This window comes from Candidatus Merdisoma sp. JLR.KK006 (assembly GCF_036941035.1).
Classification (GTDB): Bacteria; Bacillota; Clostridia; order Lachnospirales; family Lachnospiraceae; genus Laedolimicola.
The window spans coordinates 1-57,671 of the sequence record NZ_JAYMNS010000008.1; the positions used below are offsets into that span (position 1 = coordinate 1).

55 protein-coding genes and 1 pseudogene (1 of these 56 running past the window's edge) are annotated in these 57,671 nt (G+C 46.6%); 16 read left to right on the top strand and 40 right to left on the bottom strand.

From position 1 onward, the window contains the following. Window positions 1-48: 48 nt before the first annotated feature. The 7 genes from VSQ61_RS08460 to VSQ61_RS08490 form a co-directional block, all read right to left on the bottom strand. Entirely contained in the window at window positions 49-657 is a 609-nt protein-coding gene (locus VSQ61_RS08460) for a hypothetical protein (RefSeq protein WP_334344006.1), read from the bottom strand. 318 nt (window positions 658-975) lie between these two features. Further along, complete coding sequence (locus VSQ61_RS08465) at window positions 976-1,179, bottom strand: helix-turn-helix domain-containing protein (RefSeq protein WP_006355157.1); 204 nt, start codon at window positions 1,177-1,179, stop codon at window positions 976-978. Next, on the bottom strand, window positions 1,151-1,609 hold the full coding sequence (locus VSQ61_RS08470) for an RNA polymerase sigma factor (protein WP_334344007.1): 459 nt from the start codon (window positions 1,607-1,609) through the stop codon (window positions 1,151-1,153). Before VSQ61_RS08470 ends, VSQ61_RS08465 begins: the two co-directional genes overlap by 29 nt. A 343-nt stretch (window positions 1,610-1,952) precedes the next feature. After that, complete coding sequence (locus VSQ61_RS08475) at window positions 1,953-2,138, bottom strand: cysteine-rich KTR domain-containing protein (RefSeq protein ID WP_081645493.1); 186 nt, start codon at window positions 2,136-2,138, stop codon at window positions 1,953-1,955. A 1-nt stretch (window position 2,139) separates the two neighbouring features. Further along, a complete protein-coding gene (locus VSQ61_RS08480) occupies window positions 2,140-3,870 on the bottom strand; it encodes an ABC transporter ATP-binding protein (protein WP_334344008.1) in 1,731 nt (576 codons plus the stop codon). Beyond that, the gene (locus VSQ61_RS08485) at window positions 3,867-5,642 is read right to left on the bottom strand and encodes an ABC transporter ATP-binding protein (protein ID WP_334344009.1); all 1,776 of its coding nucleotides are present in this window, start codon (window positions 5,640-5,642) and stop codon (window positions 3,867-3,869) included. The genes VSQ61_RS08480 and VSQ61_RS08485 overlap by 4 nt, the downstream gene beginning before the upstream one ends. 193 nt (window positions 5,643-5,835) lie before the next feature. Beyond that, complete coding sequence (locus VSQ61_RS08490) at window positions 5,836-6,453, bottom strand: TetR/AcrR family transcriptional regulator (protein WP_016293180.1); 618 nt, start codon at window positions 6,451-6,453, stop codon at window positions 5,836-5,838. Window positions 6,454-6,822: 369 nt separating this feature from the next. On the opposite strand from VSQ61_RS08490, the gene VSQ61_RS08495 reads away from it, so the two are divergent. Beyond that, window positions 6,823-7,023 (top strand): hypothetical protein, encoded by a 201-nt coding sequence (locus VSQ61_RS08495; protein WP_016223859.1) that lies wholly within the window; start codon window positions 6,823-6,825, stop codon window positions 7,021-7,023. Between the two features lie 62 nt (window positions 7,024-7,085). Continuing rightward, window positions 7,086-8,717, top strand: a complete 1,632-nt coding sequence (locus tag VSQ61_RS08500) for a DUF4368 domain-containing protein (protein ID WP_334344010.1) — start codon at window positions 7,086-7,088, stop codon at window positions 8,715-8,717. Between the two features lie 129 nt (window positions 8,718-8,846). Here VSQ61_RS08500 and rpsI read toward each other — a convergent pair whose 3' ends face one another. The 7 genes from rpsI to VSQ61_RS08535 form a co-directional block, all read right to left on the bottom strand. Next, complete coding sequence (rpsI, locus tag VSQ61_RS08505) at window positions 8,847-9,239, bottom strand: 30S ribosomal protein S9 (RefSeq protein WP_172541310.1); 393 nt, start codon at window positions 9,237-9,239, stop codon at window positions 8,847-8,849. A 28-nt stretch (window positions 9,240-9,267) separates the two neighbouring features. After that, window positions 9,268-9,696 carry a 50S ribosomal protein L13 gene (gene rplM / locus VSQ61_RS08510; RefSeq protein ID WP_334344011.1) on the bottom strand — a complete coding sequence of 143 codons (429 nt, stop codon included), beginning with the start codon at window positions 9,694-9,696 and terminating at the stop codon, window positions 9,268-9,270. A 182-nt stretch (window positions 9,697-9,878) separates the two neighbouring features. Continuing rightward, window positions 9,879-10,655 carry a tRNA pseudouridine(38-40) synthase TruA gene (gene truA / locus VSQ61_RS08515; RefSeq protein WP_334344012.1) on the bottom strand — a complete coding sequence of 259 codons (777 nt, stop codon included), beginning with the start codon at window positions 10,653-10,655 and terminating at the stop codon, window positions 9,879-9,881. Further along, on the bottom strand, window positions 10,652-11,455 hold the full coding sequence (locus VSQ61_RS08520; protein WP_334344013.1) for an energy-coupling factor transporter transmembrane component T family protein: 804 nt from the start codon (window positions 11,453-11,455) through the stop codon (window positions 10,652-10,654). Before VSQ61_RS08520 ends, truA begins: the two co-directional genes overlap by 4 nt. Window positions 11,456-11,465: 10 nt before the next feature. After that, window positions 11,466-13,283 carry an energy-coupling factor transporter ATPase gene (locus tag VSQ61_RS08525; protein WP_334344014.1) on the bottom strand — a complete coding sequence of 606 codons (1,818 nt, stop codon included), beginning with the start codon at window positions 13,281-13,283 and terminating at the stop codon, window positions 11,466-11,468. 155 nt (window positions 13,284-13,438) lie between these two features. Beyond that, window positions 13,439-14,053 (bottom strand): biotin transporter BioY, encoded by a 615-nt coding sequence (locus tag VSQ61_RS08530; protein ID WP_334344015.1) that lies wholly within the window; start codon window positions 14,051-14,053, stop codon window positions 13,439-13,441. A 152-nt stretch (window positions 14,054-14,205) separates the two neighbouring features. Next, window positions 14,206-14,349: a hypothetical protein gene (locus VSQ61_RS08535; protein ID WP_334344016.1), complete on the bottom strand. Its 144-nt coding sequence runs from the start codon at window positions 14,347-14,349 to the stop codon at window positions 14,206-14,208. Between the two features lie 165 nt (window positions 14,350-14,514). Between VSQ61_RS08535 and VSQ61_RS08540 the strand changes: the two genes are divergently transcribed. Next, window positions 14,515-14,853 carry a helix-turn-helix domain-containing protein gene (locus VSQ61_RS08540; protein WP_334344017.1) on the top strand — a complete coding sequence of 113 codons (339 nt, stop codon included), beginning with the start codon at window positions 14,515-14,517 and terminating at the stop codon, window positions 14,851-14,853. 126 nt (window positions 14,854-14,979) lie between these two features. Then, window positions 14,980-15,825: a beta-1,6-N-acetylglucosaminyltransferase gene (locus VSQ61_RS08545; RefSeq protein WP_334344018.1), complete on the top strand. Its 846-nt coding sequence runs from the start codon at window positions 14,980-14,982 to the stop codon at window positions 15,823-15,825. Window positions 15,826-15,829: 4 nt separating this feature from the next. Here VSQ61_RS08545 and VSQ61_RS08550 read toward each other — a convergent pair whose 3' ends face one another. Both VSQ61_RS08550 and hydG read right to left on the bottom strand, forming a co-directional pair. Continuing rightward, window positions 15,830-16,093, bottom strand: a complete 264-nt coding sequence (locus VSQ61_RS08550; protein WP_334344020.1) for a hypothetical protein — start codon at window positions 16,091-16,093, stop codon at window positions 15,830-15,832. Then, the gene (gene hydG, locus VSQ61_RS08555) at window positions 16,068-17,486 is read right to left on the bottom strand and encodes a [FeFe] hydrogenase H-cluster radical SAM maturase HydG (RefSeq protein ID WP_334344021.1); all 1,419 of its coding nucleotides are present in this window, start codon (window positions 17,484-17,486) and stop codon (window positions 16,068-16,070) included. The genes VSQ61_RS08550 and hydG overlap by 26 nt, the downstream gene beginning before the upstream one ends. Before the next feature lie 129 nt (window positions 17,487-17,615). On the opposite strand from hydG, the gene VSQ61_RS08560 reads away from it, so the two are divergent. Then, window positions 17,616-18,836: a DNA polymerase Y family protein gene (locus tag VSQ61_RS08560; RefSeq protein WP_334344022.1), complete on the top strand. Its 1,221-nt coding sequence runs from the start codon at window positions 17,616-17,618 to the stop codon at window positions 18,834-18,836. Here VSQ61_RS08560 and VSQ61_RS08565 read toward each other — a convergent pair whose 3' ends face one another. From VSQ61_RS08565 to VSQ61_RS08575, 3 genes are all read right to left on the bottom strand, one after another. Continuing rightward, a complete protein-coding gene (locus VSQ61_RS08565) occupies window positions 18,837-19,601 on the bottom strand; it encodes a type III pantothenate kinase (protein WP_334344023.1) in 765 nt (254 codons plus the stop codon). Window positions 19,602-19,667: 66 nt separating this feature from the next. Continuing rightward, a complete protein-coding gene (locus tag VSQ61_RS08570; protein ID WP_334344024.1) occupies window positions 19,668-20,933 on the bottom strand; it encodes an AI-2E family transporter in 1,266 nt (421 codons plus the stop codon). Next, entirely contained in the window at window positions 20,923-22,968 is a 2,046-nt protein-coding gene (locus VSQ61_RS08575) for a penicillin-binding transpeptidase domain-containing protein (RefSeq protein WP_334344025.1), read from the bottom strand. Before VSQ61_RS08575 ends, VSQ61_RS08570 begins: the two co-directional genes overlap by 11 nt. Window positions 22,969-23,159: 191 nt before the next feature. Here VSQ61_RS08575 and VSQ61_RS08580 point away from each other — a divergent pair, with 191 nt between their 5' ends. Then, a complete protein-coding gene (locus VSQ61_RS08580) occupies window positions 23,160-24,014 on the top strand; it encodes a PHP domain-containing protein (RefSeq protein ID WP_334344026.1) in 855 nt (284 codons plus the stop codon). On the opposite strand, the gene VSQ61_RS08585 is transcribed toward VSQ61_RS08580, so the two are convergent. After that, window positions 24,006-25,421, bottom strand: a complete 1,416-nt coding sequence (locus tag VSQ61_RS08585) for an MATE family efflux transporter (RefSeq protein WP_334344027.1) — start codon at window positions 25,419-25,421, stop codon at window positions 24,006-24,008. The genes VSQ61_RS08580 and VSQ61_RS08585 overlap by 9 nt on opposite strands. 127 nt (window positions 25,422-25,548) lie before the next feature. Between VSQ61_RS08585 and VSQ61_RS08590 the strand changes: the two genes are divergently transcribed. Beyond that, window positions 25,549-26,493, top strand: a complete 945-nt coding sequence (locus VSQ61_RS08590) for an AraC family transcriptional regulator (protein WP_334344028.1) — start codon at window positions 25,549-25,551, stop codon at window positions 26,491-26,493. Here the strand turns inward: VSQ61_RS08590 and VSQ61_RS08595 are convergent. From VSQ61_RS08595 to VSQ61_RS08605, 3 genes are read right to left on the bottom strand one after another with little or no spacing between them, the layout of a single operon-like run. Then, entirely contained in the window at window positions 26,474-27,343 is an 870-nt protein-coding gene (locus VSQ61_RS08595; RefSeq protein WP_334344029.1) for a DegV family protein, read from the bottom strand. The two genes, VSQ61_RS08590 and VSQ61_RS08595, sit on opposite strands and share 20 nt — an antisense overlap. A 33-nt stretch (window positions 27,344-27,376) precedes the next feature. Further along, window positions 27,377-28,504 (bottom strand): prephenate dehydratase, encoded by a 1,128-nt coding sequence (pheA, locus tag VSQ61_RS08600; protein WP_334344030.1) that lies wholly within the window; start codon window positions 28,502-28,504, stop codon window positions 27,377-27,379. After that, on the bottom strand, window positions 28,501-29,793 hold the full coding sequence (locus VSQ61_RS08605) for a bifunctional folylpolyglutamate synthase/dihydrofolate synthase (RefSeq protein WP_334344031.1): 1,293 nt from the start codon (window positions 29,791-29,793) through the stop codon (window positions 28,501-28,503). Before VSQ61_RS08605 ends, pheA begins: the two co-directional genes overlap by 4 nt. A gap of 101 nt (window positions 29,794-29,894) precedes the next feature. Between VSQ61_RS08605 and VSQ61_RS08610 the strand changes: the two genes are divergently transcribed. After that, window positions 29,895-30,278: a putative ABC transporter permease gene (locus tag VSQ61_RS08610; RefSeq protein WP_334344032.1), complete on the top strand. Its 384-nt coding sequence runs from the start codon at window positions 29,895-29,897 to the stop codon at window positions 30,276-30,278. A 258-nt stretch (window positions 30,279-30,536) separates the two neighbouring features. On the opposite strand, the gene VSQ61_RS08615 is transcribed toward VSQ61_RS08610, so the two are convergent. Genes VSQ61_RS08615 through VSQ61_RS08625 form a run of 3 tightly spaced genes read right to left on the bottom strand, consistent with a single transcriptional unit; the run spans window position 30,537 to window position 33,770 of the window. Further along, window positions 30,537-31,889 carry an RsmB/NOP family class I SAM-dependent RNA methyltransferase gene (locus VSQ61_RS08615; RefSeq protein ID WP_334344033.1) on the bottom strand — a complete coding sequence of 451 codons (1,353 nt, stop codon included), beginning with the start codon at window positions 31,887-31,889 and terminating at the stop codon, window positions 30,537-30,539. Window positions 31,890-31,922: 33 nt separating this feature from the next. Next, window positions 31,923-33,125, bottom strand: a complete 1,203-nt coding sequence (locus VSQ61_RS08620; RefSeq protein ID WP_334344034.1) for a class I SAM-dependent rRNA methyltransferase — start codon at window positions 33,123-33,125, stop codon at window positions 31,923-31,925. A 3-nt stretch (window positions 33,126-33,128) separates the two neighbouring features. Beyond that, entirely contained in the window at window positions 33,129-33,770 is a 642-nt protein-coding gene (locus tag VSQ61_RS08625) for an endonuclease III domain-containing protein (RefSeq protein ID WP_334344035.1), read from the bottom strand. Between the two features lie 299 nt (window positions 33,771-34,069). Between VSQ61_RS08625 and VSQ61_RS08630 the strand changes: the two genes are divergently transcribed. Further along, window positions 34,070-36,616 carry a hybrid sensor histidine kinase/response regulator gene (locus tag VSQ61_RS08630; RefSeq protein WP_334344036.1) on the top strand — a complete coding sequence of 849 codons (2,547 nt, stop codon included), beginning with the start codon at window positions 34,070-34,072 and terminating at the stop codon, window positions 36,614-36,616. Between the two features lie 33 nt (window positions 36,617-36,649). Beyond that, the gene (locus VSQ61_RS08635) at window positions 36,650-38,020 is read left to right on the top strand and encodes an extracellular solute-binding protein (protein WP_334344037.1); all 1,371 of its coding nucleotides are present in this window, start codon (window positions 36,650-36,652) and stop codon (window positions 38,018-38,020) included. 87 nt (window positions 38,021-38,107) lie between these two features. On the opposite strand, the gene VSQ61_RS08640 is transcribed toward VSQ61_RS08635, so the two are convergent. The 3 genes from VSQ61_RS08640 to VSQ61_RS08650 are packed head-to-tail and all read right to left on the bottom strand — an operon-like array spanning window position 38,108 to window position 41,888. Next, on the bottom strand, window positions 38,108-39,337 hold the full coding sequence (locus tag VSQ61_RS08640) for an ABC transporter permease (protein WP_160568989.1): 1,230 nt from the start codon (window positions 39,335-39,337) through the stop codon (window positions 38,108-38,110). 2 nt (window positions 39,338-39,339) lie between these two features. Beyond that, window positions 39,340-41,193: an efflux RND transporter periplasmic adaptor subunit gene (locus VSQ61_RS08645; protein ID WP_334344038.1), complete on the bottom strand. Its 1,854-nt coding sequence runs from the start codon at window positions 41,191-41,193 to the stop codon at window positions 39,340-39,342. After that, window positions 41,193-41,888 carry an ABC transporter ATP-binding protein gene (locus VSQ61_RS08650; RefSeq protein ID WP_334344039.1) on the bottom strand — a complete coding sequence of 232 codons (696 nt, stop codon included), beginning with the start codon at window positions 41,886-41,888 and terminating at the stop codon, window positions 41,193-41,195. Before VSQ61_RS08650 ends, VSQ61_RS08645 begins: the two co-directional genes overlap by 1 nt. Window positions 41,889-42,246: 358 nt before the next feature. Between VSQ61_RS08650 and VSQ61_RS08655 the strand changes: the two genes are divergently transcribed. Then, window positions 42,247-43,026 (top strand): gamma-glutamyl-gamma-aminobutyrate hydrolase family protein, encoded by a 780-nt coding sequence (locus VSQ61_RS08655; RefSeq protein WP_334344040.1) that lies wholly within the window; start codon window positions 42,247-42,249, stop codon window positions 43,024-43,026. A 36-nt stretch (window positions 43,027-43,062) separates the two neighbouring features. Here the strand turns inward: VSQ61_RS08655 and VSQ61_RS08660 are convergent, their stop codons facing one another. Next, window positions 43,063-43,944, bottom strand: a complete 882-nt coding sequence (locus VSQ61_RS08660; RefSeq protein WP_334344042.1) for a LysR family transcriptional regulator — start codon at window positions 43,942-43,944, stop codon at window positions 43,063-43,065. A 118-nt stretch (window positions 43,945-44,062) separates the two neighbouring features. Here VSQ61_RS08660 and VSQ61_RS08665 point away from each other — a divergent pair, with 118 nt between their 5' ends. From VSQ61_RS08665 to VSQ61_RS08675, 3 genes are all read left to right on the top strand, one after another. Next, the gene (locus VSQ61_RS08665; protein WP_334344043.1) at window positions 44,063-45,064 is read left to right on the top strand and encodes an alpha/beta hydrolase; all 1,002 of its coding nucleotides are present in this window, start codon (window positions 44,063-44,065) and stop codon (window positions 45,062-45,064) included. 172 nt (window positions 45,065-45,236) lie between these two features. Then, a complete protein-coding gene (locus VSQ61_RS08670) occupies window positions 45,237-45,500 on the top strand; it encodes a zinc ribbon domain-containing protein (RefSeq protein ID WP_350340157.1) in 264 nt (87 codons plus the stop codon). A 177-nt stretch (window positions 45,501-45,677) separates the two neighbouring features. After that, window positions 45,678-46,442, top strand: coding sequence for an N-acetyltransferase (locus VSQ61_RS08675; RefSeq protein WP_334344045.1), 765 nt, complete (start codon window positions 45,678-45,680; stop codon window positions 46,440-46,442). A 194-nt stretch (window positions 46,443-46,636) separates the two neighbouring features. Here VSQ61_RS08675 and VSQ61_RS08680 read toward each other — a convergent pair whose 3' ends face one another. The 10 genes and pseudogenes from VSQ61_RS08680 to VSQ61_RS08725 form a co-directional block, all read right to left on the bottom strand. Beyond that, window positions 46,637-47,458 carry an MBL fold metallo-hydrolase gene (locus tag VSQ61_RS08680; RefSeq protein WP_334344135.1) on the bottom strand — a complete coding sequence of 274 codons (822 nt, stop codon included), beginning with the start codon at window positions 47,456-47,458 and terminating at the stop codon, window positions 46,637-46,639. A 57-nt stretch (window positions 47,459-47,515) separates the two neighbouring features. Next, window positions 47,516-47,935, bottom strand: a complete 420-nt coding sequence (locus tag VSQ61_RS08685) for a hypothetical protein (RefSeq protein WP_334344138.1) — start codon at window positions 47,933-47,935, stop codon at window positions 47,516-47,518. A 21-nt stretch (window positions 47,936-47,956) separates the two neighbouring features. After that, window positions 47,957-48,142 (bottom strand): annotated as a pseudogene (locus tag VSQ61_RS08690) (TetR/AcrR family transcriptional regulator); the annotation flags it as partial. Between the two features lie 261 nt (window positions 48,143-48,403). Next, window positions 48,404-49,444: a dipeptidase gene (locus VSQ61_RS08695; protein WP_334344046.1), complete on the bottom strand. Its 1,041-nt coding sequence runs from the start codon at window positions 49,442-49,444 to the stop codon at window positions 48,404-48,406. A gap of 321 nt (window positions 49,445-49,765) precedes the next feature. Beyond that, the gene (locus VSQ61_RS08700) at window positions 49,766-52,177 is read right to left on the bottom strand and encodes a sensor histidine kinase (protein ID WP_334344047.1); all 2,412 of its coding nucleotides are present in this window, start codon (window positions 52,175-52,177) and stop codon (window positions 49,766-49,768) included. After that, entirely contained in the window at window positions 52,140-52,850 is a 711-nt protein-coding gene (locus VSQ61_RS08705; RefSeq protein ID WP_334344048.1) for a response regulator transcription factor, read from the bottom strand. Before VSQ61_RS08705 ends, VSQ61_RS08700 begins: the two co-directional genes overlap by 38 nt. Before the next feature lie 363 nt (window positions 52,851-53,213). After that, the gene (locus VSQ61_RS08710) at window positions 53,214-53,723 is read right to left on the bottom strand and encodes a hypothetical protein (RefSeq protein ID WP_334344049.1); all 510 of its coding nucleotides are present in this window, start codon (window positions 53,721-53,723) and stop codon (window positions 53,214-53,216) included. A gap of 153 nt (window positions 53,724-53,876) precedes the next feature. Beyond that, entirely contained in the window at window positions 53,877-54,872 is a 996-nt protein-coding gene (locus VSQ61_RS08715; RefSeq protein ID WP_334344050.1) for a DUF1700 domain-containing protein, read from the bottom strand. Next, the gene (locus tag VSQ61_RS08720; protein ID WP_334344051.1) at window positions 54,865-55,188 is read right to left on the bottom strand and encodes a PadR family transcriptional regulator; all 324 of its coding nucleotides are present in this window, start codon (window positions 55,186-55,188) and stop codon (window positions 54,865-54,867) included. Before VSQ61_RS08720 ends, VSQ61_RS08715 begins: the two co-directional genes overlap by 8 nt. Next, window positions 55,185-55,310 carry a hypothetical protein gene (locus VSQ61_RS08725; protein ID WP_334344052.1) on the bottom strand — a complete coding sequence of 42 codons (126 nt, stop codon included), beginning with the start codon at window positions 55,308-55,310 and terminating at the stop codon, window positions 55,185-55,187. The genes VSQ61_RS08720 and VSQ61_RS08725 overlap by 4 nt, the downstream gene beginning before the upstream one ends. 372 nt (window positions 55,311-55,682) lie before the next feature. On the opposite strand from VSQ61_RS08725, the gene VSQ61_RS08730 reads away from it, so the two are divergent. Both VSQ61_RS08730 and VSQ61_RS08735 read left to right on the top strand, forming a co-directional pair. Continuing rightward, entirely contained in the window at window positions 55,683-56,057 is a 375-nt protein-coding gene (locus tag VSQ61_RS08730) for a BlaI/MecI/CopY family transcriptional regulator (RefSeq protein WP_334344053.1), read from the top strand. After that, on the top strand, window positions 56,054-57,671 hold the 5' portion of the coding sequence (locus VSQ61_RS08735) for a M56 family metallopeptidase (RefSeq protein WP_334344054.1). 884 nt of this gene lie beyond the right edge of the window; 1,618 of the gene's 2,502 nt are visible here — the first part of the coding sequence; it begins with the start codon at window positions 56,054-56,056; its stop codon lies beyond the right edge, outside the window. Before VSQ61_RS08730 ends, VSQ61_RS08735 begins: the two co-directional genes overlap by 4 nt.

Sequence of the window (57,671 nt, forward strand, 5' to 3'; positions counted from 1 at the left end):
ACAAGAAACAGAGAACAAGTTAAAAATGACTTGTCCTCTGTTTTTTACTTACTGCATACTTGTTATTTCTTTGAAATTTTCGTATGCTGTATCATTTTTTAATATTTCTACCATTTCTGGTGTAATTATTTTTTCAAATGTTTTTAAATTATCCGGCTCTGTAACCTTTGATAAAATAAAATTTTTTAGCATGAGTGTTAATGGTTCTCCTATGGCGGATTTATAATTAAATCCAATTAGTTGCATAGTCTTAAGAGTATCTACACTGATTAACTCCTTAATTTGCTCATAAGACTCAACTTGAGATTTTACAACATCAACAGCCTCCGGACCAATTTGTTCAGCAGATGATATTTGAGATTTTTTTATAATTTCTAAAATACGTGATACTGTATTATGTAGATGTTGAATATCCTCATCACTAATAACTACTTTTTCTAATTCAGATTTATACGCTTGAGCAATTCTAACAGCTTCTTCTCGCTCACTAAGCAACTCATTGATTATTTCATCATATGTGCTACGAATTTTTTCAATATTTTTTTCTTCTTTTATTGCTCGAATTTTACTTGAAACCGCAGTGGCTGTTCCTTTAACTGCCAGTTCCGCTAAAGCTGTTCCAAGAGAAAGTAATTCTGTTGTATATATTTCATTCATAAGTATTCCCTCCCAATAATTTTATAATCGAATTATAGCATTTGGGGCAAATTAAAACAACAAGATTGTTACGCAATAGAACACCGTTTTTGAGAGCAGACATATAAAACCCTTACCCCGCCACTTCAATACCTGCAAAGCTGCATAAATCAAGGACAAAATAACCCCTACTGCGTAACAATCCCCATAATAGATTGAGGGCGAAAGCAGTCTGCTGATTTCGCCCTCTTGACTACCCACAAGCAAAGGCGGGAAAAGCTGTCAAGGGTGCGTAGCGCGAAGTCTACCCTTGACAGCTTTTCCTGTCTTTGCTACCTACTATCGGTCGAAGCGGAATTTCAATATGGCTTCAATCAGTTTTGCCTTTAATCTGTCCTGCGTATCGTCATTGATATGCCCTTTATACATAGACAGATATTTGATGTATGCGGTATAGTGCCGCAATACTGCGTCTACCGCTTCTGGCTCTCCGGCAACGGCTTTTTCGATTACCTCAAAAGGTATCAGCTTTTTGTTCCTCATGTTTCAATTTCTCCCATTCTTTTCGTAACTGTTTCAGCGCAACATTTCTTCTGTGGTTTATCGTACTTCTGCAACGCCCGTACTGTCTGCCGATGGCTTCATCACGATAGCCAACGAAGTAATAAAGCAACAAAACTTCCCGCCTTAACTCCGGCAATTTTGATAATGCCGTTGCCAACCGTTCATCATCAACGATAACTTCCTTTCCTAACACAATAAATACAGTCGGCTTATCCTGTTTTTCAAAGTAGCTGTCCATAGCAGACGGTTCAAAATATCGTTCTGACATCAGATAGTCAAGGGATATTTCTCTTGCTTCTTTCCTCTTCAAATCCCGCCATGCGTTAATTGCTTCATGGCGCAGGACAATCTTGCAGAACGCATGGAAAGCATATTCGATATGTTCCATGAACTGTTCAGAATATCTCATTTTCTCTCACCCCCTTTCTTCCCAGTAGGGGGCTATTACAACAAATGCTCATACAGCATAAAGTGGCATAAGCATTTGAGTAATACGAGTTATCAAGACATACTAAATGATTTGACAGTTCATATTCATGGGTAGTATATCCCCTAAACGAACACTGCGTTTTTTTGACAGAAAATAGTTTGTCTGATTTTGCGGATATAAAAATAACACGACGGTACCTCCTGATACCGCCGCATTATTAGTCATGGTTTCTAAAAGTCCTCCGCTGTCCGTTTTGAAGAAACGGCGGCTTATGAGTATTACCAAAAAGAAAGAGCCGATAACCGCATTTTTAATCTGCGTGTTATCGGCTCTGCGTCTGTGCGTCTGGCTCTTTGATAACTGATATATTCATTTGTTGTACGTTAATAATGGTTTCGTGCTTGCATTTCGGGCAATATAGGGGAAAGTTTTTCAGTTCGGTATCACTCCGCATTTTTAACCTTGTTTTGCTTTGGCATATGGGGCATATTATCCATTCGGTATTCATGTTAAATACCCCAATCCCTGCTAATCATTTGCAGTTTTACCATATGCGGGTAAATCCTGCCGGTGTTCATCAGTTTTTCTGGCGTTCCCTGTTCCGCAACAGAACCGTCTGAAAGCACAACCACTTTATCCGCGCCGCTTACGGTACGCATACGGTGGGCGATAACAAGTACGGTCTTATCCTTTATCAGCCTTGATAAAGCAGCCTGTATCAATGTTTCGTTTTCCACATCAAGGCTTGCCGTTGCTTCATCAAGTAAGATGATAGGGGAATTTTTGAGGAAAGCGCGGGCGATTGAAATTCTCTGCCTTTCCCCGCCGGACAGTTCGCAACCATTTTCACCAATCATACTGTGATACCCGTCCGGGAGCTTTGTCGCAAATTCTTCACAATTTGCCAGTCTTGCCGCTGCAAGCACTTCTTCGTCGGTCGCGTCCTTTCTGCCTATTCTGATATTCTCCATAATTGTGTTGTTAAACAGCGTCACATCTTGAAATACGATAGAGTACAGCGACAGCAAGGTTTCCGGCTCTATTTTCGATATATCCATACCGCCGACAGTGATTTTCCCCTTGCTTATATCCCAGAACCGCGCGGCAAGACGTGATACCGTAGTTTTACCGCCGCCGGACGGTCCGACTAAGGCGGTAACTTCTCCCTGTTTTGCCGTAAAGGACACGTCTTTCAATACGGTTTCCCCGCTATTATAAGCAAATCCCACATGGTCGAACACAATATCGTAACCTTTATTTGTTACTCTGTCTGTTCCTGTCTGAATAGGCTGGTCAAGAATTTCATTCATGCGGTTTATGTTCGTTTTGGTGGAGATTACCGCAGCAAGATTTTGCAATGCACCCTCAAGCGGGGCATATAGCCTTGAAGCCACAAGCAAAAACATAAAGAATAGCGGAATATCAATTTCCCCACGAATGAGTAGCGCAGAACCTACAAGCGCAACCGTAGCAATCCCAAACTTTAATATCAGCGTAGAGGAAACAACAAAAAGGGCAGTCCCAAGCTCTGTTATAATGTGCCGCTTTTCCACATAGTCAATTTTTTTGCCAAGCCCTTTCAGATAGCTTTCTTCCGCATTGTTCGCCTTTAAGTCCTGTAAACTTTCGATACACTCCTGTACGCCGCCTTCAAGCGCAACATTCGCCGCTACAGATTTACGGTTGAAGTATTCCTGTATGCGGGCTGAAAAGAATGTGATTGTAAATGCAATCGGCAAAACCCAAACCGCCGCAAGAGCCATTCGCCAGTCGTAAGCGAAAAGGCAAACTGCAATCAGCGTTGTAGAAATAAGGGAGCCTGCCAATGCGGGTACATAATGGGAAAATGCCTGTTCAAGAGTGGCGCAGTCGCCCATAATCGAATTTGTCAAATCAGCAAGGTCTTTTTTTCCAAAAAATGACAGCGGGATTTTACGGAGCTGTTCTGCTAAGGATATACGCCTTACACCGCTTTCCACATAAGTCGCTAAGTAAGTGGCGTTATACTGAAACCATGTCACAATAAAAATAAAGCATAAGCAAACCAGAGCACCAACCGCGTAGAACGCAACGCGGCTTCCATTTATGCCCCCGTTCATAGTATCAATGACAAAGTAATAGAGCAGTCCGACGGGAAGCATAAAGGATATATCCTGTGCGACACAAGCAATACAGCCCTTTATCAAATCGACAGCCCCCTGTCTTGATAACGCAAAACGTCTTTGCAATGTCTTAATCATGCGTTTACCTCCTTTGCAATCTTCCATTCTGCCGCTTTGGAATAATTCTTCCACATTTTTGTAAATATGCCATTTTGCTCTATCAGTCCGCTATGTGTGCCGCTTTCGACAATTTCACCGTCTTGCAGTACATAAATGCAATCCGCGTCTGTGATTGACGACAGCCTGTGTGCAATCATAATGACGGTCTTTCCCTTTGAAAGAGCAGATAGAGCCTGTTGCACGCGCACCTCATTATCGGGGTCGGCAAACGCGGTTGCTTCATCAAGAATTAGGATAGGCGCATTTTTCAAAATTGCGCGGGCAATCGCTATTCTTTGCTGTTCGCCGCCGGACAGATACACGCCTTTTGTGCCGACAACCGTATCAATGCCATTCGGTAATTTTTCAATAATATCCAAGCACTGTGCAGCTTCCAGAGCATGGGCGATTTCTTTGCGTGTAGCGTTAGGTTTTGCCATACGCACATTTTCTAATATGGACGCTTTGATAAGGCGGCTGTTCTGAAATACAAAAGATACCTTATTCATCAATGTTTCTTTCGGAATGTCACGTATTTCGGTATTGCCTATCAGTACGCGCCCTTTTTGAGGGTCAAAAAACCTTGTGACGATATTTGCAAGCGTTGTCTTACCGCCGCCGGACGCTCCTACTAATGCTACTGTCTGCCCCGGCTTTATTAAAAGTGATACATCATTGAGTGCGTTTTTCTCTCCGTCATAGCTGTAACTAACGTGTTCCAATGTAATTCCATTATTTTTAGGAATATTATTCACGCTGCTTTCAGATAATGGTTTTTCGTTCAGCACTTCATCAATCCTGTTGATTGCGTCGCCTACAATCATTGCGTCCTCGCTCATAAACATAATTTTTGTAAGCGTCGTACCAATGACGGGAGTAATCACAATATAGAAGATAAGGTTTAACAGAAGTTCATTTGTTACGCCGCCCCTTGTAAAGAGAATACCCCCGGCAATCAGAAACGCGAATACGCCGTTAATTGCTGTTGTATAGAACATCATAGGCAGACGCAGCCCCTTTGTATATGCAATTACCCATGTTTCGTAATTGTCTATCGCGTCTTTGAAGCGTTTGAAAGAAAAAATTGTCTGCCCGAAAGTCTTTACTACGGGTACGCCCCGCACATATTCAACAGCTTCGTTTGACATATCAGCAAGCGCATTTTGATATTGTTCCATTCGCTTTTCCATGTCTTTTCCTGTCATTTTCATCATAATCAGAAAACCAAGCACAACTGGAACAAGGCTTAAAAGCCCTAACCGCCAGTCAAAGGCAAGCAACAGGAAAAGCAGCCCTATGGGTGTGGCAATCGCCCCCGCTTTGTCGGGAAGCCTGTGTGCAAGATATGTTTCCGTAGCGGTACTGGAAGTATTTACTATTCTCCGCAGCTTTCCGCTTCCATACTTTTCCGTTACCCCAAGCGGCAAGGCTGTAATATGGCGCATAAGCTCTTTTCGGATATTTGCGGCAACCCGGAACGCGCTCATATGCGAACACATCAAGGCGGCTATGTAGACAACAATAGAGATAACCGCAAACAATACCGCAGACCAACCGTAGCTTGTAACATTCCCCGCCTGTGAGAAATTCGGGGAAACTTCCAGTATGTCGTGAATGATACGCCATATATACCAAAAAGGCACAAGAGCTAACAGCGCACTCATTACGGACAATACCCAAGAAAGATAGGTTAATATTCTGTGCCCTCCGGCATAGCCCATCAGTCTTGATAGATTAGACTGTTTTTTCATTGAAAAAAACCTCCTTGAAAATTTTTTATGATATGAGGACTAAATAACTGCCCTCGAATATCCTTATTTGATTAGTGGTGTCTTTATGAAGTTAGCTAAAACTAACCTATGCGTCAAATATAATGGAAAGTGTAAACTTTCCATTATCAAATCTTATTATCACATTTATTTGTAATCGAGCCTGCTCGATTTATTATTGCCCCATAATTTTCATCCACCCGGCGGTATAGAAAGCTCTCATTTCTTTCAAATAGTGCTTTGCTTCTTCAAGCGGCATTTCATGTATAATCAGCTCAAAAAATGTGTTGAACATTCCCGTAATCAAAATATGCTCTAACCGTTCATCAATGGGCGGCGCTGGTCTGCCTAACTTTTCAAGAACTGCTAAATAATCATGTGTTCCTTTTGTTTCTATTTCCACCATTTCATCAATCAGCTTTGAAAAACGTGTTCCCTCCGAACAGCAAAGTATGAGCTTAAATTCATTCAAGTGTTCATAGGCGTACAAGAGCATTTCATACATATACACGCCGGAAGTAGAAGTAAGATTGTCGGGCTGTTCCTCTGGCGGTATTTCTGCAAATTCTTTCTGTGCCTTGCAAAAGAGTTCCAATAAGAAATTGTAGTGTTCGCCTACCAGTGCTTCAAATAAATCCTCCTTGCTGTTATAGTAGCCATAAAACGCGCCTGTCGTTACCCCCGCCGTTTTGACAATATTCCGCAGGGAAGCAGACTTATAGCCTTTTTCAAGAAATTCCTGCATGGCGGCTGAATGGATTAAATGTAGTGTTGTCTGCTCTGCTTCGCTCATTTTCTCCCCCCCTTGTATATAACGGTGTTATATATCGCTGTTATATGATACTGCAAATCAGAGAATTTGTCAATGGCACAAAAAAATTTTTGCTGATTTATTCTGTGGCATTGGCATTTCTCAAACTTCCCCGTATTAAGAAACAAGGAAAACTTTTTGAAGAATTTCTCTCAAAACTCCGTCAAAACTGCCCTGTGTGGTGTTGTAGGTAGTGAGAGGAATTATCAGAGGGTTTGGGATTCTTCCCAACAAGCAAAATCTGTCCAGCAAGCCGTAGCGCGGACGGGCAGATTTACGGAAATGGGTACCCGTTTCCTATGCTTGCTCCGAAACTTATCATTTCGCAAATACGGAAAGGAAGGGAAAAGAATGGATTGGGAACCAGAAATCAAGGACAGCGGCTATCTGCCGGAAAAAGGGAAGCCGACAGAGGAAACCGTCTGCTACAAAATCGGCGGCACATACTATGAAGTGTCTACCTCCTGCGGCGGCTCGGAACGGCTCCGCGACAAGATGATACGGCTCATAAAATCGGAAACCGTCAAACCGCCCAATGACAAACAGGGATAAGTGCGCTATAATAAAGTTAGCACTACTGTTTGTCGGGCGTTCATTACAGGAGGAATGAACATATGACAGCAAATACATATAAGCCCGGACAGATAACAGCATTATACGCCCGTCTTTCGCAGGAAGATACGTTAGAGGGCGACAGCAACAGCATTGTGAACCAGAAAGCAGTCCTCTCCAAATATGCGGCGGACAACGGCTTTTCCAATCCCGTTTTCTTCATTGACGATGGTGTATCGGGTGTGACGTTCGACAGACCAAATTTTAACAGAATGATTGCAGAAATCGAAGCCGGAAACGTGGCAACGGTCATTGTCAAGGATATGTCAAGGTTAGGGCGCGATTATCTGAAAGTTGGCTACTATACGGAAATCTTTTTCGTAGAACGTGACGTTAGATATATCGCAATCAATGACGGTGTGGACAGCGCAAAAGGCGACAACGATTTTACCCCGTTCCGTAACTTGTTCAACGATTTTTACGCCAAAGACACAAGCAAAAAGGTACGGGCAATCAAGCGGGCGCAAGGACAGGCGGGGGAACATCTGACAAAGCCGCCTTACGGCTGCATGGTAAGCCCTGCTGACAAGAAGCAATGGATTGTGGACGAAGAAGCCTCCGCTGTGGTGAAACGGGTTTTTGATTTATGTATCGGTGGGAAAGGTCCCATGCAGATAGCAAAAATCCTCAAAGAAGATAAGGTACTGACTGCCAAAGCCCACTACGCAAAGAAAAAGGGGAAAGCACTTCCCGAAAATCCCTATGACTGGAGGGATAGTACCATTGTCGGTATTTTGGAGCGTATGGACTACTGCGGGCATACGGTGAACTTCAAAAGCTATTCCAAATCCCACAAGCTGAAAAAGCGGATTCCTACCACAAAGGAACAGCAGGCGGTTTTCTATAATACCCATGAAGCGATTGTGGAGGACGCAGTTTTTGAACGAGTGCAGGAACTAAGGGCGAACAAACGCCGCCCAACAAAAGCAGACCGACAGGGCTTGTTCTCCGGCTTGGTATACTGTGCGGATTGTGGGAGCAAATTACACTTTGCCACTTGTAAAAGTTTTAATGGCTCACAAGACCATTACCGCTGTGCAAAGTACAAGAGCAATACGGGAAGCTGTACGGCTCATTTTATCCGCAAGGAAGTGTTAAAGCAGATAGTATGGAGCAGAATATTTGATGTGACCGCCCTTTTCTTTGATGACATCATGGCTTTCCATGAAATGATGTATCAGCAACGCTCCGCTGAAACAGAAAAAGAAATGAAGCGCAGGAAGCGGGAAGTCGGACAGGCGAGGAAGCGGATAGCGGAACTTGACCGTATCTTCAAGCGGATTTATGAGGACGACATAAGCGGTGCAATCAGCCATGACAGATTTTTGAAGCTGTCCGCAGAGTATGAAACGGAACAGCGGGAACTGGAAGAAAAAGTTAAGGCAGACCAGCAGGAAGTCGATACTTACGAACAGAATAAGAGCGATTTTGACAGCTTCGCCGCGATTATCCGCAAGTATGTGGGGATAAAGGAACTCACCCCCGCAATCGTCAATGAATTTATCAAAAAAATCATAGTCCATGCGCCGGAAAAGGTGAACGGGAAACGGGTACAGAAAGTAGATATTGTTTTCAATTTTGTGTGTGAACTCAATTTCCTTTCTGACATGCAACCGAAACGGCAAGGCGCATAGGAACTCAAAAAGACGGTATAGCCCTTGTAATCGGGGCTATACCGCCTAATCTGAAATTACTTCCCTCTAACCGTAAACATTTGATTTTCCGGGGTTTTTGAGCAATTTTGATACAATCCCGCCAGCCGATTAACGCTTGCTGAACTGCGGAGCGCGACGAGCCGCTTTGAGGCCGTACTTCTTACGCTCTTTCATTCTCGGATCACGTGTCAGGTATCCGGCCTTTTTAAGAATCGGACGATATTCCGGATCTGCCTGAAGCAGTGCTCTTGCGATACCATGACGAATGGCTCCTGCCTGTCCGGTATATCCGCCGCCGTGTACATTCACCAGTACATCGAACTTGTCGGTAGTCTCGGTTGCCGTCAGAGGCTGACGAACGATAACCTTCAAAGTCTCCAGACCAAGGTACTCGTCAATGCTTCTCTTATTGATGGTAATATTTCCGGTGCCAGGTACCAGGTATACTCTGGCGATTGATTTTTTTCTTCTGCCTGTTCCGTAAAATCTTGAATTAGCCACTGTAGATTTCCTCCTTCCGCTTTCTCACTTAAAATGTTAATACTTCCGGCTTCTGAGCCTGATGATTGTGCTCCGGGCCAGCGTATACATGAAGCTTGGTGTACATCTGTCTTCCCAGCGGTCCCTTCGGAAGCATGCCCTTAACGGCAAGCTCTACCACTTTTTCCGGTTTCTTTGCCATCATCTCACGCAAGGTAGTCTCTTTCATACCGCCTACGTACTCGGAATGATGATAGTAAATCTTCTGATCCAGCTTTCTGCCGGTTACTTTTACCTTATCTGCATTTACGATAATTACATAATCACCTGTGTCAATATGAGGTGTAAAGATCGGCTTGTTCTTGCCTCTCAAAACCTTAGCCACCTCAGAAGCTAAACGTCCTAATGTATATCCTGAAGCGTCAACCACATACCATTTTCTCTCAATCGTTGCCGGACTGGCCATGAAACTCTTCATTGGTTCTCCTCCTGAAAAATTATTCAATACTCTATACCCAAAGGATATACCGCCGTGCATACCTCTTCGGGGTAGATGGACTTCGTCCAATACCATATGAAAAAATGCCTTTACCGGGGCTTGGATCCGGCATTTTTGCACTTCGTCGCACCAAAATATTATAGTACACTCACCCTTGCGTGTCAACCCATTTTTTCCAAATATTCAGCCGAAAATTCTACTCCCTCATACGCCATCCCAATCAGTGTCAGCCCTTTCGCCGGAGCCGTAGGGCCGGCAGCCTGCCGGTTAAGAGCCTCTAACACAGCCAGTATATCTTCCGGCTCCTTCATGCCGCTTCCTATTTGAATCAAAGTCCCGGCAATAATTCTTACCATATTATAGAGGAATCCGTTTCCCGACACTTGAATGCGAATCAGCTCCCCCTCCCGTCTCACCTCTAAGGAATAAATGGTCCGAACCGTAGTCTCTGCCTGGGTATGAATACTGCAGAAGCTTTTAAAATCATGCTCTCCCAGAAAATAAGGACAAGCTGCCCTCATTCGCTCCACATCCAGCGGATGGCGATAAAAATAAGTGTTCAGCCGTTCACCCGGCAGTTCAAATTCCCGATTCAGGATCCGGTATTCATAATATTTCGTACAGGCACGCTTTCTGGGATGAAAATCTCCTTCCACCTCCAAAGACTTTTGAATCCGAATATCCTCAGGCAGCCGGCTGTTCAATGCATAGGAAATCTTCTCTCCCGGCATCCGGGTATTCGTATCAAAAACCGCCACATTTCCAAGAGCATGAACGCCGGAATCCGTACGGCTGGCTCCAATCACCTGAATTTCTTCCCGAAAAAGATTAGAAAGTTCCCGATTCAGAACACCTTCTATAGTCTCTCCATTCTTTTGCACCTGCCATCCGCAATAATTGGTTCCATCATAGGCCGCCACCAACAAAATACGCTTCATAAGACGATTCTCAATATAATAATAATTGCCAGAAAAAGGACTACTGCGCCATAAGCCGCATAATCCCTTTTGGCATACACAAGAGGCTTCATTTTCGTACGGCCCTCACCGCCGTGATAACATCTGGCCTCCATAGCCATAGCCAGATCATTGGCCCGGCGAAAGGCTGAAATAAACAACGGTACCAAAAGCGGCACCAGGTTTTTCGCCTTTTGGATCAGATTTCCATGTTCAAAATCCGCACCTCTGGCAATCTGGGCCTTCATAATCTTATCCGTCTCCTCTAAAAGAATCGGAATAAACCGAAGTGCAATGGACATCATCATAGCAATCTCATGGACCGGAACACGCAGCTTTTTTAAAGGCCCCATAAGACGCTCCAGACCGTCCGTCAGATCATTGGGGGTGGTAGTCAATGTCATTACCGAGGATCCCACAATCAAGTAAATCAGACGAACAGCCATAAAAATTGCCGTCCGAAGCCCCACATCCGTAATCTTAAGCTTCCACACCTGCACCAGCACCCGCTCTCCCGGCGTCAGGAACAGATTAAAAACCACCGTAATCATCAAAATCATTACAATAGCCTTTAAGCCCCTGACCATAAAGGAAAGCGGCACCTTTGACAGCTTAATCACCATTGCCAGAAAAACAGTCGCTGCCAAATACCCCGGCCATCCCTTGGCTAAAAACAATGCTACAATAAACGCCAGGGTTGCCGAAAGCTTTACTCTCGGATCTAATTTATGAAGAACAGAATCTGCCGGGTAGTACTGCCCCAGCGTAATATCTCTAATCATGTGTCGTCTCCTAAGATTTCAAACCTGCCAAAGCCTCCAAAACCGTACGCTGCGCCTCCCAAACGGTAGTGGCATCCTCATCCACGGGAAACCCCTTTTCTTTCAGGGCATGCATAATATATGTCACCTGGGGAGCAGCCAGGCCTATCTGCTCCAGCTCTTTATAATGACGAAACACCTCTCTTGGCACATCATCAAACAAAACCTCACCCTGATTCATAACAATAATACGTTCCACATATTTTGCCACGTCCTCCATGCTATGGGAAACCAGCACAATCGTAATCTTCTTTTCTCTGTGAAGCTTGCTAATCTGATCCAGAATCTCATCTCTTCCTTTGGGGTCCAGTCCTGCCGTGGGCTCATCCAATACCAGAATCTCCGGCTCCATAGCCAGCACACCGGCAATCGCCGCTCTGCGCTTCTGCCCTCCGGATAACTCAAAAGGTGACTGATAATAAAACTCCTCTCCAAGTCCCACCATCTCAAGAGCCGCCTTTGCCCGTTTTTGCGCTTCCTCTTTAGAAAGACCCTGATTCTTTGGTCCAAAGCAAACATCACTTAGAACATCTACTTCAAAGAGCTGATGCTCCGGATACTGAAACACCAATCCTACCCTGCTTCTTAACCGGCGCATATCATAGCCTGCTCCATAGATATCCTCTCCATGAAAATAAATATGACCATCTGTGGCCTTCACAAGTCCATTCAAATGCTGAACCAAAGTAGATTTTCCGGAACCGGTATGTCCAATCAGACCGACAAATTCCCCGCCTCCCAATTCCAGATTAATATCTTTCAAAGCATGAATCTCATATGCGGTCCCTGAACCATACACATAATTCACATGGTCTAATTTTATCGCCCCCGGCAGCTTATGAGCCGCAGGTGCCTGCTCATCCTTCTGGCAAAAACTGCGGGAGTCCGTATCCTTAACAGCAGCGTTAATGATTTGACGTTCCGATGACTGTGCTGCTGTCCGGCATAATGCTTCCACCAGTTCCTCCCTGGTCAGTATTCCATCCGGCAGATCCATACCAGCTTTCTTCAGCTCATAGGCCACCAGTGTTGCCTGGGGCACATCCAAACGGTAGGATTTAAGCAGTTCCACCTGAGAAAATATCTCCCTTGGCGTTCCTTCCATTACCACCCTGCCCTGATCCATCACAATCACTTTATCGGCATAAATAACTTCTTCCATATAATGGGTAATGAGAATCACCGTAATTTCTTCCACCTGGTTCAGCGCCCGAACGGCCCGAATCACTTCTTTCCGGCCGTTCGGATCCAGCATAGCCGTTGGCTCGTCCAATACAATACACTGAGGATGCATAGCCACTACTCCTGCAATGGCCACCCTCTGCTTTTGACCGCCGGAGAGCTTATTAGGCGAATGATGGCGGTATTTCAGCATATTTACTGCTTTCAGACTCTCTTCCACCCGTTCCCAGATCTCCCTGGTGGGCACTCCCATGTTCTCAGGGCCAAACCCCACATCTTCTTCCACAATCGTTCCAATGATCTGATTGTCCGGATTCTGGAACACCATTCCTGCCCTCTGGCGGATCTCCCATAGATGCTCTTCCTTCCTGGTATCCTTCCCATCCACCCACATAGTTCCCCCGGTAGGTGTCAAAATAGCATTCATATGCTTGGCCAGGGTGGATTTTCCGGAACCGTTGTGTCCCAAAATCGCTACAAATTCGCCCTTTTGTATCTGCAGGCTGACTTGATCCACGGCCCGGGCAGCATCTGTCTCCCGACCTTCTTCATCATATTTTTTATATTCATATACCAGGCTGTGAGCCTGAACCATCTCTTTTCCCATGGTTCCTTAACCTCTTCCTGCTTTTAAATACTGCTGTTTATTGTATAATATCTCCTGTTCTTTTGCAAGCAGAAACATCAGGATATAAAAATACGGTCATACCGTTTGAATGCTATGTTCCAACCGTATAACCGTACATCCTCATAAAAACAGCTCTATCGAGTATATCCGCCTAAATCCGGCTCTGCCTTAGCAGCCGGAACGCCGTTGAGATACCCCGCCTGAAGCAAACGGGTCCGAATCTCCGGCCCCAGCAGCAGCGTAAGGAAAATCTTAACCAAATCTCCCGGAATAAAAGGCAATACTCCGACTGCCAGGGCTTCCGCAAAATTCATTCCTGCCATATAAGCCAGCCATACGGTTCCAAAAGCATAGAGAACCGCCGTTCCAAGCACCAGCCCTAAGCCCTCCACCGCACGCCGCTCAAGACCCTTTCCGGAAAAACGTTCTACAAAAACTCCTCCAATCAATGCCAAAAAAAGATATCCCACTAGATACCCTCCCGTAGGTCCTGCCAGCTTCCCGATTCCTCCGCTGAAGCCGGAAAATACAGGAAGCCCTGCCAGTCCAATCAGCAGATAGAGAATACAGCTTAAGGTCCCAAGCTTCATTCCCAAGATAACAATGGAAAGACAGATAGCAAGATTTGCAAGAGAGATCAGTACCGGACTGATGGGAATCATTAAAGTCATTGGTCCTAAGATACAGATTACGGCAGTCATTACCCCAGTCAGTGCCAATTGATATGTGGTCATGGATTTTTGTTTCATATTCGCTCTGCTCCTCATTCGTCTTATCTAAGCTCCACCCAAAAGGCAGTTTCTTTTGTAAGTATACGAAAAAGAAGCTCGATTGTCAACTCGTTTTTTATTATAGTTAACAATCAATCTTATTAACTCATCTCAATGCTTCCCACATCTCCTTATTTATTAGCTGCACTTTGAACTGCAGCCTGCTGTTCCAGAATACCAGCTTTTTCTTCCATAGCCTGGAACAATTCTTTTTTCATCTGATTATAATGCCGATCCTTTAAAAGCCCTTTCTTTTTACGAATTCTCCTATTCAAGTGTCCTATTCACCTCCTTTGTCGTTTTTCTGTTGCAAAGTATGTCGTTATTATATCACATTCACAACGCATATTCTATGTTTTTCATCGGATTCTAACTCTTTTATATACACCGTATAATATACTAAAATAGAACGTATAATAATCGTAACGGAGCTATTTTTCATGTACGAAGAAAATTTTTGTATTAGACGTATCAAGGAGCTTATGGAAAAGAACAATTTTAATGCATACCGTCTTGCATGTAAGGCTGGTATTTCTCTTTCCACTCTGACCTCCATGTTTGATAAAAATACCGATCCCCGTGTGCAGACCCTTGAAAAGATCTGCTCTGCCTGCGGTGTTTCTGTGTCCCAGTTTTTTGAACGTTCTTCCAAAGATTTGACTACTGAGCAGGAATATCTGCTGGAAACCTATGATCATCTATCCCCTTCCGGAAAAAACCATTTAGTGTCCTACCTGAACTATTTAGCTCAATGTGATGAGAGTTCCCAAGAAAATTAAGCAAAAAGCAATATGTTCCTTGTAATAAAATTTTTCAAAAATCTGCTGTAAAGAATGGTGCTTTTTCTTTTGTTGTGATACAATGGGCGTTAATGAGAAGATAAAAAACATAGGGGGGAGAACTCTATGAACCGTCATGCATACCTGATCATGGCCCACCATCAATTTTCCTTTTTAAAAGAACTGCTTCTGGCTTTGGATGATGAACGCAATGATATTTATCTTCATATAGATCAAAAAGCTCAGAACTTTGACTTTACGGGCTTTTCTCATGTTGTTCAAAAGTCATCCCTGTATTTTACCAAACGCCTGAATGTCCACTGGGGCGGCTACAGTCAGACAGCCTGCGAGCTGGTACTCTTAAAAGCTGCCGTTCCCCGTCATTATGCCTACTATCACCTCCTATCCGGTTCCGACTTTCCCTTAAAAACCCAGGACGAGATTCATCAGTTCTTTGAAGAGCATGCCGGAAAAGAATTTCTCTGTTTTGATGCGCCAAAATTTCTTCCCCAGATACGTGAGCGCATTTCCCTTTATCATTTCTTTCGGGAAAGTTCCTGTTCCCTGGCTGAGCCTGCAGATATGCTTCTTACAAAGCTTCAGCGGCTTCTCCATGTAGACCGGCTGAAAGGGCAATCCCTTTCCTTGCAGAAAGGGGCTAACTGGTTCAGCATTACGCATGCATTTGCACAGTATGTCCTAAATCATGAAGACTGGATTAAAAAGCATTTTCGCCATTCTGTCTGTGCAGACGAGCTGCTCCTCCAAACCCTGGCTGTGAACTCTTCTTTTATGGATCAGATTTTTGATCCATTTGGAAGCGGTCTCTCTCTGGGAAATCTTCGTTATATTGACTGGGAACGTGGAAATGAAAATAGTCCCTATACTTTTCAAAAGGAGGATGCAGAATTTCTACGCTCCCTGCCACATCTTTTTGCCCGAAAATTTGACCGGAATATTTTTTCCTGCTAAATTCTTATCGGTAATTCTCAGTGCATTTCACACAGCTCCCATTACGGCTGCAGTGAAAATCATCCACAATATCATCCACACGAGTGCAGGTACTTTTGAGAAAGCGCACCGTATGCACCACCTTCGAGGAGTCTACGGGGCAAATCGTCTCAAACCTTTGGACGTAGGCCCGGTCTTCCTCCATATCCTCCCCATCCTTACTTTCCTTCCAGCGATATTTCCGGGATGTCTCCCATCCCTGTCTAAAACCTGAAGTCTCTTGTTCCATTCTCAATCTCCTTTAAATTCTGCTCCGCCCTTTTCCGAATCTTATCACTGGTTATGCTTTTCAGTTCTTCCCGTATCAGGGCCTCCCCCTTCCTTCTGGTGTCCTCCGAAGCATAGTCTATCAGATATTCCTTCAGAGTCATCAGCCCATTGGGCTGGCAGCAGTTGGCAATCTGTCCGGATTTTACCAGCTTCATAAAGCGATCTCCGGTACGCCCCTCCCGGTAACAGGCTGTACAGAAGCTTGGAATCATCCCCTGATTTAGCAGCCAATTCACCACCTGATCCAGGGTTCTTTTATCACTCACGTCAAATTGGGCGGAATTTTCCTCTTCCGTCTCCTCCCTGGCATAGCCGCCCACACTGGTACGGGAACCGCCGCTGATCTGGGACACCCCAAGCTTAAGCACCTTTTCTCTGGTAGCTTTTGATTCCCGGGTGGAAATAATCATTCCCGTGTAGGGAACAGCAATCCGAATCACTGCCACAATCCGCTCAAAAAGCTCATCGGATATGGCATCCTCAAAGGCGGAGGCATCAATGTCATCCGCATTCCGAATCCGCGGAACACTGATGGTATGAGGACCCACCCCGAACACCGCCTCCAAATGCTCCGCATGCATTAACAATCCCGTAAAATCATAGCGGTAATGATTAAGACCAAAGAGGACGCCTATTCCCACATCATCAATGCCTCCTTCCATGGCCCGGTCCATAGCCTCCGTATGGTACGCATAGTCATGCTTGGGTCCGGCAGGATGAAGCTTCTCATAATTTTCCTTATGATAGGTCTCCTGAAAAAGAATGTATGTCCCGATTCCCGCTTCCTTAAGCTTTCGATAATTTTCCACCGTAGTCGCCGCAATATTTACATTCACCCGGCGGATGGCACCGTTCTTATGCCGTATCCCGTAAATGGTCCGAATAGATTCCAGCACATATTCAATGGGATTATTCACAGGGTCCTCCCCTGTCTCCAAAGCCAGCCGCTTATGCCCCATATCCTGCAGGGCAGTCACCTCCCGGCGAATCTCCTCCTGGGTCAGCTTTTTACGGGCAATATGCTTATTCTTAAAATGATAAGGACAGTAGGTACACCCATTGACACAGTAATTGGAAAGATACAGAGGCGCAAACATCACGATCCGGTTTCCGTAAAACTTCTGCTTAATCTCCCGGGCCAGCCGGAATATCCGCTCCAGCAGATCCGGTTCCTCGCACTCTAACAGCACCAGCGCCTCCCGGTGAGACAGTCCCTTGCAGTCCTTTGCCCTGGCAAGCAGAGATTCTATCAATTCCCGGTTGTTTTTATTTTCCTGTGCATATTGAATGGAAGCCAGGATCTCTTCATGATCCATAAATTCTTCCGCCCTTTTGGATGCTGGGTTATACATTGTAAATTCCTTCTTTCTGTCCATTTCTTTATTGCAAACAAATGTTCTGATGTGCTATAATGGAAAGGAGCACATTTTTCCAAATCTGCAATGCGGATAACATACTTTCACACAAGCAAGGAGTCTGTTATGTCCCCTGTCATATTTCATATCGACGTAAATTCCGCTTACCTAAGCTGGAGCGCCCTGGAAAAATTAAAAAATGGAAGCAGCGTGGATCTGCGCACCATTCCCTCCATCATTGGAGGCGATGAGAAAAGCCGCCATGGAATTGTACTGGCCAAATCCATACCTGCCAAAAAATATGGCATTCATACCGCTGAGTCTGTGGCGTCCGCCCTTCGAAAGTGCCCTGCTCTGGTGACGGAGCCTCCGGATCACGATCTCTATCACCGCTACAGCCGTGCCATGATGGAGCTTCTCTTCTCCTTCACCCCGGATTTGGAACAGGTATCCATTGATGAATGCTACCTGGACTTCACGCCCATTGCCCATCTGTATTCCTCCCCGGAGGATGCGGCGGCCCTTATTCGAGACCACATCTTTGACACCCTGCATTTTACCGTCAATATCGGAATTGCCCATACAAAGGTTCTGGCTAAGATGGCCAGCGATTTTGAAAAGCCCGGAAAAATCCATACCCTTTATCCCGAGGAAATTCCTGTAAAAATGTGGCCTCTGCCCGTGTCGGATCTCTTTATGGTAGGACGGCGCAGCGCCGAAAAGTTGATTGGCTTCGGCATCCAAACCATCGGTGAACTGGCCCGCACGGATCCTGCCTTTCTCACCACCCACTTTAAAAGCCATGGCCGCCTTATGTGGGAATTTGCCAATGGCATTGATGATTCTCCTGTACTCTCAGAAAAGCAGGAAGCCAAAGGAATCGGCAATTCCACAACTCTTAGAGAGGACATTACTGATCCAGGGGAAGCCGAAAAGGTTCTCCTTGCCCTCTGCGAGAGTGTCTCCGGGCGTTTGCGAAAGGCCGGACAGCTGGCCGGAACCATTACGGTAGAGATAAAATATCATGACTTCACCAAAGCCTCCCATCAGGCCCAGACCTTATCTCCCTGCAATACAACCGGCGAGATCCACCGGCTTGCCTGTTCCCTCTTTGGAGCGCTTTGGGATGGCCGGCCCATCCGTCTCCTTGGTGTCCGCAGCTCCCGGCTGGTATCCGAGGAAGAACCCGTTCAACTCTCCATCTTTGATCTGCCTTTCACTCCTAAGCCGGAGGAAGCTACAACAGCCGCTCCCTCCCCTGAAAAGCTGAAGCAGCTTGACACCGCTTTGGACTCCATTCGCAGAAAATACGGAGAGGATGCCATAAAAAGGGGGCGTTTTCTGTAGTCACTGATTTCTTCCGTAAATCAGGTTCAGCCCCTTGAGCAAAAGCGCATCATCCATATGAATCGTCTCCCTGCAATAAGGAATAATACGCTTTGCCAGCCCTCCCGTAGCCACTACCTGGGGAGATGCCCCAAGCTCATCACGAATCCGGCCAATCATTCCGTCCACACAGCAGGCGTTGCCATAGAGCACACCGCTTTTCATACAGTCAACCGTATTGCTTCCAATAAATTTCTTAGGAGGCTCCAGACTGATCTTGGGAAGCTGGGAGGTTCGATTCGTCAAGGAATCCAGCGCCACTCCCACACCCGGCATGATCATTCCTCCAATCACCTGCCTTTTTTCATTCACCACAGTAAAGGCAGTGGCCGTTCCCATATCAATAATCACCAGAGGGCTTCCGTATTCTTCAATGCCGGCCGCAGCCCCTACTACCAGACCCGGCCCCAGCTGCGCCGGATTGTCAATGCGGATATCCAGCCCCGTCTTTACGCCTGGCCCCACCACCAGCATTTCTTTTCCGATAATCTTGGCCGCCGCATTACGAATGGTTCCTGTCACAGGAGGCACTACGGAGGAAATAATCCCGCCTTCCAGTTCCTTTCGTTCCACTCCATAAAGCTCCAATACGTTTTTCACACTGATGGCATATTCCAGCTCTGATTTTTTTGCATCCGTATGCAGACGCTCCACAAAAAGAATCTGCCTTTCCTTAATACAGCCAATTACAATATTGGTATTTCCGATATCAATTGCCAAAATCATACTTTTTGACCTCTCTTATTCCTGTTTCCCGGCTTCGTGTCTTATCTCTGCCAAGTCCTGCCGCCCTTAATCCTCAATCTTTTCTTCCTTATTATAAATATAGCAATACCCTTCTCCTCCCTGTTTTACCGAAGAAAGATCCTCATAAACGGACGTATCCGTGGAAAGCTGTTTTTTCCGCAGCATCCAATTGGAAGATTTCTTGATCAGGTCATAGATAACCGCAAAGGTCGGCACGCCGATCACCATTCCCACAAAGCCCATGAGACCTCCGAAAAGCAGGATGGAAAAAAGCACCCAGAAGCTTGACAATCCCGTAGAATCCCCCAGAATCTTCGGTCCAAGAAAGTTTCCGTCAAGCTGCTGAAGCACCAAAATCAAGATCAGAAAATACACACATTTGATGGGACTGACTGTAAGTATAATGAGTGCGCTGGGAATCGCCCCAATAAATGGACCGAAAAAAGGAATAATGTTAGTCACTCCCACAATCACACTGATCAGCATGCTGTAAGGCATGTTAAGCAGATTCATAATCACAAAGCAGAGAATGCCGATAATCAGAGAGTCTAACAGCTTCCCGTCAATAAAGCCGCCGAACACCTGATTAATATAGTGTATCTCATCCAGTATCCCATTTGCAACAGGTACTTTTACAAAGCTGTAAATAAGCTTTTTCCCCTGAGCGGCAAATTTCTTTCGATTTCCCATCATATAGGCCGCTGCAAAAATACCAATCAAAATATTTTTCACCGCAACGAGAGCGCTGATAAGGCCGGCTGACACGCCGCTGACTATCACCTGCATATTGGGCAGCAGCTTTGTCTCCAGCCAGCTCTGCATATTCTGATAAGCCGTGTTGATAAACTGCTCCGCATAGTTGGCAAGAACCTCATCATCTGCCAGCTTCTGCTGTATCCAGTCGCTCCATTTCATTACATTGCCAGGAAGCACCTGTACAATCCCCCGGACACTGGTAAACACCTGCGGAAGAACCATGGCAAGAAGCAGGTAGACAATAAAGAAACCAAACAAAAGGCTGAGTCCAATTCCCAGAGCCGCCGAAAGCCTGGCCGCCTTTTTCTCCTTTACCTTAAGTCTTCCTGCCAGAAATAAATTCAGGCGAAGTTCTACAAAATTGCACACCGGTGTCAGAAGATAGGCAATTACCGCTCCGTAGATAAAAGGCATGAGAATATTTTCCAGGGTCCGTATTCCCTCTATCATCTGTTGAAACCGAAACAGGGCAAAGAAGAATACAATACACAAAATAATGCCTATTGCTCCTGCCAGACTGATAAACAAATATTTCCGAAATGAATCATCTTTCATCTTCCGCTTCCCCCTTATTGTAAACGTCAAAGCCCACCATTGCCTTGGGAATCACATAATGGCTTCCCCCACGTCCCTTTACATCCTCTATCATCATCACCATCAAAAGGGGCTTGTCCGTATCCGCCCCGCTGATTCCCACAAACCAGCCCAACTCCGTGCCGTTCACGTCCTCTTTGGAATCCTTGATCTCCGCCGTTCCCGTCTTTCCGGCCAATCGGTATTCACTCGGGGCAGCCTCATGGGCTGTCCCCTCCGGATGTTCCACTACCTGATAGAGGGCATCAAGAACGTTCTGTGCCGCTTCCGGCGTAAAGGCACTTTCTTTCCAAAATCTTCCGCTTTCATTCCCCGTCAGATATGGCTGTACCATATTTCCCTCGTTTACAAAAGCCGAATAAATAACTGCCAGATGAAGAGGATTCACCAAAAGCTTCCCCTGTCCATAGCCGCTGTCCGCAAGCTCTGTCTCTGAGGCAAGCTTTCCCTCACTGCCATAGGCAGACGGCTTAAGCTCAAAATCAAATGGGAGCGTTTCGCCGAACCCTACCTGATCAAGTCCCTTTGTAAAGACCTCTTCTCCTGCATTCACAGCCGCCTTTGCAAAGTAAATATTGTCCGAATGAACCAAAGCATTTTCCAGATTCTTTACCGCATAATCTGTGAGGGTCGTCACATAATAATCGCCCCAGCCGGAATCCTTCTGCCAGCTTAGTCCCTCGTTTTTCACATCCTCCTTGGGGTCCAGCGTTCCGTTTGTCAGTCCTATGGCCGCCGTAACCGGCTTAAAGACAGATCCCGGCACCCAGGAAGCCAGAAAACGGTTGTAAAGGGGCTGGGTCTCATCATTATTAATCTCCTCCCATGCGGCGGAAGTATAACCCATAACAAAATCATTGGGATCATAAGCCGGGGCGCTGGCCATAGCCAGCACTGCGCCGCTTTTCGGATCTATGGCAACTGCACAGCCCTCGTCCCCCTCAAGCTCCTGATACAAATGCTGCTGCAGTACAATATCAATGGTCAGCACTACATCCTTTCCGTCCTCTGCAGGTTTTTCCAGTACGGTGCTTCTCACATCCCCCAGCCCATCAATAATCTGAATGGAATAGCCGTCCCTTGGACGCAAAATATCCTCATAAATCCGTTCTGCTCCTGCTTTTCCTATGAGGCTGTTCCTGTTATAGCCCTGACCTTTTCGTTCTTCCAGTTCCTCTGCCGTGATGCTCTGCACATATCCGGTCAACTGGGCAGCCTTCTCTTTAAAGGGGTAATACCGTACTGTCGTATCCGTAATCATCACGCCCGGAATCTCCAAAAGCTGTTCCTTCAGCTCATAATCATCTTTGGAAACCGTGCGCAGAGGTACAAAGGTATCATCCCGAACCCAACTGGCATTCAGTTCCTTTTCTATCCGCTCCACACTTAATCCCAGCAGTTCGGAAAGCCGGGCAAGGTTCTCCTCCCGATCCGGATTCTCAGCCAGCTTTCCCGGCACCAGGCCCACAGAGGAAGCTGTGCCCTCTCTTGCAAGAGCTGTCTGATTTTGATCATAAATATTCCCTCTCTTGGCAGAGATGGTTTTCACACGCACTCTGTCCCCCTCATAAAGCCCTGGGAAAATATCCTGGCTGTCCCAGCTCATTTTGTAGGCGCCCTCTTCATTCTTTGTAAAAATAGCTACCGTATCAAAGGCCAGCTCTCCTGCCAGGGTATCCATGGTAAGCTTATATTTTACCCTCTGTGTTACGGCTTTTTTATCCTTGTGACCTTCCTCCCGTTCTTCGATATCCGCCTGAATATTCATGGCCTCAATTCCTCCATAAATATTCTGATACCGTTCCACATAGGTTTCCTGATCAATGGATGCCCTTGCCTCCTCTGTCAGATAGGCGTACATTTCCTCGTATTTTTCTTCATTCAGCAAATCAATATATTCCGTAAGCAGCTCCTCAGGCTGGGGCTCCTTCTTCCCGCAGCCTGCCGCCATTGTCAGGCTAAGCATAAGAGCTGCCATTACTAACAAGCGTTTCATAATATCTCTCCTTTGTACAGTTTACTACCACTGTTTTATAGCATGGTGCTTATGAATTGTTTCCCATAGGCTGTACCATAATTATTTTAGCATTTTCCTTTATGTGATACAAGCGTTTCCCAAAATAACCTTTTGCCATGACAAATTGCATGTTTCGGGATATAATACAAACAGAAAGGGGGCTTTATTTTATGAAACTCGTAGATCTTCACGTTCACTCCACATTTTCCGACGGCACCCTGGCTCCCGCCGAGCTCGCTGCCTGTGCCGCAGGAAAAGGGCTTGCCGCTTTTGCCCTGACGGATCACGATACTATGGAGGGAATCTCAGAGGCCATGACAGCCGCAGAAAAATATGGTATCGAGCTGATTCCCGGAATCGAATTTTCCGCAGCATACCATGCCAGGGATATTCATATCCTGGGACTGGGCCTTAATCCGGAGCAGGAAGACTTCTCCCGATTATTAAGAAGCTTTCAGAAAAGCCGGGAAGCACGAAATGAAGAAATGGCAGATCGGCTGCGCCGCATGGAAGGCTTTGATATTACACTCCCTAAGCTTCAGGAGACCTATAAAAGCTCTGTCCTTACCCGTGCCCATTTCGGGCGCTGGCTCTTTGAACAGCATTATGTAACCTCCATATCCGAAGCCTTTGCCCGTTATATCGGTGAAGGCTGCCCCTGCTTTGTTCCCAAAAAGCTTTCCTCCCTCGATCAGTCCATCCACGGAATCTTGGACGCAGGAGGCATCCCGGTTCTGGCTCATCCCCTGCTGTATCATATGCCGGATCCGGAGCTCAGAGCACTTATTCGGGAGCTTAAGGGATCAGGCCTGAAAGGAATCGAAGCCATTCACTCCTCCAATTCCGGAAATGACGAGCGAAATCTGCGCCTATTGGCACAAGAGATGGGCCTTTCCATCTCCGGCGGTTCTGATTTTCACGGAAAAAATAAGCCGCTGATCCAGATGGGCAGCGGCAAAGGGAATCTTCAAGTTCCTTATGACATATGGGAGAATCTGAAAAACAAAGGGGCGGAATCATTGTAAGCCCACATGGGCCCCATCCCGGACAGGCAGTTTACTCACCAAAACATGATAGGATATGGTGACGCAGACCGCACTGAACAGCCATGCGGTGGGCTCAGCAAAAAACAAGCCAAACTCGCCCATAATGCTCGGAAGGAATACCGCAACCGATATACGTCCCACACACTCCAAAATGCCTGCAATCATTGGAATGACTGTATTTCCCATTCCCTGCAGAGCAGACCGGTATACATGCAGAGCATAAAGGATAATCAGCGTTACACTCATAATAGTAAGATACTGATAGGACATCTCAAGCACCGTGGATGCATCGGCGTCTGCGGATGAGATAAACATCATCAGCAAATATTTGCCCCACAGCAGCATTCCAATCGTAATGGATATTGCAAATACTATGGAAAGCTTCATCGCACTCTTTATTCCTCTTTGGATCCTTTCCAGATTACGGGCTCCCCAATTCTGCCCTATATAGGTTGCTGTTGCAAAACCGATAGAAATAGCCGAGCTTTCCAACAAACCATACAATTTATTCGTTGCCGTAAAAGCCGCAACAAACAGAGACCCAAAACCATTGATCACAGATTGAAGAAAGATGCCTCCGGCGACAATGGCAACATGAGAAAGAGCCAAAGGCATTCCAAGCTTCAGCAGTCTCTTTATCACAGTTCCATCCGCTCTCCAGTCCTCCCGTTCCATATTCACTGCCGGAATTTTCCCAATCATCCGCAGACAGTAAAGGAAAGCAATCAACTGAGCAATAATCGTAGCTGCCGCAGCTCCTACAATTCCCCAATGAAATCCCATAACCAGAAGCAGATCCAGACCGATATTCACAGCCGCCGCAATTATCATACCAATCAAGGGCGTTTCTCCATCACCGAAAGCACGCAATATGGCCGAGACCATATTATACGCCATTACAATCAGGGTGCCTGCATACATCACTGTCACATAGGAATGGGCACCGTCAAAAATGTCTTCCGGCGTTTTCAGCAAATGAAGCATAAGCTTTGCCAAAAAGGGAAAAATCACAGAAATCAGCGTACCGATTACCACACATAAAATTGCAGACATGGCAATGGATTTTCGAATGCTTTTCTCATTTCCCTCTCCGATATTCTGCGTAATTAAGACCGCAAAGCCCTGTGTCAAAAACTGCACCGGCCAGAGTACCAGCCAATAGATCCAGTCTGTTGCTCCAAGGGATGCCAGGGCATTAAGCCCTACTCCCTGTCCTACAATCACCGTATCCGTAATCATATATAACTGCTGGCCCAGGTTTCCCAAAATAAGCGGCAGCGCAAATGAAAAAATCAGCTTTGTGGGATTTCCCTGTGTCATGTCCTTTACTCTGCTGCCCTTCTCCTTGTGACCGGCCATACGCTTTCCAATGCCCAGAAACCGCATCTTTATATTCCTCTCTTTCCTTGACATATGTAAATTGAATAAATATAATAATAATGTCAAAAAATAAATTTGTATATAATTATAGTCCAAAATATTATAATTATAATTTCAACTCAGGAGAGGTTTCATGCAGGCAGGCCCGGTTAAGACAGATGAACATTTAAGGGAGATTATTGATTACAAAGACGCTTCCTTCCCTTTGGATATCTGGAAGGATGTATACGGGAGCTTTATGGACCGCACCTTGAACTGCCACTGGCACAATGCTTTTGAATTTGGAATACTCACGGAAGGGAATCTGGATTTTTATACAGGCGAAACCTGCCTGAAGCTTATGAAGGGAGACTGTATCTTTGTCAATTCCAATGTACTTCATATGGCAAAGCAGACCAGCCTTCGGGAAAATGCCGTTATGATCGGCGTAGGCTTTCCCGCCACCCTTTTTCCCGGTGGAAATGCATTTCACAAATATTTCCAATCTGTTATTCGGATGCCTATTGAGGGTTTTCGGATAGAAACCGCCAATTCTTACTATCCTAAAATATCTCAGACAATTAGAGATATCTGCGGGCTTCAGGAAAGGGATTATGGTTTTGAACTTCGCTGCTTCAGTCTGGTCAGTCAGCTTTGGCTTTATACGTTGGATTATATATCCGAAGAAACTCACTCCTTTGTCATAAAAGCTGCTGCCCATCACCATAGCGATACAGTTAAGAAAATGATTGCCTACATACAGGAGCACTTTTCTGAGAATATCACCATTCGGGATCTTACGAATTACACCCATGTGAGCCGAAGCGAATGCTTCCGCTCTTTTCACCGATATACCGGTAAGAAGCCTATGGAATATATCAATGAGTATCGTTTAATCCAGGCTGCCAATTTATTAAAGGAGACGAATCTATCCATCTCTGAAATCGGCAATTCCTGCGGGTTTTGCAGCTCCAGTTATTTTGGAAAGCTGTTTAAAGAAAAATATGGTGTTACGCCTCTTGGGTATAGAAAAGGGGATGTCTTATTTCCCGACACCCCCAATAAACAGGGCTTTTTTTCTATCGTGGATTCCCCATAAAGAACAGTGCCATCGTACCAGGGCCGGAATGGGCGCCGATGGTAGGTCCCACATAATTGATGATAAAGGTCTCCACTCCAAAACGCTCCCGCACCAGCTTTTCCACATGCTGGGCATCCTCCAGACAATCCCCATGGCTGATGAATACCTCCGGATTCTCAAAACCCTGAATCTGCTCGCCCATCCGTTCCACCAGAGATGTCAGGGATTTCTTTCTTCCCCGAACCTTTCCGATGGCAATGAGATGCCCCTCATTATCTACATGGAGAATGGGTTTGATATTAATCATGGTGCCCAAAATAGCCGTGGCCTTAGATACCCGGCCGCCCCGATGGAGATGGAACAGATCATCCACGGTAAAGTTATGGCAAACCTCCAGCTTATGCTTTTCCACCCAGGCCGCCACCTCTTCCAAAGATTTTCCTGCTTCCTTAAGCTTAACTGCTTTGTGTACCAGAAGCCCCTCGCCCAAGGAAGCACTTAGAGAATCCAGAACAACCAGCTTCCGATCCGGGAACTTTCCCTCCTCTTTCAGCTCCTTTGCCGCAATTCTCGCACTGTTATAAGTTCCGCTAAGTCCTGAAGAAAAGGCAATATAAAGTACATCCTTTCCCTGATTAAGGCAGGCCGTGAATGCCTCCTTTGCCTGTTCCGGGTTCACCTGAGAAGTGGTAGGCATAGAACCGTTCCGCATTCGGCTGTAGAACTCCGCTTCCTCTAACGGATGATTTCTGTCATAAGTCTCTCCATCCAAAATGTAACTTAGAGACAGAATCTCCAATTCATGCTCCCGAATGTAATTCTCCGGCAGATCTGCCATATTGTCCGTCATAATTATATAATTGTTCATCCTATGCCTCCTATTGTAAGTTCCGCAGCTTCCCTAATAGTTCCCTAATATCTTCATATTCAATGCTTCCTCCTTAATCCCCCTGAGAGCATTCTTGACGGCACTGTCATTTAGATTTCCTTCAAAGTCCACAAAGAAATGATACTCCCAATTTTTCTCCGCTATGGGCCTTGACTCAATCCGGCACATATTCAGGTTATTGAAAATAAAATGAGACAGCACATTGTAAAGACAGCCGCTCTCATGGCTTACCTCAAAGCAGATGCTCACCTTTCCCGCATCCTTCCGAAATATCCTCTGATTGGTTACAATAAGGAAACGAGTGGAATTTTGCCCGCTGAAGTTGATCTGCTCCTTCAAAACCTTCAGTCCATGCTGTTTGCCTGCCAGAGTGCTTGCAATAGCCGCCTGGGTCTTGTCTCCGTCCTCCGCCACCTTCTGGGCGGCTACCGCCGTATTGAGAAGACTGATTTGCTGCCACTGACGATTTTCATCCAGATATTTGGCGCACTGCATCAAGCCTTGGGGATGAGAATAGACGGTGCGTATATCGGAAAGCCGGGCATCCGGTGTTCCAAGAAGAGCATGGCTAATAGTCATCACCTGTTCCCCTACAATATAATTGTCAAATTCCTGAAGGAGATCGTAGTTATCATTTACAATCCCGGCCGAAGAATTCTCAATGGGAAGCACCCCATAGTCTGCCATACCCTCCGCAATCGCTTCCATTGCGTCTCTCCAGCGTTCCACATGAAAATGATTCACATCCTCCCCGAAGAACTCAAACATCGCCTGCTGGGCATAGGCTCCCTCTACTCCCTGATAAACCACCCGGACACTCTTCTTTTCCAGCTCGTCCACCATGACAAAAGGAAGACGCCCGATGGCCTGCTGCTCCATACGCTGATACTGGAGCTTCCGGCTCATGGCCATAATCTGGTTATACAATTCCTCCACCCCATGGCTGTTAAACTCATTATGGGTCATGGCCTGTACTGCCTGAATCTTAAGCCTCTCCCGCTCCTTGTCCAAAATCTTCTTTCCCACGGCTACCTTATACTCTGCCACCTCTTCCGAGACGGCCATGCGCTGCTCAAAGAGCTTCACCATCTGCTGGTCAATCTCATCAATCTCTTTTCTCAGTTCCGCCAGATCTCTCATGTCTCTTTTCCTTTCCGCACTTCCTCTATAAGGTCCCCAAGGTAAGACAGGGAACCAAATGCCAGAATCATGCCATCCTTATCCGCATAGCCCTTTGCCAGTTGTACCGCTTCCCGAATGCTTTGGGCGGCTTCCACCTCTGAGTTATACTGCTTCACTGTCTCTGCCAGCTTTTTTGCCGGCAGGGCTCTTGGATTATTCGGTGTCATGACCGTCACAATCCGCTCCGCCTCCGGCACCAGGCGGCTCATGATATAATCATACTCCTTGTCCGCCAAAACCCCGATAATAAAAACCTTTCGTTTATGGGGAACATAGAGCTTCAATGTCTCCAAAAGCCGATCCGCCGCATCCCGGTTATGCGCTCCGTCCACGATGAAGAGCGGATCTTCATCCACGATGGTAAAGCGGCCAATCCAACGGGTCTTTTCCAGACCTTGTCTTATGGCTTCCTCGGAAACCGGATAGCCCAGATCTCTTAACTCATAGATGACCTCTGCTGCTGCGGCCGCATTTTCAAGCTGACAGCTTCCCAGGATTCCCGGCCTTAGCTTCTTCCAGCCTTTGTAGGTAAAGCTCTGTTCCTCAAAACTCACCTGTCTGTCGGTGATTTCCTCTTCCCGTATCTCATGGTAGGAAGCTCTCTGCTGTCTGCAGGTCGCCTCTAAGACCTTACGCACCTCCGGATTCTGGGCCGTACTCACCACCATGGTATTCGGCTTGATAATGCCTGCCTTGATTTTTGCAATTTCCTCCAGGGTATTCCCCAGGAATCCCATGTGGTCCATGCTGATAGAGGCAAATGCCGAAATCAGGGTGGTTTTTACCACATTTGTAGCGTCGGTCAAACCGCCCATACCGGTTTCCAGCACTACGATGTCACAGTTCATTTCCTGAAAATACAGAAATGCCATGGCTGTCTCCACCTCAAAGGCCGTAGGATGAGCCAGGCCCTCGGCCAGCATCTCCTGCCCCTTTTCATAGATCCGCTGTGCCAGCCTGGCAACCGCCTCCTCAGAAATATATTCTTCATTTACCTGAATCCGCTCCCGATATTCAAAAATCGTAGGAGAAATATACCTTCCTACCCGATAGCCTGCTTCCTTTAATATGGTAGATACATAGGCCAGTATGGAGCCCTTGCCGTTGGTTCCGGCAATATGTACAAACTTCAAATCATCCTGAGGATTCCCAAGCCGGTTAAGCAGCTCGGTTATTGTGTCTAAACCTAAGATATAGCCGTACTTTGATGTATCGTCAATGAAGGCTCTTGCTTCTTTGTATGTCATTTTTTGTTCCGCCTTTATTCCTTTATCGCATTTCCAGTATATTACACCCTCCGCTTTATTTCAATAGAATTTCTTCCCGGCTTTTGGCGCATACTATCCACATGAAAAATAAATTTATCCTCTGCGGACTTATCGGCTGGTGCCTGGAAATCTTCTGGACAGGCCTCAAATCCTTTCAACGGCGGCAGATGAAGCTCATAGGCCATTCCTCTATCTGGATGTTCCCCATCTACGGAATGGCTGCTTTTCTGGCTCCTGTCTCCCGTTGGATTCAAAAAAAAGGGACGCTGTTTCGGGGGAGCGTCTATGCCTGCGCCATTTTCCTTGGGGAATTCATCACCGGAAGTCTGCTGAAAAAACGTGATATGTGCCCTTGGGATTACAGCAAGGCACGTTGGAACATTGACGGTGTGATCCGTCTGGATTATGCTCCGGTGTGGTTTTTCACCGGACTGCTTTATGAAAAAATCTTCCGGCGGCTGTGAAATGCCCGCAGGAGCTGCCGCAAAATAACGACAGCTCCTGCCAATCTCATTCTTTTCCTTTTTGTGTTGCCGGAACAAGACGAAATCTACCTATGAGTCAAATACCCCGCAGCAAGCTGACGGGGCATCAAGCTTGCAGCACAACAGAGCTGCGGGATATTGGACCCCTGCGACAGTCGCCAAATGGACGTGCAAGCACGTCCGCTTGGCTCGTTGCCCACAGGAATAATTTCCTTTGCTCAAATTCATCCGGCTTACTTAATTTTTCCGCAGTCCCTTTGGATAGTGGTTTTTTACCATTCCGCCTGCCTGCTTCCCCCAGCCCAGAGAATATCCGTCCACCAGCATAAGCTGCCAGCCCTTCTCTCCGGATTTCTCAAAAACCGCCCCTTTCAGATACTCCTGCGCTTCCTGTACATTCAATAAACAGCAATGAACTGCTTCCTGATGCTTCAATGCCAAAGCCAGTGCATGAGCCGGCTCGAATCGGTTCTTTTTCACTGTTCCCAAGTGAAGTCCGGCTCGCAGCACCTTTAAACCCTTTAATGGGAATGCCTGAGGCAAAAGATATAGCTGTTCGCCAAACAACGCCGGAATTCCCTCAAATTCACAGTCCAAAGAATCCTTCTCAAATTCTTTGTAAAGCTTCCATATATTACGTTCAACTGTCTGCATCTTCCAGGAAAATTCTCTGGAAGGTGCCTCTCCATTCTTTTTAAGAATTGCTATAAAATGCCCTTCTCCTTCCAGGCAATGGGGCCAAAGGCGGAAAGTATCTTTTGTCTCTGGCCGGGCGTCAATCCACTCTGGTCTTCCTTTTGAAAAGCTGTCACAGGCTAATACCTTTTTCACCGAAAATTCCGGACAATCATCCAGAAAAGTACTGATGCTCCCCTCATTTTCCTCTGGTGAAAAAGTACAGGTAGAATATACCAATATACCGCCTGGCCGCAGCATACCCGCTGCTGCATGAAGAATCTCTCTTTGGCGTCCAGCACATATAGACACATTTTCAAGACTCCACTGCAAAGCCGCCTGCTGCTCCTTCCGAAACATTCCCTCGCCGGAGCAGGGGGCATCCACAACAATCCGATCAAAGAACCCAGGAAAGCGCTCTGCCAAACGCTCTGGCTTCTCATTGGTAACTATGCAGTTCCGAATTCCCATGCGTTCCACATTGGAAGAAAGAATCTTAGCCCGTGCAGGATGAATCTCATTGGATACAAGAAGCCCTTCCCCTTTCATAGACGCTGCCAAATGAGTTGTCTTGCCGCCTGGCGCAGCACAGAGATCCAGCACTCGTTCTCCCGGCCTGGCATTGGCAAGAGCTCCCACTGCCATGGCACTTGGCTCCTGGATATAGTAGAGACCTGCCTCGTGATAGGGATGCTTCCCGGGCCTGGCATCTTTCCCATAATAAAAACCAGTGTCTGCCCATGGAACCGGACGCAGGTCAAAGGGGCTAAGCGCTACAAATTCTTCTCGGGTTATCTTCAGAGGATTTACTCTGAGAGCCAAAGCCTGTTCCCGATCCCAACTCTCTAAAAACGCCTCACATTCTTCTCCCAAAAATTGTTCCATCCGCACCTTAAATTCTTGTGGCAGAGTCATGATCCCTTTTCCTTTCAGTATTTTTCCAAAACTCTATTTTTCTTCACACACCTGGAAAATATAAAACTTCAGATAATACGATTCATCTGCCGCCCACAAAATGGGATGATCCGGTGCCTGGGTGCGGTATTCTACCTGCCGCAGGCGCTTATGAACACTTTTTGCCGCCTGATGAATTGTCTGGGTAAACAGCTCATAAGTCATAAAATGCGAACAAGAACAGGTAACCAGAAATCCGCCGTCCTTCACCAGCTTCATACCACGCATATTAATCTCCCGATAGCCTTTGATCGCATTTTTTAGAGAACTGCGGGACTTGGTAAATGCCGGCGGGTCTAAAATTACCACATCATAACACTCTCCTTCGGCTTCCAGTTTTGGAAGCAGATCAAAAACATCGGCACAAAGAAATTGTATCCTATCTTCCAGATGGTTCAATGCCGTATTCTTACGAGCCTGTTCCACGCCCAGTTCCGAAGCATCCACACCCAAAACCTCTTTGGCTCCGGCTATTCCTGCGTTCAGCGCAAAGGAACCTGTATGGGTAAAGCAGTCCAATACTCTTGCTTCTTTACAGAGTTTCTGCACAGCCAGCCGATTGTATTTCTGATCCAGAAAAAAACCTGTCTTTTGTCCATCCCGCACATCCACCAGATAGCGAACGCCATTTTCCTGAATTTCCACATTGGTGTCAAAAGCTTCCCCAAGAAAGCCCTTGTACCGCTCCATACCCTCTTTTTCTCGCTCCTTAGCATCACTCCGCTCATAAATGCCCCGAATAAAAATTCCGTCTTCTTCCAAAATCTCTTTCAGAAGCCGTACCAAACTCTCTTTCATTCGTTCAATTCCAAGCGCTAAGGACTGAATTACCAACACATCAGAAAACTTGTCCGCCACAAACCCCGGCAGAAAATCTGCTTCTCCAAAAACAAGACGACAGCTGCTTGTATCCACGGTATGCTTCCGATAGTCCCAGGCATTCTGAAGACGCATCTGTAGAAATGCTTCATCTATTTCCTGATCTTTTCTTCGGGTCATCATACGAACTCTGATTTTGGAGTGGGTATTAATAAAACCTCGTCCCAGACAATACCCGTCAAAATCATGAACCAGTACCAAATCTCCATCTGTAAAGCTTCCCATAACAGAAGCAATCTCATTATCATATATCCACAGGCCGCCTGCTTTAAAAGCTCGGCCCTCACCCTTCTTCAGGGTTACTGCTGCATGCACCATGAGTTAATCCTCCACACCATTTCTGGCACAGATATCTTTTACACAGCATTTATCACAGTAGGGCTTGGTTCTGGCTGTGCACACATCTCGTCCGTGATATACCAGACGATGACAGAAGCCGCTCCCTTCTTCTGGAGGTATCAGTTTCCAAAGAGCCATTTCTACCTTTTTAGGATCCTTGCAGTTGTCTATAAGGCCCATGCGGTTTGTCAAACGAATGCAATGGGTATCTGTGACAATGGCCGGCTTTCCAAACACATCACCCATAATGAGGTTTGCGCTTTTCCGCCCCACACCAGGCAGTTTTAGAAGCTCTTCAAAGGTATTTGGTATATTTCCTCCATACTGTTCCATCAGAATCTTCATGCAGGCACTGATATCTTTTGCCTTGCTATGGCCCAGACCACAAGGTTTTACAATAGCTTCAATATCCTCCGCCGGCGCTTCTGCCAAAGCTTTTACATCCGGATATTTTTTATAGAGATCCTTTACTACCACATTTACCCGGGCATCTGTACATTGGGCGGCCAGGCGCACACTCACCAACAGCTTCCATGCCTGATTATAATCCAGGGTACAGCCGGCATCCGGATATTCCTTTTTCAGCCTGTCAATCAGCTCTAATGCCAGTTCTTTTTTTGTCATAATCATTTCCTTCCTCTGATACTTTTGCAATTGTTTTCATTATATAATGTTGCTGATGCACTTTCCAGTATTTTTTACAGAATGCTGTTTCAATTTCTCTTCAAATCCTCAATCAGACTTAGCTTCTTTGCAGCAGATACGGTAAAGGCAGGCAATATATCTCCTTCCTCACTATACTTTTTTTGCTTTTTATGATAAATTTAACTGAGAAACATCCGCATCTTCTGAAATTATAAGGATCCTGCGGAACAAGTAGTCCGTACTACTAGAATAAACTCTGGAACAGGAGGCACCCAAGTTTGAAAAACAAAACTACTCGATTTTTAACCATCAGCCTGATTTCTGTGTCCATTCTCTGCGTTTTCGTCTTCACCTCCCTGGCCGCCCGGATGAATGGGCGAGGTGCCAAGACCATCCAGGAAATCGGCGAAATCTACATGGCCGGCATGGGCAAGCAGGTGGACACACACTTCAAAACCATCATCGAGCTTCGTCTCTCCCAGGTAGGAGCACTGGTAGATTCCGTTCCTCCGGCAAGCTCTGAGGTAGACACCTCTGCGCTGGTATCCTTGACCTACAACGCAAGAGCCAGGGGCTTTGACTATCTGGCTTTCTATACCAATGACGGCCTCTTCGACATGATCTACGGCTCCCAGGTGACGCTGACTGACCCGGAGGCATTTCATAAGTCCTTAAGCAATGGAGCGAGCAAGGTAGCTGTAGGAACCGACATCCAGGGAAATGATATCATACTTATGGGAATTCCTGCTGCCTACAGCCTGGATAACGGAACAAGCTGTCTGGCACTGGTGGCCGGTCTCCCCAGCAGTTACATAGGGGAAACCCTGGCCCTTAACATGGACGATCCCATGATCAACTACTCTGTCATCCGCTGGGACGGCAGCTTCATCATTCATGGAAATGGTGTGGAAGGAGAAAATTATTTTGACCGTATTCGGGAGCTCTATGACAATACCCCTGAAAAAAATGTTCAGCAATACCTGAATGAGATCCAGGCTGCCATGGAGCTCAATCAGAAATACGCTGCCACCATCTCCATTGAGGGAGAACGACGAAACCTCTACTGCACCAAACTGCCCGATTCCGAATGGTATCTGCTTCTGTCTATGCCCTACGGCGCACTGGACGAATCCATCGACAAGCTTGGATATCAGTGGAACATATCCGCTCTTGGAAGTTGTCTTCTGGTCCTCGGCGCCCTGCTGCTCGTATTTGTAGGATATTTCCGGCTGACAAAAAAGCAGCTTTATGCTCTGGATGCTGCCCGCAGAACCGCTGAACAGGCCAACAAAGCCAAAAGCGAATTTCTATCCAATATGAGCCATGATATCCGCACCCCCATGAACGGCATTGTGGGAATGACGGCCATTGCCTCTGCCAACATTGAAAATACCCAGCAGGTACAGCATTGCCTAAAGCAGATCACCGCTTCCAGCCGCCACCTCCTGGGGCTTATCAATGATGTTCTGGATATGTCCAAGATCGAGAGCGGCAAAATGACATTGAATATTGAACAGATCTCCCTAAAAGACATTATGCAGGGCATTGTAAATATCATGCAGCCCCAGATCCGGGAAAAACGACAGTATTTCAATGTCTATATACAGGATATTTCCGTAGAAAATGTATGCAGCGACAGCCTCAGGCTTAACCAGATCCTTCTGAATCTTCTGGGCAATGCCGTCAAGTTCACTCCTGAGGGCGGAAGCATTCAAGTAGTGCTCTATGAGGAACCTTCCCCTCTGGGCAGCCACTACATCCGCACTCATCTGCGTGTAAAAGACAACGGAATCGGCATGACAAAGGAATTTCAGAGCAAAATCTTTGAATCCTTCATCCGCGAGGACAATGCCCGGGTTCAGAAAACTGAGGGCGCCGGCCTTGGCATGTCCATTACCAAATATATTGTGGACGCTATGGGCGGTACCATTGCGGTAGACAGTGCTCCCGGAAAGGGTACGGAATTCCACATTACTCTGGATATGGAAAAGGCCATTGACCAGGACGGAGACATGATTCTTCCCAACTGGAACCTTCTTATTATAGACGATGATGAGATGGTCTGCGAAAGCGCCGTAACCTCCCTGAAATCTCTGGGCGTTTGGGCGGACTGGGCAGCCGACGGGGACACGGCCCTGCAAATGGTGGAAAAACGCCAGGCTCAGAATCAGAATTACCATATCATTCTTCTAGACCGGACACTGCTTCAGACAGACAGTCTGAACACAGCCCGCCGGCTTCGGGAACATTGCGGCAATGAGGTGCCTATCCTTCTCATATCCGCCGGGGATCGAAGCGATCTGACCTTCGATGCTGTTGAAGCAGGAATCAGCGGTTTTATTGCCAAGCCCTTGTTCCGCTCTACCCTGTTTTTCGCCCTTCGCCAGTTTGCTGAGGGGGAAACACACAGAGAGGAAGATGAGGCACCTGCTTCTGTAGACTTTACCGGAAAGCGTATTCTTCTGGCGGAAGATAACGATCTGAACTGGGAGATAGCCAACGAGCTTCTCTCGGATCTGGGGCTTACCCTGGACTGGGCAGAAAATGGGAAGCTTTGCCTGGAGAAATTCGAGCGCTCAGATGTCGGCTGGTATGATGCCATCTTGATGGATCTGCGGATGCCTATAATGACAGGCTTTGAAGCTACGGAGGCTATTCGCGCCCTTGACAGACCGGATGCAGGCACCATTCCTATTCTGGCTATGAGTGCTGATGTATTTGCCGACGATATCAAACACTGCCTTGACAGCGGTATGAACGCTCATATGGCTAAGCCGATTGATGTGGAAGAGGTTGCCCGTCTACTTGAACAATATATAAAGTAATATTTCAATCCTTAAGAAAGGAAAGGTGCTCCTATGAAAAACAAATTAGGATTGGTACTGATTATTTTTTCCCTGACTGTGTTTCTCATTCTCTGTCTCAGCCTTGCATCCTGCCAAACCGTTCCTGGCGCAAGTGCCTCTGACAGCCAGACAGAAAGCCGGGAAGCTGCTGCCTCTGCCGGCCATTCCGAAAAGGAACCAGACCTTACTGAAATCTCTCTGTGGACCTATCCTATCGGCAACTGGTCCAATTCTACCATGGTTGCAAGTCTGTTGGCCGATTTTAACAAGCAGTATCCCCACATTCGGGTTTCTGTGAAATATCTGGATTACAACACCGGCGACAGCCTTATGGAAGACGCTATCGCAAAGGGGCAAGCCCCAGATATTGTCTTTGAAGGTCCTGAGCGCCTGTGTGCCAACTGGGGCGACAGAGGTCTTATGGCGGATCTCTCCCAGCTTTGGTCCTCCAGCTCTGCCAGTCAAATCTATGATCATGTTCAGACTGCCTGTCAGTCAGAAAATGGAGCTTATTATATCTTTCCCGTCTGCGAAAGCGCTCACTGCATGGCGATTCATCACGATTTATTTGAAGCAGCCGGAGCACTTCAGTATCTGGATGAGGAAACTCACACCTGGACCACGGAAGGTTTTATCAAGGCGGTTGCTGCACTTAAGGAATATGGCGTAGAACAGGTGGGAGCCGTCTACTGCGGCGGCCAGGCAGGAGATCAAGGTACCAGGGCTCTGGTGAATAATCTTTACGGCGGCTCTTTTACAGACCCCGAGCACAGCTATTACACCATCAATACACCGGAGAATATTGAGGCTCTGCAGCTTTTATATGATTTGGAAGGGATTGATTTTGCACCGGATATGACTGGTGCCGATGAGGTAAAGCGCTTCTCCAGTGGAGATCTGGCTATGACCTTTTGCTGGAATGTGGCTAGAGAGATCAACGAAACCCTGGTAAATCCCGATCTTAATTTTGATGTGTTCCCCATGGCCTTTCCCTCTCCCACTGGCGTTCCTGTTTTAGAGGGCGGCATCTGGGGCTTTGGAATCTTTGACAATGGCGATGCCGCACGGATAGAGGCTGCCAAGACCTTTGTGGATTTTATGACTGGAACGGACAGCCAATACGCCAAAACAGTTCTTTCCACCACCTACTGGCCCGTGCGTCCCATGGAGGATCTCTATGTCAATGACCGGCTTATGACAGAATATGGAACTTTCACCCAGTATATGAGCGATTACCATCAAATAACCCCCGGCTGGACGGAGGCACGTACCGCATGGTGGAAGATGCTTCAGGAAATTGGCTCCGGAGGCGATATTGAAGCTGCTGCAAAAGCCTTTGATGATACCGCAAATGAATCTGCCGGCCATATTCAAACTGAGTAATTTTGATTGTTAATAATAAATAGTTTTTTAAAATAGCCCCTAGTCAGATACCGGGGGCTATTTCAATCATCATTTTTCTAAAATTTTTTAATTCCTTCTCAACGCCTCAATCGGACTTAACTTCGCCGCTTTCCTGGCCGGATAGATTCCAAAGAAAATACCCACGCAAGAAGAAAAGAAAGTTGCCAGAATAATCGTTGAAATGCTGATCCTGGCAGGGAAGCCCAGCATGGGCAGAGAACAGATGGCCTTGGCTCCCATAATTCCCAGGACAATGCCTATGATACCGCCCATGGCCGTAATAATGGCGGATTCTGAGAGGAACTGCATCATAATAGACCGGGTTCTGGCGCCCAGAGCCTTTCGGATGCCGATCTCCCTGGTCCGCTCGGTTACGGATACCAGCATAATGTTCATAACACCGATGCCGCCTACCAGCAGGGCAATGGCCGCAACAAATGCGATAAAGGCAGTCAGCATATCCAGCACATCCGTGATCATTTTAATCTGGCTCTCCGCATCCTCCACATAGAATTTATCCTCCCCCTGGACCTGATAACGCCGCTCCAGAAGACTTACAACCTCACTGCTGACAGCTATGCTGCTGTAGCCGCTGTCCGCTATGACAAAAATACCATAAAAATCCTCTAAAATATAACCAAATGCATAGTTGGCCGTATAGGGCATGTAAAGGGACACCCGGTTGGAGTTGTACATCATGCTGTTCACAAGGCCGCTCTCTTCCGTCTGCTCCTCCTTGATAACGCCGATCATGGTGATCTCCTGAGTTGTGTCGTATATAGTGGCCTCCACGCTCATTCCCACCACATCGTCCGTTCCGAACAGCTTCCGGGCATCATTTTCACCTATAACCGCCACCAGGTTCATGGCCTCCACATCGGAATCCGTAAAATAACGGCCGTATTTCATCTCCGGATTGTGGGTATATTTCACATCCTCCGTTCCGGTGGTAATTCCCACATCAAATTCAATATCTCTGGGAGAAATCAGCTTTCCGGACATACTGTCATTCGGCGTTACGCCCTTGACGCCCTCCACCCCTTTGATTGCCTCCAGATCCTCCGGCGTCAGATAAATCAAGTCACTGTCTCCATAAGCGCCGCTGATGTATATCTGACCTCCTGCAACGGCATTCAGCTGATCTCCAATCTCTCCTTTGGCTCCCTGTCCGATGGACATAATCATAATTACGGAAGAAATACCGATGATGATTCCAAGCATGGTCAGAATGGAGCGGCCCTTGTTGGCCCGGATATTATCCACAGCCATTTTCAAATATTCCAGTAATTGTGCCATCCCTATTCCTCCATAGGCGTAACTCTCATGCCCTCTTCCAGCATCATGCCGGTTGTATTGCGGATTACCTTATCTCCGGCATTTAAGCCTGATTGAATCTCAATTTCCATGGAGGAAGCAAGGCCGGTTACCACATCTCTTCTGACAACAACGCCGTTCTCGTCAACCACATAGCAGAAGCTTCCGTCCATACCCGTGTTGACTGCCTCCACCGGAACCACAATCACATTCTCTACCTTACGGCCGCTGATTATTACCTTAGCCTCCAGTCCCAGGTAAATGTTATCGTCCGGATTGTCAATATGTATCTCGGCGCTGACCACCGGTGTTCCCTTGCTGTTCTCCGCCGCCAGACGGCTCAGCTTGCTCACCTCTCCGGTGTAGGTTTTTCCTGCCAGACTGATCTCAGCGCTCTGGCCTACCTCCAGCTTTTCCAGGTCAAACCGTGTCACGGACATGTCAACAATAACATCTTCATTGCTTGCTACGGTAAAGAGACTGCCGCCCTTCGCCGCCGGTCCGCCGGATACGGCTGCTACCTCCGTCACAACACCGGAGAATTCCGCCTGGATTCCGGCCTTGCCCTCATTGATCTCATCCTTGGTCATCTGAGCGTTGAGACTGCTTAGATTATTATTGGCTGACAGCTCATTTCTTGCCGCAGAGGTCAGTCTGGAGGCATCCGTAGAATCCTTGATTCCTTCTTCCTTGGCCTTGTTGGTCTGAAGCTTTTCCAGGTTCTCGGTGGAATCCTTTAAGCGATCCTGATATTTGTTCAGCTTTTCGTTGATTTCATTTAAGGCGCCCTGCTCTTCCCGGATTTTCTGGAGAGCGGCATCACGGATTGCGGTCTGCTCTTGGATCACTTTTTCCGCATTTGCCTTTACACCCTCCCATTTTGCCTTTTCCTGTGTCAGATCCGGGGTGGAAGGAGCTGTTGGTGCAGTTGGTGCAGCAACCGGATCTGCCCCTGCATCTGACGCAGGGGCCGAGCCGTCGGCTGAAGCCGCTTCCGGGGCTGCTGACGGAGCCGTATCCATACTTGCAGTCGATGCTCCCATTGCCTCCAACTCCTGCAGCTTCTTTTTCGCTTCCGCCAGGTCTGCCTGTGCTTGGTCGATTTTGGCCTGCGCATCCGCAACTATGGCCTGCTGTTCGCCAATCACCATAGAGGAAGCGGCCTGCTTTTCCGTATACTCGGTAATCCGATCCTGCACATGCTCATTCTCGTTCTTCTCGTCCTCCACCTGTTGCTCAAGAACGCCCAATGCAGCAGAGGAACGGTTGTATTCGGATACATTTTTATTATCTCTCGTAATCGCATCCTGATAGCCATAGCCTGCGGCACTTCCTGTCAGCTCCGCCTGCCGATAAAGCTCATCTAATTCCACGGCATCATAGGTCAGCAGCGTAGCTCCTGCCTCTACCGTATCTCCTACCTTAAGGTCGAATTCCGAAACCGTAGCCGACACAGGAGAAAAATACGTCTTAACCCGTTCCGACTTCACGTCGCCGCTGCCCTCAATGGTCTGCTCCACCGTTCCCTGGTAGGCCTCCGCCACGCTTACCACAGGCAATACTTCCGGCGCAAACATCTTCGGCACAATATTCAGGGCCAGAATAACCACCACAATGCCGCCGATGATCAGACGCTTTCTCCGCTTTTTCTTCTGCTCCGGTGTCAGGGGCTCCTTTTCCGGCTTTTCTCCTTTTTCTTTTTGAAAGAAGAACCGCTTCTTCGGCTTTGCACCCAAATCATCCTGTTGGGAATCGTTCCACTCATCCAGAGGGCTTCTCATCCCTATTGCATTTTCCGCTTCCATTGCTTCCTGTTCGTTCTTTTTCCTCTTAAACATTACTGATTCTCCTCATTTTCCATATCTGATTCGATTTTTCCGTCCATAATGCGGATCACCCGTTTTGCCTGAGCCGCAATGCCGTTGTCATGGGTAATCAGAATCACCGTTCTGCCTCCCACATACAGTTCTTTTAAAATCTGTAAAATCTCCTTGCTGGAGGCCGAATCCAGATTACCCGTAGGCTCATCGGCCAGTATCACCGGGGGCTTCGCCGCAATTGCTCTGGCAATGGCCACCCTCTGCTGCTGTCCGCCGGACATTTCGTTGGGTCTGTGATTCAGACGATGGGAAAGGCCCACGATTTTAAGGGCATCCACTGCCAGCTTGTGCCGTTCCCGTTTGCCCACGCCACGGTATATCAGCGGAAGCTCCACATTTTCAATGGCAGTCAGATTGCTGATCAGATTAAAGCCCTGAAAGATAAATCCAATCTCCAGATTCCGAATATCCGACTGTTCATCATCCGTAAGCTTGGAAACATCCTTTCCGTTCAGATAATATTTCCCGGAGGTTGGAACATCCAGGCAGCCCAGCATGTTCATCAGTGTGGATTTGCCGGAGCCGGACTGCCCGATAATTGCCACAAATTCTCCCTTGTTAATGGTAAGGCTTACATGGTCCAATGCCCGTACTTCATTTTCGCCGGGATTGTAGACCTTGCATATATCCCTTACCTCTACCAGTGCACTCATACAGCTCCCCTTTCTTATTCCAGTTCCGTAATCCCTTTTCGCTACACCCTAACCTAACCGAAAAGAGATACTGTTTCCGGTTCCGTAAATTTTTTCAATCATTTCCCTTATGTATTACTTGAATAATACAATAACACATCCAGTCATAAGATCAATAGGATTCATAAAATCTTAAGTTTTATTTCTCTATTTCTTCATTTCCAAAGTGTTTTCCTAAAAGCTCTTATTACCAAAATTTATGAGAAGGTTCATCTAATATAACGAAAACGGCTCGTCTTTTTCTTCATATTTTTTCATATATTTTATTAAAACCTGTTTTTAGCATCAGTCCCAAAAGCATTACATAAGGAGATCTCCCATGAAAAAGCTCTTAATCGCCGGTTATGCCGATTCCACTTTAAACTATCAGAATGCCTTTCAAAGGCTGGGCGCTTCCTTTGATACCCTTCCGCCCAAAGCTCCCGGGCACACATCCGACCAGAGGCCTACGGCTCCTCCCCTATCGCTGCCCCGGCTGTCCTACTGTCCCTTTGACTACGACGGTCTTGTTCTTCCCGGCGGCGGGGACATCGCTCCTGCCCTTTTCGGAGCTGCAAACGAGGGCTCCCGTGATATTGATGAACAATTGGATTGCCTTCAGCTTCGGACCCTCAGAGACTTTATACAGGCAGAAAAACCCGTCCTCGGCATCTGCAAGGGCCTCCAAATCATAAATGTCCATTTCGGCGGAACCATCATCCAGGATTTGCCGGAGCACTCACAACTTGTCCATGCATATGCCGCACCGGAGGAAGCCTGCCCTCCCCAACAGGACAAGGACATGTGCCACAAAATGCCGATCGTACGCAAAAACGGAGACAAAATCCACCCCACAAAAGCCGCAGGCGGAACCTTCCCCGAACGGCTTTACGGAAGTGCCCCCACAACTAACAGCGCCCATCACCAGGGCGTAGGCACCGTAGGCGATGGGCTTCTGGTGGCCCAGTACAGCCACGACTTCGTCATAGAAGCCATGTACCACGAACATCTGCCCATCCTGGGCGTCCAGTGGCACCCTGAGCGGATGTGCTTCGAATACGCAGACATCCGCATGGAAGACGGGGCAGTACTGCTTCAGTACTTCCTTTCACTTTTATAACCATGCATCTAAAAAATTTTTATCGCCTTGTCCTGACTATGATTCTGAAAACTCAGACTTTAATGCTTCAAGCAGCCGTTCAGCAATGGGCGTAAAAACCTGATACTTTTTCCATATTAAATATATACTTGTTTCCAGTTTTGGTGTAAGGGGACGAAAGACAAGCCCGCTATCAGGATTCGTATCAATCAAATGCTTAAAGGTTAAAAGATAGCCCAGTCCCTCTTTGACAAAAAGTGAACCGTTATAGGACAAACGAAACGATCCCTCAAGATGTAATTTATCCATATTGCTGCCGCACCATTTAGAAATATCATGATTCCAGCCCTGTTCTGAACAAAACAAGGGAAGTCCAACCAGATCCTCCACACAGATAGCTCTTTTTTCCGCCAGAGGACAGTGGGCGGGTATGACAACTCCCCACAAATCAGCGTCAGGAAATGTTAAATAATGGTATTTTGCAGTATTTGGTTCCTGTGCCAGCACAGCGAAATCAATGATGCCCTTGTCCAGCTTCTCCGTAACCTGTTCCGTATCTCCGCTTGTAATATGATAATGTAGATCCGGATAAGTATCTTTGAATCTCTTAATTGCCCCGGCGAGATGCCTGATCTGGTAAGATTCTGCCAGACCAAAGTAGACATCCCCGCCTAAAACATCATCTAATGCAAGAAATTCCGTCGTAATTTTATCCGCCATTTTCACCAAATCCTCTGCCCGTTTCCGCAGCAAGATACCTTCCTCCGTAAGTTGAATGCTGAAGCTGTGGCGTGTAAACAGCTTTTTCCCCAGTTCCTCTTCCAGTATTTTTAATTGTTTGGATAGCGTAGGCTGGGTAACGTGAAGCAGTTCTGCCGCACGTGTCATATTTTCTTCTCTTGCCACCGCAAGAAAGTATCTCATGGTTCGCAGTTCCATATAGCCTCCCTTGATATTCCTATAATTCATATCATGATATAAAATATAGCCATTAGTGAGATGAAACACAAGAGAATATAATCAAAAAGAGCAAAAAAGAAAGAGAGGTATATGTAAAATGGAAAATATTACAAAGCTGGAATTAACAAATGAATGGGATAAGACTTTCCCCAAAAGCAAAAAGGTGAATCACCATAAGGTGACATTTCCCAACCGTTATGGTATCACTCTGGCAGCAGATCTCTATGAGCCGAAAGAAGCTGCCCACAAACTGGCTGCTATCGCTATATGCGGTCCTTTTGGTGCAGTCAAAGAACAGGCGGCCGGACTGTACGCACAGACAATGGCGGAGAGAGGATTTCTCACCATTGCATTTGACCCATCCTTTACCGGAGAAAGCGGAGGGATGCCCCGATATATGGCATCTCCGGATATCAATACCGAAGACTTTCAGGCGGCAGTCGATTTCCTTTCCGTACAGGAAAATGTTGATTCGGAACGTATTGGTGTTATCGGTATTTGCGGCTGGGGCGGTCTGGCTTTGAATGCGGCGGCATTGGATACCCGCATCAAGGCGACCGTTGCCTCCACAATGTATGATATGTCCCGTGTCAATGCCAACGGATATTTTGATGCCGAGAACTCCGCCGACGCACGATATGCCAAAAAGAAAGCCTTAAACGCCCAGCGGATTACAGACTATAAAAATGGCAGTTATGCACTGGGCGGCGGTGTTGTTGATCCGCTTCCGAAGGATGCGCCTTTCTTTGTGGTGGATTATCACGATTATTATAAAACGGAGCGTGGTTATCACAAGCGTTCCTTAAATTCCAACGGAGGTTGGAATACCATTGGATGTATGTCTTTTTTAAACCAGCCCATTCTTCAATACAGCAATGAGATCCGCAGCGCCGTTTTGGTGATGCATGGTGAAAATGCCCACTCCTGCTATTTCAGCCGTGATGCATATGCCGCTATGGTGAAAAATAATCCATATATTGACAACAAAGAGCTGCTGATTATTCCCGATACAGTCCATACTGACCTGTATGACGGAGGTGGAAAAGATGCAATTCCGTTTGATAAGCTGGAGCAGTTCTTTCATGAATATTTAAAGTAAACACAAAGAACGGTATTTGAAATGTGTTTCAGCCGCACAAACACAAGCAATTTATAAAAAAATAAACCCTGACAAAAGGTGTCAAGATATGTGTGTTAAATTAAATGCATAGCAGCACAGCTATACAGTAACTTTAAACACATCAGAAAGAAAGAGGTAAAAAATGAAGGAAATGAATCAGAACTTTTGTCAGTGTTGCGGTATGCCTATGGGAGATACCGATGAACTGTTCGGGACCAATGCCGATGGCAGCAAAAATGAGGAATATTGCAGGTATTGTTTTGAAAACGGCAAGTTTACTTTTGATGGTACAATGGAAGAAATGATTGAGGTATGTGTACCAAATATGGCTGCTGCCAACCCCAATATGAGTGAGGAAGAAGCCAGAAAAATCATGCTTGAATGGTTCCCGACACTGAAGCGTTGGAAAAACTAATCCCCGCCGCCTTGTTCAAGCTTCGTTACTTTTTATATCCATGCCAATCACTCCACCGATTGGCATGGATATAAACTCCTTTTTGATGAACAGAAAGTATAAGAAATCTCTTTCACATTTGGAAAAAAGGATCTATGATAAAGCAACGGAAAATCAGAAATTTACAGAGGTATCCTTATGGAATATATCAGAGTAACAAAGGAGAATATCGAAAAAGAACATATATGCTGTGCAATTTCAAACAATAACGATATTCAAGTGTCATCAAAAAAGATTTGGCTGAAAGAACGTTTTGATGAGGGCTTGATTTTCTTAAAAAGCGAACAGCGTGGAAAGTGTTTTATTGAATATATTCCCGCTGAAAATGCGTGGAATCCCATAATCGCAGATGGCTGCATGTATATTGACTGTTTATGGGTGGCCGGCTCGTTCAAAGGACATGGCTATTCAACAGAACTTCTGAATGCCTGCATTGAAGACAGCAAAAGCAAAGGAAAAAAAGGACTGTGCATCTTATCTGCGTCAAAGAAAAAACCATTTCTGGCTGACCCTAAATTCCTAAAATACAAAGGCTTTGCCATTAGTGATGAGGCAGATAACGGTATTCAGCTATGGCATTTGCCTTTTGCAGAAAATGCTTTCTCGCCCAAATTCAAAGAATGTGCGAAGCACCCTCATATTGAAGATACGGGATACGTCTTGTATTACACCAGCCAGTGCCCGTTTAACGCAAAATATGTCCCCATAATCGAAAATATTGCAAAAGAGAAATCAATCAAATTTAAATCCATTCATTTGCAGAGCAAAGAAGACGCACAAAATGCTCCAACGCCAATTACTACCTATGCATTATTTTTAGACGGCAGCTATCTTACAAATGAGCAGATGAACGACAAGAGATTTTTGAAATTGTTAGAAAAACAACCTCCCGTTTTGAAATAACCGCTGCCATAGCAGGCGGCATGCTGAAACAGGAAATCACGGACATACTGCTTCTCCATAACATACCAAAGTGCGTAAATTCTTCAAATATGATTCAGACAAATAAGGCAGAACATCATTGTATGCTCTGCCTGTAATGCTTACAAATACATTTTAGCTGCTTCTTCTGCCAAATGAAACTTCTCCTGGATTTTTCAAACTATGATTTCCATACCATCATAAGCAAATAAAATATTGTCAAGTTCTTTTTCAAGTTCCTTGTAATAGCCATATGATTTTCCCCATATTTCATCAATATGTGTAACTATAATCTTTTTGATTCGATAGTAGTCTTTCAGTTCTATAACCTCATCCAAAGTGAATATTTCATCTTTTAAAGGCGTATCCATAAGCTTCGTTCCATCATTTAATATTCCATCATCAGAAACCATGCTTATAATCAAAATATCTGCATCAAAATATAAATCATTATGAGCAAAAGGTTTTGGATTACAACAGGCATAGATAACCTTTTTTTCATGCTCTTTCAGAATATAAAAAGTAATGTTTCGGCTTGGGTTATTGTTAATTAAGTCTATGTCAATATTATCTATTTTTATATGCGATGTTTCATTAACAGAAATACAGCGAAGAACATCGCCATAATATTTAAAGCAGTCACGGTTCATTTGGTTTATATCTTTGATGACCTCAGGAAGAGCATAAAAGCCAATAGGCATACTTGTTCCATTGATGAAGTCACAACCTATTTTTTCAACAATCCGAATACCCCTGACATGGTCAGGATCCCTATGGGAAATGGAAAGGTGTTTCACTTCCGATATTCCTTGTCTGTTGCAGGCTACCGCAATATCTTCGGGTGTGTCTATCAACATTTTTATATCGTCAATATATAGGCTTGGTCCTAACCGTTCATACCTGCCGCCTTTTCGTCTGGCTTCTTCACAAATTTTACATTTACAAAATGAACTGGGAATAATTGACATGCCGCCGCTGCCAATAATTTTTAATTTCAAATCTTTCACACCACCTTTTACCTTCATTGCAAGGAACAAGAATTCAAGTGAAAATATTTAAACAGTATCGCTGTTACTGCCCCTTTTCACTAATATTTTTCTTATTTCTTTTATTATTCCGGAAGGTGTTGCTTTATCCACAGGCATAAGTTTACTGTACATCCTTACCCCTTGATACGAAAACACAATCAAATCGAATACTGCGGAAATATCCACCTCATTAAATTCATGCCTGTCCATCCCGTATTGCATTAGCTTCTTCCATGTATTTGCTGAAATTAAATATTGTTCATATAACGTATTACTCTGAGTTGCAATATCACGAATGCTAAAATATTCATATATTGCTATGCTTAATGAAGATTGGCTGTCAAGCATTTCATTCTCATACTTGTTTAAAATTTCATCCAAAATAGTTACTGCCGAGCAATTTTGTTCTATTTTTAAATCAATCTCATTATCCTGCTCACTGGTCATATCATCAATAATCTCCTGAAAGATTTGACGTGTGCTTTCGTAATGGCAATACAACCCGCCTCTGCTTAATTTCGCCACATCGCAGATATCCTTCATTGTCACTTGTTTAAAACCTTTCTCTGCAAATAAAGAGCATGCACATTTCTTTATATGTTTCCGTGTTTCCTGTCCTCTTTTATTCATAAGCAATCCAACTTTCCGACACATGTGTCTGAAATTATTATACGACACATGCGTCCGAAAATCAATAAAAAGCGGCAAAGATTTCTCTCTACCGCCATCAATGTCTAAATGTAAATAATCCCCCCGTTCATAATCTCCCTCGCACAAGCCCTTATGTGGTTAAGACGTTGTACCGGCGTACCGTTATGCCCTGTGCCTGTCACTTTCACATTCTTTTATTTTGAATATTTCCCCAGATTACGTCAAAATAAAACGCAAAGCACTCCGCAGATACCAGCCCCCAATCTACGAAAGCACAGTCCGAAAATACCGAAGAAAATTCCCCCCAATCACCCCAACAAGCGTATCCTCCGACATCCCCCGCCCCAAAAGCGCAGCACTAAGCGTCAGCATCTCCCTGTGATTCAGCAAAAGATCATCCTCCTCCACCTGAAAATCAAGCCTCGGCACAGAAGCCGAAAGCCCATTGCACAGATCAAACCCAAAGCCCACATGTTCCTCCCCGGCCACAGACACAAGATGCTCCACATGCCGGCAGAGACACTCCACCGCCTGCTCCCTGGGATAGATTGCAGCTCCGGCAATGGTCCCACAGGCATTCACCCCAATCACACCCCCACGAGCCGCCAAAGCCCCAATCTGATCATCCCGCAGATTCCGATAATTCTCATGCACACTCCAGGCATCCGAATGGCTGGCAACAAAGGGCCTCCTTGCACACCCCAGCACATCCGCAAACCCATCATTATTCAAATGGCTCACATCCACATACATCCCAAGCTCCTCCAGCTTCGCCACAGCCTCCCGTCCAAGCTCTGTAAGCCCCCCTCGAATCTCCAGCATCTCTCCCGCCTTACAGCACCCTCTGGCAAAAGCATTGGGCCGGCTCCAGGTAAGTCCGGCTCCCCTAACCCCCAGATCATAAAAAGCCCGAAGCAGATACAAATCCGTCCCAACCGGATCAAGCCCCTCCAAAGACAAAAGGACCGCAATCCTCCCCTCCCCCAAAGCCGTCTCCAATTCCTCCCGATTCGTCACAACACAAATCACATCCCGAACCGGCTCCAAATCCTCCCGAAGCGCCTCAATCTGCCCCATAGCCACATGAAGCCCCTTCTCCGGCAGATCCCTACTGGACACAAACACCGAAGAAACACAAACATTCACCCCAGCCTCCAAAAAATCCGTAAGATACCGCCGCTCCACCACATCCCTCTCCCCATACAGTCTCCGGCTATACACCTCCGCCGCCAGATCCAGATGCGCATCCACCACCGGATTCTCCTTATGTATGGCTTTCGCCCATTCCAACAAAACCTCTTCCACAGCCAATCTCTCCTTCACAATCAAAATATAATAAAACTTCTTTCAACAACCAGGCTCCGAGACAGGCCGGGCGCTGAGGATTTTCCTATATCCAGTGTCCGGCTGTTTGGCGACTTCTGTCTGATACTGGCGAACTTTGTGCAAGAAATTTCCAGGCGAAGCCATCAAAATCCCTAAATACAAAGTCCGCCAGGAGCAGACCGATGTCGAACAAACCGTCCGAACACAGGATATGGAAAATTCTCAGCGCCCGGCCTGTCTCGAAGCCGTCCACCCCCATACCATCCTATGCCCAATCACCACATTGAGCCACAAAAAACCTTAAGAAACCTTCGGAAACTCCACCGTCACCGTAAACAAATCCGCATTCAGCTCCACCTGAAAGCTCCCCCCGCAAGCCTCCGTAAAGCTCTTAGCAATAGACAGCCCAAGTCCGCTGCCCCCATCCGTCCGGCTCGCATCCCCCCGAACGAATCTCTCAGTAAAATCAACCTCATCGTCAATCTCCACCCCGGAAGTATTCTTAATACTCGCCACAGCCACACTCCCATTATCCGTCAGCGTAAGAAAGATCCGTGACCCGCTAAGAGAATACTTAAGAGCATTCTGAATCAAATTCTGAAACACCCGATAAAGCCTCTGCCCATCCGCCAGAATCATCACCGGCGTCTCCGGAATCACAGTCTTCATAGCCAGCCCGCTTTCCGAAATCTGTACATTCATATCCGCCAGCGTCTGCCACAGAAGCTTGCCCAGATCCAACCGTTCCAGATTCACCGGAAGCTGATTAGAAGCCGCCTTGCTTATCTCAAACACATCCTGCACCATAGTTTTAAGCCTCTCCGACTTCTCCCCAAGAATCTGCACATACTCCTTCACATGCTCCGGCAAATCCTCTTCCTGCTTAAGAAGCTCCACATAACTCACAATCGAAGTAAGCGGCGTCTTAATATCATGGGACACATTGGCAACCAACTCCACTTTCATGCGCTCACTCTTGGTCTGCTCCCGAAGAGCCATCTCCATCCCCTGCTGGATTTCATTAAGATTCTCCGCAGCCGTTTTCAGATCCGCATCCTCCGGCAGAGCCAGTCTCTCAGTCAAATTTCCCTCCCGAACCGCCGCAATCTGATCCGACAAAGCTCCCAGATCCTGAGCCAGCTCCTTATTCCTCCGCAGATTCCATACTCCAACCAGCAGAAAACAAATACCAAAAAATACCGCAAACAACAGCAACACAAGAATCTGAGCCGTTAAATAATACGTGCTGCAGTAAAGAACCGCCGCAAAAACGGCAAATACGCAAAACAACACTGCCAAAACAAACACCTGACAATACCGTTCCACCATCCGTTTCTGCACGGAAAGCTTCAATTCTTTCGTCCGCATACTCCGAATCACCGGTCCCAAAAGAGACTTCCGATTCCCCTTATTGGTACGCAGATCCACCACGCCCAGATAAATCATCCAAAATGCAGCCGTTAAGAACGAACCTCTGGCCACAAACCTGCCGGCATAATAGCCCAGCTCCTCCATGTTCATGTAGATGCCATCCTCATAGATCCAGATAAGCTCCTGAAGAATCTCTCTCCCTCCTATAAGCAAAAACCCAATCGGAATTCCCACAAACAGCAAAACCTTCGGCTCCAGCCAGATATGACCCAGAAATCTCCCAATGGCACCATCCGCCAGACGCTTGTCTTTCCGCAGCAAAACCGCCAGGGTCAGCAAAAAGAGGGCCGCAATAAGCTGCCATTTGACCGCCTGATACCTCTCATAACGGTACGCCTGGTTCTTCTGCATCCAATAAAGCCCTCCCCTGTTACAAACAGCACCATATTCCGAATAATCTCCCGTAATATAAAGCTTCGGATTCCTGGCTGCCGCCATAAAAATCACGGCATCCTTAGCAGATTCATCCACATTAAAATTGGTATAGCCGGGTACATACCAGAGACTGTCCTCCGTGTATACACCGTCCCCATAGACATCCAGCTCCTCCCCGTCCTTGCTGATACGAACCTTACCATCACCCTTCTCGTTATACCACAGACAGAAATTATACTCTTCCTCTGCCGGCAGGCAGCTCTGAAAGTCCGGGTTGTTCAATTCTGCACCTATCCGTGGCTCTAACTGCTCCATATTGGTATAAAGAAGCTTTCCCTGGTAAATCACCGCATAGCGAAGATTCTTGTCCCTGGCATATTCTTTCATGTAAGCTTCCAGAGCCTCTTTCTGATCCCTGGGCCTGCTGTAGTCCGATATATCGTACTCTCTGCGTATTGCATCCCAGGTATCATCCGCTATGCCATACTCTCTTTGTATCTCATCCCAGGTGTCCTCCGAAGCATCGGCCTCCTCTTCAGCAATCTCATCTAAATATACCCGTTCCGCCTCCTGCACCTCAGTAGTTGTCTCCCATGGATAGCCCCACCACCCGTTTCCATAATATCCGTCATAAAAATAATAGCTGTCACCAGCGTAGGTCACGCCATAATTATTCCAGCCCTTACCGCCAGTTGCCACCCCAAGAAGCTCCTCCAGACGGCTGGACATATACATACGGAAATCCGCCTGCTCCTGGTAATCGGTTCCCATACGGCTTTTAAAGCTGTCCGGGCTGCTGCCAATGAGACTGAGCATAGACAGGAAATTTCCAAGCAACAGGGTCATACCCACAAAAAACGCCGTAAAACTAACAATGATTCTCAATTTTCTCCATTTTGTATCCAATTCCCCACACCACCTTTAAATATTCTGGCTCCTTAGGATTGAGTTCGATTTTTTCCCGAATGCGCCGGATATGCACCATCACCGTATTTTCCGGTGCAAAGGCGTCTTCCTCCCAGACCCTCTGGTAAATCTCCTCCGCCGGAAAGATCCGCCCCCGGTTCCGCATCAAAAGCTCCACAATCTTCGTCTCCGTAGCAGTAAGCTTCACCGGCTCCCCGTCCGCATAGAGGGTGCGCTCCTCCATGCGGTAACAGAGACGTCCGTTGCGTATCACGTCTGCCTGCTGCTGTGCGTGGATATCACCCAGAGACGTGTACCGTCTCAGATGGCTTTTCACCCGGGCCGCCAGCTCCTGGGGATTAAAAGGCTTGGACACATAGTCGTCCGCTCCCATGGAAAGCCCCAGAACCTTGTCGGTATCCTCACTCTTGGCGCTCAGGACGATAATGGGCAGATTCTTCCGCTCCCGAATCTTCATAACTGCAGACAGGCCATCCAGCTTCGGCATCATCACATCCATAATGATAAGCCGCACCGGATGCTCCGCCACAAGCTCCAGAGCCTCCATGCCGTCATAAGCCTTCAGCACCTGGTAGCCCTCCTTTTCCAGCAGAAGCCCAATGGCCTTAACAATCTCCCGGTCGTCATCCACCACCAGCACACATTCGTTCATTATCGTTCTCCTTCCTTATGCATGGACTGTCGCAAAATAAGACAACAGGCTTTTCCAATATCCAGTGTCCGGCTGTTCACGAACGCTCTGTTTGATATGGGCAGACATTACCTCAAATACTTTCTTAATCGCAAAACGCTCCAGGTAATGTCTGTACAGAGCAAACTGAGTGTACGTGAACCGTCCGAACATGGGATATGGAAATGACTGATGGCTTATTTTGCGGCAGCCACATCCTTCAAGCCTGTATTTATGGTAGGAAATATTTCTTACAAAAGAATCGTGGTATTTCTTACAGATTTCTTACAATGAAAAAATCCTTTTCTCCGTAGCAGAAAACTAAGTTCAAAGATGTCCCCTGCACTACCAGACCAGCCGCACGTCAGCCTTGTTGGCCGGATTCACCGTAACCGTAACCTCCTCGATCCCCAGGGCATCAAAGGATACAAGCCGTCCCTCCTTTAGATTTTCAAGGAGCAGATCCTTTGCCTCCATCATCAGCTCCACATCATCATCCTCAGCAACCCAGCGTGTCAGCAGCACAACCTCATTATACTCTTCTTCCCACTTGGGAAGGGGTACGGTCCGTTCTTTATTGTAGGTTACACAAAAGCGAACGGTATTTTCCGGAACCCTGGCATCCGTCAGCACCTCATCCTGCTCCCAGTTATACCAGCCAGTGATAAAGGCCCTTTCCTCCCCCGGCTCAAATTCCACATCAAAATTCTCTGTCCGCATATCGGTTTTTCCCAGCAGTTCCTTTCCTCCGTAGGACAATGCGGTAAATTCCGTAAACAGAACCCCCGCACCGATTCCGGTCAACAGAACGCCTGCTGCAAATACGCCAATCAAAATTATATGAAGCTTTCTCATACTTTGCCTCCCATTCCAGTTCCGTAATTCCCCTTTCCAGTACCCTGTATCTAGAACGATTTCCGGTCACAAAATGCATGTGTCCGTAAATCGTTCTGGCACTTCCAAGGAGAATTACTATTTTTATATTCCAGTTCCGTAATTCATTTACAGTTAAATTTTCTCATCCATTGCTTTTTCTTCCGGGTCTGCCTGCTCTTCCATTAATTCCGTCTCTTCACCGGCAGCTTCCTCTTCTTCCGCCTTTTCCTCTTCCCGACTTATCTCTGCCTCCCTATTGGAAACGCCCTTTTTCTTTCGTATAAGCAGACTGAACGAACCGCAGGACAGCGCCCCAAAGCAGAGCATTCCGCCCAGGCAGATAAGCAGGATTCCCACAACCGGATATCCCTGTGGAATCAAAACCACCCCTGCCCCCAGGCCCATTAGCGTAAGCATTGCAAAGAAGCCAAAGAGTACGGCCATAAACAGCCAGGTCAGATTCCAGAACAATCGCAGCCACCAGATACAAAAGGCTACAAACAGATTCCATGCTGCTTTGATTCCCTGAAAAACGGCTGAGAGAAAACTTCTCTTTGGCTTTTGCCTCATCTCTATGCCCTTTTCTATCAGAACCCTTTCCTTTCCGCCCTCCATTTGCTCCGAAACAATCTGTTCATGCTCTCCATTCACATAGGTTTCATTATGTAACACCCCTGTCTCTCCATACATAAATTCATCTCCTGTCCCATTTAAAACCTTTTTCCTGAAAAATGGCCTTACCATCCAGGCTGCCGTCATCCGGCATTTACCGGCACACCATTGAAAGCCCCGACGGATTCCATGCATACAGGCCACAAACTTACCCTTCAGAAAGCCTCCCATTTTCCGAAAACTCTTTCCTGCGTCCACTATCTTAATCCCTTTCATATCCAGTCGACGAGACGAAGACTTTTCATCAAATTCCGGTTTCACATGATAAGCCTCCAATATCTCCGCCGCCAGCTCCCGCATAGGACCGAAATCCCGTATGGCTTCCTCCTCACTCAAGCCCTTTTGAAGCTTCATGTCTATGTGCTGTGCATATTCCGCCAGAATATCCTCCTGCTCCTGGTCCTCAAGAATCCGGAGGTACCCACGCAGATCTTCCAAAAATGTCTCTTTATTCATATTCCTTTCCCTCCTTCAAAAATCGGCAGACCTTTGTCTGAAATTCTTCCCACTCCGCCTCCAGAGAATCCCGATAGAGAATCCCCGCCGCAGTCAGATGGTAATACTTCCGGGGCGGCCCCTCAGAAGATTCCCGCAAATAAGTTTCAAAATAACGCTCATTGGTCAATCGTTTCAGGAGCGGATAGATCGTCCCCTCATTCACATCAATCACCTGGGAGACCTCCTCCACCAGCTCATATCCGTACATGTCCTTTTTACGCACAGATTCCAGAACAATAAGCTCCAATACCCCTTTTTTAAATTGTGGATTCATGTACTCTCCATTCCCGTTCCGTATCCCATGTACAGCATCCCCTGATTTAGATGCATTTCCGTCCACAAAACCTTGCGCCCATAAATCCACCCAGACACCATCCAAGGTATACTAATTTCCATTCCAGTTTCCTATCCCCTTCATTATCCGGTTCTGCTATTAGATTACACCAACTACTATGTATTGTCAAGTACTAATATTTTAAAAATAGCCATCGCCCATTTTCCCCATTGACAGACATGTCTAACAATGTTAGACTATACACGTCTAATACCATTAGACAAACCAACAACTTCATATGTACCAAAAGCTTACCGGCGGAGGGGAGGAGGGCCGCCCCGAGCAGGAGTTATCCTAAGGGGTACCAAGCAAGGCTTGGTGGATTCCTTAGGATCTAGGTGGCGGTACCTGCCCGCAGCCTACACAGCCTTCCGTATCCCCCAAAATGTAACAAAGCGCCCCATACAAAAACAAACATAACCCAGGAGGCCAACATGAACCCCTACAAACTAGGAGAAATGGAACAAAAATTCGCAGATTTAATTTGGACCCACGCCCCCATCACCTCAAAGGAACTAACAACCCTCTGCGAACAATCCTTCAACTGGAAGCGAACCACCACCTACACAATGCTAAAACGCCTCTGCCTGCGAAATCTCTTCGAAAACGTAAACGGCACCATTCAAATAAAAACATCCAAAGAAGACTTCCAGGCAGCCCAGGGAGAACAATTTTTAATAGAAAACTTTGACGGCTCTCTCCCCCGCTTCCTCACCGCATTTTCCAAAAGAAAAAAACTAAGCAGACAGGAGATCGCAGATCTCCGAAAGCTGATTGAAGAATATGAAGAAGAGGTGGACGACAAATGATGGAACAATTATTTATTTCTATCCTAAATATGAGCCTTACAGCCAGCGTGATCATTTTAGCCATGCTCATAGTCCGCCTGTGCTTTCGCAGCGCCCCAAGAAGCTTTTCCTACATCCTGTGGGCCGTAGTGCTGTTCCGTCTGCTCTGCCCGGTGTCCTTTTCTTCCAGCCTCTCCTTCGTGGGTATTTTTGCAAAAGAAGCGGTAAATGACGGACGGATGGAATATATTCCGGAGGACATCGGCTACCAGATGGAGCCGAAAGTCAGCCTCCCGGTTCCGGGCATCAGCGACGCTGTAAATGACACGCTTCCGCCCGGCAATCCTGCAGGCTCCGTAAATCCCCTGCAGGTTGTACTTTTTATCGGAATGTGGATCTGGATTCTTGGTATGGCAGTCATGGCGTTCCGCAACGCCCTGTCCCTGTTTTTCCTAAAAAAGAAGCTAAGAACCGCCCTTTGGGAAAAAGAAAATATTTACCGAATGCCCGGAAAAGGAACGCCCTTTGTATACGGCATCCTTCGCCCCCGCATCTATCTCTCCCAGGCCCTCACACCAGAGGAAGAATGCTATATGCTTCTTCACGAGCAGATTCATATCCGCCGAAGAGATCCCCTGTTCCGGACCCTGGCTTATGTGGCTCTCTGCATCCACTGGTTTAATCCGCTTGTCTGGCTGGCCTTTTCCTTAAGCGAAAAGGATATGGAAATGTCCTGTGACGAAGCCGTAATCCGTCAAATCGGAAGCAGTGTAAAAAAGGATTACTCCGCTTCTCTCTTAGCCCTGGCTTCCGGCCACCGTATAATAAAAGGAATTCCCCTTGCCTTTGGAGAGGGAGACACAAAGCAGCGAATTGAAAACATTCTTCATTACCGAAAGCCCGCCCGGATTCTAATCATTGCTGCTGCCATTGCCTGTGTCACCCTTGCAATACAATTTCTTGCTTATCCAACGGATGAAACCGATTCCGCCGCCGGGGAAAATACATTTTACGGCATAGTTGCTTACGAAGATTCCCATGGAGAGACACTTCCCCTGGTAGTCCGCATTCCCCGTTTCGGTGATGTGGAAATTCCGGAAGCCGACAGCATCGAGCCTTACATTGAAATAGATTTTAACGGCCTGGAAGCCGGAGATCTCATCCGGATTACATTTCCAAAGGGGGAAGAAATCTCCGTTATGGAAACCTATCCCGCCCAGTTTTCCCAAAAGGCCGAGAAAATCGAGATCATGGGCCGGGGACCCTTTGCCCTACAGCCTGCCGAGGAAAACCGGTATCGCTTTACCGTACCCCTTGGGATGGCGCCCGACGCCCGGCCCGGGGATATGCTGAATATCTACCGGCAGACGGAGGATAAGAACGGCCAGGTACAGAATGAGGAATTCTTAAACTCTGTAGAGGTTCTGGAGGTAATTCCGGAAACTTATCAGATCTGGGTGAATATGTCACCTGAGGAAGTGGAGGGATTTTTATCGGAATTTGGCTTTGGGCTTCGGTGCGAGCTTATAAAGCAGGATTCGGAAGAGACGCAGGGACAGGCAAAGCCTTCTGGCAGCGAGAGTTCTTCCCCTGGATCCCAAGATGAAATGCTGTTAGATATGTCCGTTCCCTATC

Excerpts from the sequence above, each read along its gene's own strand:
- truA (WP_334344012.1), bottom strand. The coding sequence starts at position 10,655 with ATGAAGCGTATTTTGTTGGTGGCGGCCTATGATGGAACCAATTATTGC.
- VSQ61_RS08685 (WP_334344138.1), bottom strand. The coding sequence starts at position 47,935 with ATGACCAGTGAGCAGGATAATGAGATTGATTTAAAAATAGAACAAAAT.
- VSQ61_RS08520 (WP_334344013.1), bottom strand. The coding sequence starts at position 11,455 with ATGATTAGAGATATTACGCTGGGGCAGTACTACCCGGCAGATTCTGTT.
- VSQ61_RS08480 (WP_334344008.1), bottom strand. The coding sequence starts at position 3,870 with ATGATTAAGACATTGCAAAGACGTTTTGCGTTATCAAGACAGGGGGCT.
- VSQ61_RS08595 (WP_334344029.1), bottom strand. The coding sequence starts at position 27,343 with ATGAACAATTATATAATTATGACGGACAATATGGCAGATCTGCCGGAG.
- VSQ61_RS08640 (WP_160568989.1), bottom strand. The coding sequence starts at position 39,337 with ATGGCACAATTACTGGAATATTTGAAAATGGCTGTGGATAATATCCGG.
- VSQ61_RS08645 (WP_334344038.1), bottom strand. The coding sequence starts at position 41,193 with ATGTTTAAGAGGAAAAAGAACGAACAGGAAGCAATGGAAGCGGAAAAT.
- VSQ61_RS08650 (WP_334344039.1), bottom strand. The coding sequence starts at position 41,888 with ATGAGTGCACTGGTAGAGGTAAGGGATATATGCAAGGTCTACAATCCC.
- VSQ61_RS08525 (WP_334344014.1), bottom strand. The coding sequence starts at position 13,283 with ATGGGAAAAGAGATGGTTCAGGCTCACAGCCTGGTATATGAATATAAA.
- VSQ61_RS08540 (WP_334344017.1), top strand. The coding sequence starts at position 14,515 with ATGTACGAAGAAAATTTTTGTATTAGACGTATCAAGGAGCTTATGGAA.
- VSQ61_RS08590 (WP_334344028.1), top strand. The coding sequence starts at position 25,549 with ATGCAGGCAGGCCCGGTTAAGACAGATGAACATTTAAGGGAGATTATT.
- VSQ61_RS08715 (WP_334344050.1), bottom strand. The coding sequence starts at position 54,872 with ATGAATAAAGAGACATTTTTGGAAGATCTGCGTGGGTACCTCCGGATT.
- VSQ61_RS08530 (WP_334344015.1), bottom strand. The coding sequence starts at position 14,053 with ATGAAACAAAAATCCATGACCACATATCAATTGGCACTGACTGGGGTA.
- VSQ61_RS08675 (WP_334344045.1), top strand. The coding sequence starts at position 45,678 with ATGGAATATATCAGAGTAACAAAGGAGAATATCGAAAAAGAACATATA.
- VSQ61_RS08710 (WP_334344049.1), bottom strand. The coding sequence starts at position 53,723 with ATGAGAAAGCTTCATATAATTTTGATTGGCGTATTTGCAGCAGGCGTT.
- VSQ61_RS08485 (WP_334344009.1), bottom strand. The coding sequence starts at position 5,642 with ATGAAAAAACAGTCTAATCTATCAAGACTGATGGGCTATGCCGGAGGG.
- VSQ61_RS08490 (WP_016293180.1), bottom strand. The coding sequence starts at position 6,453 with ATGAGCGAAGCAGAGCAGACAACACTACATTTAATCCATTCAGCCGCC.
- hydG (WP_334344021.1), bottom strand. The coding sequence starts at position 17,486 with ATGTATAACCCAGCATCCAAAAGGGCGGAAGAATTTATGGATCATGAA.
- VSQ61_RS08475 (WP_081645493.1), bottom strand. The coding sequence starts at position 2,138 with ATGAATACCGAATGGATAATATGCCCCATATGCCAAAGCAAAACAAGG.
- rplM (WP_334344011.1), bottom strand. The coding sequence starts at position 9,696 with ATGAAGAGTTTCATGGCCAGTCCGGCAACGATTGAGAGAAAATGGTAT.
- VSQ61_RS08495 (WP_016223859.1), top strand. The coding sequence starts at position 6,823 with ATGGATTGGGAACCAGAAATCAAGGACAGCGGCTATCTGCCGGAAAAA.
- VSQ61_RS08660 (WP_334344042.1), bottom strand. The coding sequence starts at position 43,944 with ATGGAACTGCGAACCATGAGATACTTTCTTGCGGTGGCAAGAGAAGAA.
- VSQ61_RS08665 (WP_334344043.1), top strand. The coding sequence starts at position 44,063 with ATGGAAAATATTACAAAGCTGGAATTAACAAATGAATGGGATAAGACT.
- VSQ61_RS08635 (WP_334344037.1), top strand. The coding sequence starts at position 36,650 with ATGAAAAACAAATTAGGATTGGTACTGATTATTTTTTCCCTGACTGTG.
- VSQ61_RS08670 (WP_350340157.1), top strand. The coding sequence starts at position 45,237 with ATGAATCAGAACTTTTGTCAGTGTTGCGGTATGCCTATGGGAGATACC.
- VSQ61_RS08615 (WP_334344033.1), bottom strand. The coding sequence starts at position 31,889 with ATGACTCTGCCACAAGAATTTAAGGTGCGGATGGAACAATTTTTGGGA.
- VSQ61_RS08610 (WP_334344032.1), top strand. The coding sequence starts at position 29,895 with ATGAAAAATAAATTTATCCTCTGCGGACTTATCGGCTGGTGCCTGGAA.
- VSQ61_RS08500 (WP_334344010.1), top strand. The coding sequence starts at position 7,086 with ATGACAGCAAATACATATAAGCCCGGACAGATAACAGCATTATACGCC.
- VSQ61_RS08605 (WP_334344031.1), bottom strand. The coding sequence starts at position 29,793 with ATGACATACAAAGAAGCAAGAGCCTTCATTGACGATACATCAAAGTAC.
- VSQ61_RS08620 (WP_334344034.1), bottom strand. The coding sequence starts at position 33,125 with ATGGTGCATGCAGCAGTAACCCTGAAGAAGGGTGAGGGCCGAGCTTTT.
- VSQ61_RS08570 (WP_334344024.1), bottom strand. The coding sequence starts at position 20,933 with ATGAAAGATGATTCATTTCGGAAATATTTGTTTATCAGTCTGGCAGGA.
- VSQ61_RS08565 (WP_334344023.1), bottom strand. The coding sequence starts at position 19,601 with ATGATTTTGGCAATTGATATCGGAAATACCAATATTGTAATTGGCTGT.
- VSQ61_RS08465 (WP_006355157.1), bottom strand. The coding sequence starts at position 1,179 with ATGAGGAACAAAAAGCTGATACCTTTTGAGGTAATCGAAAAAGCCGTT.
- VSQ61_RS08550 (WP_334344020.1), bottom strand. The coding sequence starts at position 16,093 with ATGGAACAAGAGACTTCAGGTTTTAGACAGGGATGGGAGACATCCCGG.
- pheA (WP_334344030.1), bottom strand. The coding sequence starts at position 28,504 with ATGAGAGATCTGGCGGAACTGAGAAAAGAGATTGATGAGATTGACCAG.
- VSQ61_RS08720 (WP_334344051.1), bottom strand. The coding sequence starts at position 55,188 with ATGAATCCACAATTTAAAAAAGGGGTATTGGAGCTTATTGTTCTGGAA.
- VSQ61_RS08560 (WP_334344022.1), top strand. The coding sequence starts at position 17,616 with ATGTCCCCTGTCATATTTCATATCGACGTAAATTCCGCTTACCTAAGC.
- VSQ61_RS08470 (WP_334344007.1), bottom strand. The coding sequence starts at position 1,609 with ATGAGATATTCTGAACAGTTCATGGAACATATCGAATATGCTTTCCAT.
- VSQ61_RS08580 (WP_334344026.1), top strand. The coding sequence starts at position 23,160 with ATGAAACTCGTAGATCTTCACGTTCACTCCACATTTTCCGACGGCACC.
- VSQ61_RS08705 (WP_334344048.1), bottom strand. The coding sequence starts at position 52,850 with ATGAACGAATGTGTGCTGGTGGTGGATGACGACCGGGAGATTGTTAAG.
- VSQ61_RS08625 (WP_334344035.1), bottom strand. The coding sequence starts at position 33,770 with ATGACAAAAAAAGAACTGGCATTAGAGCTGATTGACAGGCTGAAAAAG.
- VSQ61_RS08725 (WP_334344052.1), bottom strand. The coding sequence starts at position 55,310 with ATGGAAATTAGTATACCTTGGATGGTGTCTGGGTGGATTTATGGGCGC.
- VSQ61_RS08460 (WP_334344006.1), bottom strand. The coding sequence starts at position 657 with ATGAATGAAATATATACAACAGAATTACTTTCTCTTGGAACAGCTTTA.
- VSQ61_RS08575 (WP_334344025.1), bottom strand. The coding sequence starts at position 22,968 with ATGAAACGCTTGTTAGTAATGGCAGCTCTTATGCTTAGCCTGACAATG.
- VSQ61_RS08545 (WP_334344018.1), top strand. The coding sequence starts at position 14,980 with ATGAACCGTCATGCATACCTGATCATGGCCCACCATCAATTTTCCTTT.
- VSQ61_RS08730 (WP_334344053.1), top strand. The coding sequence starts at position 55,683 with ATGAACCCCTACAAACTAGGAGAAATGGAACAAAAATTCGCAGATTTA.
- VSQ61_RS08655 (WP_334344040.1), top strand. The coding sequence starts at position 42,247 with ATGAAAAAGCTCTTAATCGCCGGTTATGCCGATTCCACTTTAAACTAT.
- VSQ61_RS08585 (WP_334344027.1), bottom strand. The coding sequence starts at position 25,421 with ATGCGGTTTCTGGGCATTGGAAAGCGTATGGCCGGTCACAAGGAGAAG.